The sequence below is a fragment of the Rubellimicrobium mesophilum DSM 19309 genome (genome assembly GCF_000600335.2).
Classification (GTDB): Bacteria; Pseudomonadota; Alphaproteobacteria; order Rhodobacterales; family Rhodobacteraceae; genus Rubellimicrobium; species Rubellimicrobium mesophilum.
In genome coordinates, this window is the sequence record NZ_KK088556.1 from 55,041 (window position 1) to 102,082 (window position 47,042).

The following is a 47,042-nucleotide window of genomic DNA, read 5'->3' on the forward strand; positions in this document are numbered from 1 at the left end:
CTCGGGCATCCCGTCCATGCGGTATTCGCGCGGGATGCCGATGACCTTGCCCCGGATGTCGCCGGTGAGCATCGCCTCGAAGTCGGGGACGGGAATGTCGGCCGAGGTCGAGTCCTTGGGGTCGTGGCCGGACATGGCGCGGAGCATGATCGCGGCGTCGCGCACGTCCTTGGTCATCGGCCCCGCCTGGTCGAGCGAAGAGGCGAAGGCGATGATGCCCCAGCGGCTCACGCGGCCGTAGGTGGGCTTGATCCCGGTGATTCCGACGAAGGCTGCGGGCTGGCGGATCGAGCCGCCGGTGTCTGTCCCCGTCGCCGCCGCGCAAAGGTCGGCCGCCACCGCCGCCGCCGAGCCCCCCGAGGAGCCGCCGGGGGTCAGCGCCGCCCCGTCGTTGCCGCGCCGCCAGGGGTTCACGGCGTTGCCGTAGCACGAGGTCTCGTTGGACGAACCCATCGCGAACTCGTCCATGTTGAGCTTGCCCAGCATGACGGCGCCCTGCTTGTGGAGCTGGGTGGTCACGGTGGACTCGTAGGGCGGCTTGAAGCCCGCTAGGATGCGCGAGGCGGCCTGGGAGGGCACGCCCTCGGTGCAGAAGAGGTCCTTGATGCCCAGCGGGATGCCGCAGAGGTCGGGCGACATCCCGGCGTTGAGGCGGGTCTGCGCGAAGCCGGCTTGGCTCCGGGCGATCTCGGGCGTCTTGTGGACGTAGGCGTTGAGCGCGTCGGCCTGGTCGATGGCGGCGAGGTAGGCCTCGGCCAGCTCGGGCGCGGTGAAGGTCTTGGCGCGGAGGCCGTCGCGGGCCTCGGCCACGGTCAGCTTGGTCAGGTCCGTCATTCGACCACCTTGGGCACGGCGAAGAAGCCCTCGCGGGCGTCGGGAGCGTTCAGGAGGACCTTGTCCTGCTGGTTGCCGTCGGTGACGACGTCCTGCCGGCGCTTGAGGCGCATGGGGGTGACGGAAGTCATGGGCTCCACGCCCTCGACGTCCACCTCGTTCAGCTGCTCGATGAAGCCGAGGATCGCGTCGAACTCCCGCGCGAGGGCGGGCAGGCGCTCCTCCTCGACGCGGATGCGGGCGAGATGCGCCACGCGTCGGGCGGTGTCGGTGTCGATGGCCATGGGGTCCCTCGCAGTTCCGGCGGGTGTTAGCGCCGGAGCGGGCCCATCGCAAGGGCGAGGGGGTCAGTCGCGGTCGTGGCCGGGAAGGTCCGGGATGCGGTCCAGCCACGGCGCCGCCGAGTGGAGCCAGATGGAGAGCGAGGGCTGCAGCGCGTCGCGCTGGCGGATGGCGCCCCAGCGGAGGCTCCAGCCGTCGGGGTCGTCCTCGTAGCGGACCATGAGAGGCGAGCCGCAGGTGCTGCAGAAGTGCTGGGCGAGGTGTCGGCCATTGGCGGCGGTCTTGACGTAGACCTTGGGTTCGCCGGCGGTGAAGCGGAGGGTGCCACGCCGGGCGGGGACGGAGGTGCGGAAGGCGGTGCCGGTGAGGCTCTGGCAGTCGGTGCAGTGGCAGAGGTGGACCTCGCCCTCCTCCACCTCGGCCTCGAACCGGATGGTGCCGCAGTGGCAGGCCCCGTCGATGCGCATGGCGTCCCCTCCCTCGCCGACATGGACCGAGAGCTTGGCAGCGACGGCCATGTCGCGCAACAGGGGCCGACCGGCGCTTGCCGAGGCGCATCCGTCCTGAGGGGACCGCTTGACCGGGGGCGGCGCCGTCCCACCGTAGGATCATGTTCCCCATCCGCGACCACAACCCGTCGAGCCAGACGCCCTACGTCACCTGGGCGCTGATCGTGCTCAACGTGGCGATCCATCTCTGGCAGGTGGCGACGGTCTATGACCCGGCTCAGCTCTACGCCCTCTACGACGCCTATGCGCTGGTCCCGGCGGAGATCAGCCAGGGGCAGGACCTGTGGACGCTGGTCACGTCCACCTTCCTGCACGGGGGCTGGATGCACCTGATCGGGAACATGCTGTTCCTCCATGTCTTCGGCGACAACCTCGAGGAGGCGCTGGGGCGGGTCGGCTTCCTGCTCTTCTACCTTCTGGGCGGCATCGGCGCGGGGCTTTGCCAGTGGGCGGCGGCACCCCTGTCGGGCATCCCGACGGTGGGCGCCTCGGGCGCCATCGCGGCGGTGATGGGGGGCTACCTGCTGCTGTTCCCGAAGGCGCGGGTGGACGTGCTGATCTTCGTGATCTTCATCATCCGGATCGTCCCGATCCCGGCCTGGATCGTGCTGGCCGTCTGGTTCGCGCTCCAGATCTTCGGAGGCTTCGGGTCGAGCGCGGACATGGGCGGGGTCGCCTACTGGGCCCATGTGGGCGGCTTCGCCATCGGCTTCGTGATGATGATGCCCACCTGGCTGCGGCGCGGCGGCGCCGGGTGGTGGAGCCGGACCGCCGGGCGCCCGCCGCATTCGGACGCCGCCTATGGGAGCCTGACGCCGACGCGGGTGCCGACCGTCAGGCGCAGGCGCTAGGGCCGGGCGCGGACGACGTCGGCGAACTTCTCGAAGATGGCAGAGTTGGCGGCGACGATGTCGCCGTGCTCCATGGGCTTGTGGCCCTCGCGGATGGGGCCGACGAAGCCGCCGGCCTCGGTCACGATCAGCATTCCGGCGGCCATGTCCCAGGGGAAGACCTCACGCTCCCAGTAGCCGTCGTAGCGGCCGGCGGCGACGTAGGCGAGGTCGAGCGAGGCGGAGCCGGAGCGCCGGATGCCCGCGCATTCGGGCGAGAGCCGCGCGAGGTCGGCCAGCATGGCGGGCAGCGTCTTCTTGGCGCCGAACGGGATGCCGGTCACGAACAGGCAGTCGAGGAGGCGCGAGCGGCCCGAGACGCGAAGGCGGCGGTCGTTGAGCCAGGCGCCCTCGCCCCGCTCGGCCCAGAAGGTCTCGTCCTTCACGGGGTCGTGGACGACGCCGGCGACGATCTGGCCCTTGTGCTCCAGCGCGATGGAGACGGCCCAGTGCGGGAGGCCGTGGAGGTAGTTCGAGGTGCCGTCGAGCGGGTCCACGATCCAGCGGCGGGTCGGGTCCTCGCCGGCCTGCTCGCCCCCCTCCTCTCCCAGGAAGCCGTAGGTGGGGCGGGCCTCGGTCAGCATCTCGCGGACGGTCTGCTCGGCCTGGCGGTCGGCACGGCTCACGAAGTCGCCGGGGCCCTTCATGGAGACCTGAAGCTGCTCGACCTCGGCGAAGTCCTTGAGGAGACCCCGGCCGGCCTTGCGGGCGGCACGGATCATCACGTTCAGGTTCGCGCTGCCGACCATCTTCGTCTCCTTGCAATCAAGGGGCGCATATAGACCGGGCATCGCGCCGGTCACAAGGCTCAGCCGCGCTGAAGTTTGACCGCCTCCTGCCGCGCGAGGCGGATGAGGTGGGCGACGTAAGGACGGGTCGTCTCGTCGGCGCGTGTCGCGGCGTAGAGGCGCTTGGTGATGGAGGCGCCGTTCCGGGTGAGCGGGCGGGTCACGAGTTCCATGTCGGCGCGGGCGGCGGAGCGGACGACCCAGTCGGGGAGGACGGCCACGCCGCGACCGGAGGCGACGAGGAGGAGGATCATGGCGGTGAGCTCGACGGGGCGCTGGGCGGAAGGCTCGACGCGCTCGGGCGTCAGGAGCTCGGTGAAGACGTCGAGGCGGGCGCGGTCCACGGGGTAGGTGATGAGGGTCTGGTCGGCGAAGTCGCGGGCCCCGATGGCGTTCTTGCGCGCGAGCGGGTGGGTCGCGGCGGTGACGAGGACAGGGGCGTAGTCGAAGAGCGGCGTGAAGGCGATGCCGGGGAGGTCCTCGGGATCGGAGGAGACGACGAGGTCCACCTCCTCTCGGCGAAGGGCCGGCATGGCGTCGAAGGCGAGGCCGGGGCGGATGTCGATGTCCACCTCGGGCCAGGCCTTGCGGAAATGGTTCAGGACCGGAAGCAGCCATTCGAAGCAGGCGTGGCACTCGATGGCGACGTGCATCCGGCCGGCGCGGCCCGCCTCGAGGTTGGCGAACTCGGCCTCCAGGGCGGCGACCTGGGGCAGGATCGCCTGGGCGGCGGCGAGGAGGCGGAGGCCGGCGGGGCTCAGGCGCAGGGGCCTGGTGGCGCGGACGAAGAGCGGGGTGCCGGCCTGCTCCTCGATACCGCGGATCTGGTGGGAGAGCGCGGACTGGGTGAGGCCGAGGAGGTCGGCCGCCCCGGCGAGGCTGCCGGCCTCGTGGATCGCCTGGATCGTGCGGAGATGGCGGAACTCGATGTGCAAATCGGGCTCATGTTGATGGTGAAGATTATGAATTTGTCTCACATCGGGGCGCTGCCTACAACGAGGCTGGTCAACGCAAGGAGCCATCATGCCGACCGTCAGCTTCGAGTTCTTTCCGCCGAAGAACCTGGAAGGGTCGTTCCGGCTCTGGGACTGCTGCAACGTGCTGGGGCCGCTGATGCCCGAGTTCGTGTCGGTGACCTATGGCGCGGGCGGGACGACGCGGACGCTGACGCATGACGCGGTGGGGACGATCCACAAGCACTACGGGCTGACCGTCGCGGCGCACCTGACCTGCGTGGAGGCCTCGCGGGAGGAGACGCTGGCGATCGCGGACAGCTACGCCGACGTGGGCGTGACCGAGATCGTGGCGCTGCGGGGCGATCCGCCGAAGGGGGAGGAAGGCTTCCGGGCGCATCCCGACGGGTTCGGGTCCTCGGTGGAGCTGGTGGACGCGCTGGCCAGGACCGGCAAGTTCAAGGTGCGCGTGGGGGCCTATCCGGAGAAGCACCCGGAGGCGGCGGACCATGCGGCGGACATCGAGTTCCTCAAGAGAAAGATCGACGCGGGGGCGACCTCGGCCATCACGCAGTTCTTCTTCCAGCCCGAGACCTTCTTCCGGTTCCGGGATGACTGCGTGAAGGCGGGGATCACGGCGCCGATCCTGCCCGGCATCCTGCCGGTCGAGAGCTGGGCCGGGGTCAAGCGGCTGACGGCGCGCTGCGGGACCTCCATCCCCCCGACCACGGCCCACGCCTTCGAGAACGCGGAGCGGGACGGGACGACGGAGCTGCTGGCGGTGGCCACGGCGGCCTCGCTCTGCGACCGGCTGGTCGAGGGGGGGGCGGAGCACCTGCACTTCTACACGCTGAACAAGCCCAGCCTGACGCGGGACGTGTGCCTCGCGCTCGGGATCGCGCCGAGGGCGCGGTTGCAGGCGGTCGCTTAAGCGGGCGCGAGCGGGGAAAGGCCGGGGCGAGGCTCCGGCCTTCTGCGTTGTCCGGGCCGTTACGGGGCCGCGTGGAGAGCCACGGCCGTCGTCGTTCCCGGACGCCACGACGCCGGATGCCAGGCCGGCCGTCGTGGAGACGTGCTTCGGCACGTTCGGCTGGGTCTTTGCGGCGCCTCGCCTGACGCCTCCCAGAAGGACAGGGGCCCGCGCCGTCCCTTCAAAGAGCTCTCGCCGGTGAAGCCTCTCACCCCTCAGGGTGCCCCCGGCATGGACGGTCATGTGATCCTGGAGCAGGGCCGGCCATCCGAGGCCCTGTCCGAGGGAGGCGCGAACCAAAGGACTCCCGCGCGACTCTGACGAGGAGGGTGCGGGAAGCGGGTTAACAGGCAGTAAACGGGGCGTTCGGTGCCCACCGGGGCGACGCAACACCCCCGAGGTAAGTGGCTGACCTTGTTGCGGAAGCTCTTCGGACCGGGTGTTGCGTCGCCCCTGGGGGCGGGTCTCGGCCCGCCGCGCCACGGCCGACGAATCACCGCCGTCCCGGGTCGGTGGTAGCAGGCTGGAGCCCGCCCTGCGATGAACTCGAATCAGCGTCGCTGGCGCCGTGCGCGCGAGCTCGCACCCTGCGGGAACCGTGCCTGACCTAGGGACGGGGACGGTGCGCTGGAGCTCATCCCACGCTTGCGGAAGTGGCGTGGCAGCGGCGGAGCGCGCCCGGACATGGGGACGGCGCGGGCCGGGGGGCCCGCGCCGGGTCGTGTCGCCGTTCGGGCCGGGCGGGGAGACCCCGCCCGGGGCACGTGCGTCACTGGTCGGCGGTCGCGTCGCCGCCGGCGGCCTGGGCCTGCGTCGCGGCATCCATGACGAGCATGGTCGAGTCGGCGTTGCAGGCCGTCATGATCGACGCCATCATCGGGTCCATCGCGCCGGTCGCGCTCTCGTCCATGGTGCCCGAGGCATCGGCGGAGGTGTCGGCCGAGGTGGTCTCGGTGTCGGTCACCGCCATGTCGTCGGTGGCCGCGCCGGTGTCAGCCGCCGCGGTGTCGGTCGTGCCGGTGTCGGTCGCCGCCATGTCGTCGCTGGCCGCGCCGGTGTCAGCCGCCGCGGTGTCGGTCGTGCCGGTATCGGTCGCCGCCGCGTCGCCCGTCGTGCCGGTGGCGGCCGCCGCCGCGTCCGCAGCGGCCGTGTCGGTGGCCATCGTGTCCGTGGCCGTCGCGTCGCCGCCGCTCGCCATCGCGGTCTGCATGGACGTCAGCGCTTCCTGCTGCTGCGACGAGTCCATGGCGAGGAAATCGGCGCAGGTCATGGTCGCGGCGTCCTGGGCGAAGGCCGGAATGGCGGCCGCACCGGCCAGGATGGCCGTGGTCAACAAGAGCTTCATGAGGGACCTCCCAAAGTTGCCGCATGGCGCGGCCTCCGTGAAACTCCCGACATGGAGAAAAGTGCCGGACGCTCCGCGCCGGGGGCACCTCGTCGGCCAATTTCCGCGAGGCGGGGGGAGGTCGCGCCCCTCCCCCGCCTCAGACGAGCTCGGAGAGCCGCGCGAGGGCGGCGCGGAGCTGGGCTTCCTCGGCCTCGCGCAGGGCGAGGTTCTCGCGCGCCTCCTCGACCACCTCCTCGGCCGCCGACTCGACGAAGCGGGGGTTCGCGAGTCGGCCCCGCAGGGCGGCGGCCTCCTTGGCGGCCTTGTCGGCGCCCTTGGTCATGCGGGCGATCTCGGCCCGGATGTCGATCAGGCCCTCCAGCGGGAGGGCGAAGGTGGCGCCGGGGGTGGCGACGGTGAGGGAGCCGCGCGGGGCCGCGCCTTCGGTCGGCGCCTCGATGCGGGCGAGGCGCTGGATCAGGGCGGCGTTGCGGGCGAGGGCCTGGCGCGCGGCGGGGTCGGCCTCGGTCATCACCATGGGGACGGTGAGGCCGGCGGGGACGTTGAGCTGCGCGCGGGCGGAGCGCACGCCCTCGATGAGGGAGATGGCCCAGCGCATCTCGGATTCGGCGCCCGGGTCCACGAGGTCCTGGGCGCGGTAGAGCGGCCAGTCGGCGTGGGCGAGGAGGGTCGGCCGCTGCGCGGTGGACTGCCAGAGGTCCTCGGTGATGAAGGGCATGAAGGGGTGCATGAGGATCAGGCACTGGTCGAGGACCCACGCCATGACGGCTTGCGTCTCGGCCTTGAGGGCGGCGTCCTCGCCCTGCAGGAGGGGCTTGGAGAACTCCACGTACCAGTCGCAGACCACGCCCCAGACGAAGGCGTGGAGCGCGTTGGCGGCGCCGTCGAAGCGGTAGCTGTCGAGCGCGGCGTCCACCTCCTCGCGCACGCGGGCGGTCTCGCCGATGATCCAGCGGTTCACGGGGGCGGTGGCCTGGGGGACGCCGGGCGCGCGGGGGGCCTGGAAGACGCCGTTCATCTCCGCGAAGCGGTGGGCGTTCCAGAGCTTGGTGCCGAAGTTGCGGTAGCCCGCGATCCGCTGGGTGGAGAGGCGCAGGTCGCGGCCCATGGCGGCCATCGCGGCGAGGGTGAAGCGGACGGCGTCGGCGCCGAACTCGTCGATGAGGTCGAGGGGGTCGAGGACGTTGCCCAGCGACTTGGACATCTTCTTGCCCTTCTCGTCCCGCACAAGGGCGTGGACGTAGACGGTGCGGAAGGGCACCTCGCCGACGAGGGCGAGGTCCATCATCATCATCCGGGCGACCCAGAAGAAGATGATGTCGAAGCCGGTCACGAGGACGCTCGTGGGGTAATACTTGCGGAACTCCTCGGTCTCGTTGGGCCAGCCGAGGGTGCCGAGCGGCCAGAGGCCGGAGGAGAACCAGGTGTCGAGCACGTCGGGGTCGCGCCAGACGGGATAGACGAGCTTCGTCGGGTCCTGGGTCAGGTTGTAGTCGGCGAGGCCCTGCGCGAAGGCCTCCTCCGCCGCGCGGGCGTCCGTGACCTCGACGACGCGGGCGTGGTCGAGGGGATGAGGGAGCTCGGCGAGGGAGTCGGCGAAGCGGGTGGAGACGGCGGCGAAGTCCACGGCGCATTCGCGGCGGGGCTCGGCGCCCACGAAGTCGTCCTGGAGGAGGAGGTCGCCCAGCTCGATCTCGTTCAAGGCATCGTCGCCGGTCTCGTCGCGGAAGGCGCCGCGATGGAGGTCGAAGCCGTACCAGACGGGGATCTGGTGGCCCCACCAGAGCTGGCGCGAGATGCACCAGGGCTCGATGTTCTCGAGCCAGTGGAAATAGGTCTTGGCGTCCCGCTCGGGGAGGATCTGGGTCGCGCCGGTGCGGACGGCCTCGATGGCGGGGCCGACGATCTTCGCCGTATCGACGAACCACTGGTCGGTCAGCATGGGCTCGATGACCACGTTGGAGCGGTCGCCGAAGGGCTGCATGATGGTCTTGGATTCGACGAAGGGCACGGGGCCGTCGGCGCTGGGGGCCATGACGGCGAGGCCCTCGGACTCGATCTGGCTGACCACGAGGCGGCGGGCCTCAAGGCGGTCGAGGCCGCGCATGTCGTCGGGGACGAGGTTGATCTGAAATAGTTCCTCATCTTTAGGAACCACCCGCAGCCGAGCCAGCCCACTCGCGATGCGAGCAGACTGCTCATAGGAAAGGCCGTCGGAGCGCATCCGGGCCTTGGTGTCCATCAGCGTGTAGAGCGGGATGCCGTTCCGCTGCGCGACGGCGTAGTCGTTGAAGTCGTGCGCGCCGGTGATCTTGACCGCGCCCGAGCCGAAGTTGGGGTCGGGATATTCGTCGGTGATGATCGGGATCAGGCGGCGGTGCGCCTTGGGGCCGACCGGAATCTCGCAGAGCTGGCCGACGATGGGGGCGTAGCGGGCATCGGAGGGATGGACCGCGACGGCGCCGTCGCCGAGCATCGTCTCGGGGCGGGTGGTGGCGATGGAGATGTAGTCGCGGACCTCCTCGAAGGTCACGTTCCCGTCAGCGTCGCGCTCGGTGTAGGTGTAGGTCTCCCCGCCCGCGAGGGGATATTTGAAGTGCCACATGTGGCCGTGGACCTCGCGGTTCTCGACCTCGAGGTCGGAGATCGCGGTCTCGAAGTGCGGGTCCCAGTTCACGAGGCGCTTGCCCCGGTAGATCAGGCCCTCCTCGTAGAACCGCACGAAGACCTCCAGCACGGCGCGCTGGAAGTGCGGGTCCATGGTGAAGGCGTTGCGCGACCAGTCGCAGGAGGCGCCGAGGCGCTTGAGCTGCTCGATGATCGTGCCGCCGGACTTCTCCTTCCACTCCCAGACCTTCTGGAGGAAGCGCGCGCGGCCCAGCTCGCGCCGGCCCTCGTTGCCCTGTCGCGCGAGCTCCCGCTCCACGACCATCTGCGTGGCGATGCCTGCGTGGTCCTGGCCGGGCTGCCAGAGGACGTCGTCGCCGCGCATCCGGTGCCAGCGGGCGAGCACGTCCTGGAGCGTGTTGTTGAAGGCGTGCCCCATGTGGAGCGAGCCGGTCACGTTCGGCGGCGGGATCACGATGGAGAAGGGCTGCGCGCCCGGGCGCGCGTTGGCGCCGGCGCGGAAGGCGCCCGCCTCCTCCCAGAGGCGCGCGATGCGGGCCTCGGCCTCGGCGGGTTGGAAGGTCTTGTCCATGGGCGTCCCCTTCTCCGTTCGGGGGCCGGGGATAACGGAGCCGGGGCGCGGGGGAAAGGGCACGAAGCGGTCCGGACGCGACGCCGATGACGAAAGCGGGAACCAATCGTTCAGGATTCGCTGTTACCATCGGGACAGGGCCCCCGGAGGAGAATCAGGCAAGGTGGGGCCCGGAGGCCCCTATGGAGCGGAAGGAGGCCAGTTCGGGACTGGACGCGGAGGCGACGGTCGATCGCCTCCTGGGACTGTTCGACCGCCGGCCCCGCATCAAGGAGCGGCGGGCGCGGCATCGGGGGCCCGCGACCCATGTCATCATCCTCGACGGGACCATGTCGTCGCTGGCGCCGGGGCACGAGTCGAACGCCGGGCTGACCTACAAGCTCATGCGCGAGATGGGGATGCGGGCGAACCTCACGCTCTACTACGAGGCGGGGGTCCAGTGGCGCGACTGGAACGGCACGCTGACCGTGATGATGGGCAAGGGGATCAGCCGGCAGATCGAGCGGACCTACGGCTGGCTCGCCTCGCGCTACCGCGAAGGGGACGAGATCATCCTGATCGGCTATTCGCGCGGGGCCTATGCCTGCCGCAGCCTCGCGGGGGTCATCGACCAGGTGGGGCTGCTGCGGCCCGACGCGGCGACGGCGCGCAACGTGCGGACGGCCTACCGGCACTACCGGCTGGGCGCGCGGAGCCAGACGGTCGCGGCGTTCCGGCGGCTCCATTGCCACGAGCGGGTGGAGATCGCGGCGCTGGGCTGCTGGGACACGGTCAAGGCGCTGGGGATGCGGCTGCCGGTGCTCTGGCGCTGGGCCGAGGCGGCGACGGCCTTCCACAACCACGACGTCGGGCCGCATATCCGGCGGGCCTTCCATGCGCTGGCGCTCCACGAGACGCGGGAGGCCTTCGCGCCGATCCTCTGGACGACGCCCGAGGGGCGGCCGGGGGTGGTGGAGCAGGTCTGGTTCCCGGGGACCCACGCGGACGTGGGCGGGCAGGTGCTGGGGCGGAGCGCGTCGCGGCCGCTGTCGAACATCCCGCTCGTCTGGCTGCTGGGGCGGCTGGAGGCCGAGGGGCTGCCCTTGCCGGAGGGATGGCGGGAGCGGTTCCCCTGCGATCCGGCGGCGCCGTCGATCAGCTCGTGGAGCGGGTGGGGGAAGATCTTCCTGTCGCGGCGGCGGCGGATCGTGGGGCGGGACGCATCCGAGCGAATCCATGCGACGGCCGAGCCGCATCGGGAGCGGCGGTGGCGGCACGTGCCGGCGGAGTAGGGTGAGAGACGAGGCCTAGGGTGCTCTTCAGCGCACCATCCCGCCCCGGGAAAGCGGTGCGCTGAAGCGCACCCTACGCTTGCCGAAGATCGCGGCGCCCGCCACTCTGGTGCCATGACCGATCCGCGCCTCACCCCGCTTGCCGCCTCGCTGCCCGCCACCGTCCCGTTCACGGGGCCAGAGGCGCTGGAGCGGCGGACGGGGGTCCGATTCCGGGCGCGGCTCGGGGCGAACGAGAGCGCGTTCGGGCCGTCGCCGCGCGCGGTGGAGGCGATGGCGCGGGCGGCTCGGGACGCCTGGATGTACGGGGACCCTGAGGTCCATGAACTGCGCGAGGCCATCGCGGCGCTTCATGGGGTGGATCCGGGGCAGGTGATCGTCGGCGAGGGGATCGACGGGCTGCTGGGGCTGCTGGTGCGGCTCACGGTCGGGGCCGGGGTGCCGGTGGTGACCTCGCTCGGGGCCTATCCGACGTTCAACTTCCATGTGACGGGCTTCGGGGGACGGCTGCTCACCATGCCCTACAAGGGGGATGCGTCGGACCCGGAGGCGCTGCTTTCGCTGGCGCGGGAGAGCAGGGCGCGGCTGATCTACCTGTCCAATCCCGACAACCCGATGGGGTCGATGCACGGGCCGGAGGCGATCCGGCGCATGGTCGAGGGGGCGCCGGAGGGAGCGTTGCTGGTGCTGGACGAGGCCTATGCGGAGCTGGCGCCGGAGGGGTCCTTGCCGGAGATCGACCCGGAGGACGCGCGGGTGATCCGGTTCCGGACCTTCTCCAAGGCGCATGGGCTCGCAGGGCTGCGGGTGGGGTATGGGATCGGGCCGAGGGCGCTGGTGGCGGCGTTCGACCGGGTGCGGAACCACTTCGGGCTCGGGCGGGTGGCGCAGGCGGGGGCCTTGGCGGCGGTGCTCGACCGGGAGTGGCCGGCGGAGGTCGCGCGGCTCGTGGCCGAGGGGCGGGAGGAGATCGGGCGGATCGCAAGGGCGGCGGCGCTGAGGCCCCTGCCCTCCTCGGCCAACTTCGTGGCGGTGGACTGCGGGCGGGACGGGGCCTTCGCGCGGGCGGTGCTGGAGGGGCTCGGGCGGCGCGGGGTCTTCGTGCGGATGCCGGGGGTGGCGCCGCTCGACCGCTGCATCCGGGTGACGGTGGGGCGGCCCGAGGCGCTGGCGGTGTTCGGGGCGGCGCTGCCGGAGGCGCTGGAGGAGGCGCGCGGGCGGACCTAGGTTGAGGGCATCACCGACCGGACGGAGGACCCCGCGATGCGACCGAAGATGTTCCTGATCCTTGCCCTGACGCTCGCGTCGGGCGCGGCCCTGGCCCAGACGGCCGAGACCCAGTCCACCGAGGACGCGGCGGCGGCAGGCGCGGAGCAGATGATGTCGGGCGAGGGCCACGACATGGCCGGGATGGACCACTCCGAGATGGCGATGCCGGACGACGCCATGTCGGGGTTCATGGGCCCGATGAACGACATGGCCGCGACGATGCCGATGGAGAGCTCGGGCGACGTGGACGCGGACTTCCTGCTGATGATGATCCCGCACCACCAGTCGGCCATCGCGATGGCGCGGGTGGAACTGGAGCGGGGCGACGACCAGGAGACCCGCGCGATGGCGCAGAAGGTGATCGACGCGCAGGAGGCGGAGATCGCCGAGATGCGGGCGATGCTGGAGCGGATGGGGGTCGAGGCGCCGGCGGAGTGACGCAGGGCGGGTCTTGGCCCGCCGCTCGCGACGGATGCCGTGGGGAGATGGCGAGCTGAAGCCCGCCCTACGCCGAAGCCACGACCTTCGCGGCGGCCTCCAGGGCGCCTTTTCCATGCGGGATGCCGAGCGCGGCGAGGCCGGCCTCGATGGTGCCGAGGACGCCCAGGACCATATGGGCGTTGACGTGGCCCATGTGGCCGATGCGGAAGAAGGCGTCGGCGGGCTCGCGCCCGAGGCCGACGCCGAGGGTGACGCCGGCGTTCTGCTTGGTCCAGGACCGGAGGGCGTCGGCCTGGCCCGGGCCGAGGCCCAGCGCGGTGACGGCGTGGGAGCGGTGGGCGGGGTTCCCGACCGAGAGGCGGAGGGGGCCGCCCTGGCCCCAGGCCTCGCAGGCGGTCCAGACGGCGCGGGCGAGGGTCTCGTGGCGGGCCCAGACGTTGTCGAGGCCCTCCTCCTCGATCATGTCGAGCGCCTCGCGCAGGCCGTAGAGGCCCTGGACCGGGGCGGTGCCGTACCAGTAGAGCCAGAAGGAGTCGGGGTTCGCGCGGGTGGTCCAGTCCCAGTAGGGGGTGACGCAGTCGGCGCGGGTGCGCGCCTCGGCGGCGCGGTCGTTGAACCAGACGAAGCACATCCCCGGCGGGCACATCAGGCCCTTCTGCGAGGCGGCGAGCATCACGTCGACGCCGAGCGCGTCCATCTCGAAGCGGTCGCAGCCCAGCGAGGCCACGCAGTCGGCGACGAGGAGCGCGGGGTGGCCGGTGGCGTCGAGCGCGGCGCGGATCGCGGCGATGTCGCTGCGGGCGGAGGTGGCGGTGTCGACGTGGACGGCGAGGACGGCGCGGATGCGGTGATCCTTGTCGGCGCGAAGGGCCTGCTCGACGCGGGCGGGGTCGATGGGGGCGCCGGGGTCCGTGTCGATGGTCTCGACCTCGGCGTGGAGGCCCTGGGCGACGGCGGCCCAGCCGCGGCCGAAGTTGCCGGTGGAGGGGACGAGGACGCGGTCGCCGCGCGAGAGGATGTTGGAGAGCGCGGCCTCCCAGGCGGCGTGGCCGTTGCCGATGTAGATGGCGACGTGGTGGTCGGTGCGGGCGACGGCGCGGAGGCTGGGGATCAGGGACTCGGTGAGGTCCAGGAGCTCGCCCTCGTAGATGTCGGGCGAGGCCCGGTGCATGGCGCGGAGCACCCGGTCGGGGGTGACCGAGGGGCCGGGGATGGCGAGATAGGGGCGGCCGTGGGCGAGCATGGGGTCTCCGGTCAGCGGGCGCCGCGAAGGGCGGCGTCGAGGCGTTCGGTGAGGGCGGCGACCTCCTCCCCGGCGTCCTCGGGCATGGCGCCCCGGACGGCGTTGAGGTCGCTGACGTAGCCGTTGATCTGCTCGCGCACGCAGGCGAGGCGGGCGTCGGGGATCACGCCGGCGGCGCGGACCTGCTCCTCGGTCGCGGGGACCTTGGGCGGGTAGCGGTGGAGGTCCGCGACGAGGGTGCCGGCGGAATGGGTGAGCCCGCGCGAGAACCAGGCGCGGTAGCGGGGCGCGACGGCGAGGCCGAGCGGCTCGGGGCCGAGGCCGGCCTTGTGGAGGCGCTCCAGCATGACCCAGTTCTCGGCCGCGCGGCGGGCGATGGGCTTGGCGAAGGCGCGCGCCCAGGCGGCGTCGGGGTCGCCCGGGTCCCCTGCCCTGTCGCGACGGGGCGCCACATGGGCGATGGAGTGGACGTGCCCCCCGACGCTGTGGAGGAGCTTGAGCTGGAGCGCGGGGGCATAGGCGGCCCACATCCCCATGTAGGCCCAATGCGGGCGCCAGCCCGTCGCGAGCATGAAGGGCGCGAGGGTGACGGGAGGCAGGACCGTGATCCGGGGCTCGGGCATCGGGCGATCCATGCACGGGGCGCGCGGGGGCCGCAAGGCGGCGGCGCTTGTGCCGTGGGGTCGCCCGGCTTAGATGCGCGGGGATGCCAGGGGACCGAGACGCCGTGAAGCTCTTCTCACGACCGCGCCGCGAGGCGTCGGGCCGGGACTTCGGCCGGCGGTGGCGCGCGGTGCTGCATTACCAGTTCGTGGACCATGCGATCCTGCGGCACGGCTGGACCAACATGGACGAGGTCGCGCCGGGGGTCTGGCGGTCGAACCAGCCCACGCATGGGCGGCTCAGGGCGCTGAAGGCGCGGGGGATCCGAACGATCGTCAACCTGCGGGGCGAGGGCGAGTCGAGCTTCCACCGCTTCGAGCGGGAAAGCTGCGCGGCGCTGGGGCTGACCCTTGTCAGCGTCGCGCTGCGGTCGCGCCGGGCGCCCGAGCGGGCGGAGGTGCTGAAGCTGTTCGAGGCGTTCCGCACGGCCGAGAGGCCCTTCCTGATCCACTGCAAGTCGGGCGCGGACCGGTCGGGCTTCGCGGCGGCGCTGTATTTGATCGCGCATCGGGGGGAGACGGTGGCGGAGGCCAGGCGGCACCTGTCCTGGCGCTACCTGCACATGAGGCGCGGCCGGGCGGGGGTGCTGGGGCACATCCTCGACCTCTACGCGGCGCGGCTGCGGGGGGGACCCATCGGGATCGAGGAGTGGTTCAGGACGGACTACGATGCCGAGGCGGCGCAGGCGGGGTTCCGGGCATGACCGAGCATTCGTCCCGCGCGCTGTTCCTGTGGCTCTGGCGCGGCTACCTGCGGGCGCATCTCGGGTGGCTGGCGCTCGCGATCCTGTTCATGGCGGTGGAGGGCGGGTCGTTCGGGCTCTTCGCGAGCCGGATGGAGCCGATGTTCGATGACGTGTTCATCGAGGGACGGCCCGGCGCGATCTGGACGGTGGGGCTCTCCATCGCGGGCATCTTCGTGCTGCGGGCGCTGTCCTCGACCACCTACAAGGTCCTGCTCACGCGGGTGAACGAGCTGACGGCGGCCTCGCTCCAGCGGGACCTGATGGCGCACCTGATGACGCTGGACGCGCCCTTTCACCAGAGCCACCCGCCGGGCGTGCTGATCGAGCGGGTGCAAGGCGACGTGCAGGCGATCAAGACCGCCTGGACGGGGCTGGTCACGGGCCTCGGACGGGACGCCATTGCGCTGGCGTCGCTGCTGGCGGTCGCGCTCGGGGTGGACTGGCGCTGGACGCTGGTGGCGATGGTGGGGGTGCCGCTGCTGATCCTGCCCTCGACGCTGGTGCAGAAGGTCGTGCGGCGGCGCGCGGGCCGGGCGCGGGAGATCGCGGCGCGGATGTCCACGCGGCTCGACGAGGTGTTCCACGGGCTGAACCCGGTGAAGCTCAATGGGCTGGAGGGGTATCAGGCGCGGCGCTACGACGACCTCCTGGCGCAGAGGGTCCGGGCCGAGGTCCGGGGCGCGGCGGGGCGGGCGGCGATCCCGGCGCTGGTGGACATCATGTCGGGGCTCGGGTTCATCGGCGTGCTGGTCTTCGGCGGCTCGCAGATCATCGCGGGCGAGAAGACGGTGGGCGAGTTCATGGCCTTCTTCACCGCGATGTCGCTGGCCTTCGAGCCCCTGCGGCGCCTCGCGGGCATGTCGGGGATGTGGAGCCAGGCGGCGGCCAGCGTGGAGCGGCTGCGCGCGATCCTGGCGGAGCGGCCGGCGCTGGTCTCGCCCGCGCGGCCCGTGGCACCGCCGCTGGGGGCGCCCAGGGTCGAGCTGCGGGACGTGCACCTGGCCTATGGGGGGCAGCCGGTGCTGCGGGGGCTGAGCTTCGTGGCGGAGGCGGGACGGACGACGGCGCTGGTCGGCGCCTCGGGCGCGGGGAAGAGCACGGTGTTCAACCTGCTCACGCGGCTGGTCGATCCGGGGGCGGGCGAGGTGCTCGTGGGTGGGGTGCGGGTCCGGGACATGGATCTGCGCGAGTTGCGGGGGATGTTCAGCGTGGTGTCGCAGGACGCGGCGCTGTTCGACGAGACGATCCGGGAGAACGTGCTGCTCGGGCGCACCGACGTTCCCGAGGAGCGGCTGGCGGGGGTGCTGGAGGCCGCGCATGTGGCGGACTTCCTTCCGGGGCTGCCGCAAGGGATCGACAGCCCGGCGGGGCCGAGGGGCTCGGCGCTGTCGGGCGGGCAGCGGCAGCGCGTGGCCATCGCGCGGGCGCTGCTGCGGGACACGCCGGTGCTGCTGCTGGACGAGGCGACCTCGGCGCTCGACACGCGGTCGGAGGCCATCGTGCAGGAGGCGCTGGACCGGCTTTCGGCCGGGCGGACGACGCTGGTGATCGCGCATCGGCTGAGCACCGTGCGGGCGGCGGACCGAATCGTGGTGATGGACCGGGGGCGCGTGGTGGACCAGGGGACGCACGAGGAGCTGCTGGCGCGCGGCGGGCTTTATGCGGAACTGCACCGGCTGCAGTTCCGCGACGTGCCAGAAGCGGTGGAAAGGGCGGCGGAATGAGCGGGCGGACGGTGATCGCGATCGAGGGATCGGACCGGGAGGGGTTCCTGCAGGGACTCGTGTCGAACGACCTGCGGGGGCTGAAGGAGGGGCTCGTGTATGCGGCGCTGCTGACGCCGCAGGGGAAATACCTCGCGGACTTCTTCCTCGTCCCGGACGGGGAGCGCATCCTGCTTGACGTGGACGAGAGGCTCGCCCTGGGGCTGGTGCAGCGGCTGTCGATGTACAAGCTGCGGGCGGACGTGCGGCTGGCGCCGACGGACCTGAAGGTGCGGCGCGGGACGGGGGAGGCGCCGGAGGGGGCCCTCTCCGATCCGCGCGATCCGGCGCTGGGCTGGCGGCTCTACGGGCCGGAGGGCGGGGACGACGGGACGGACTGGGACCGCCTCCGGGTGGAGCACGTCATCCCGGAGACGGGGATCGAGCTCACGCCCGAGACCTACATCCTGGAGGCCGGGTTCGAGCGGCTGCATGGGGTGGATTTTCGGAAAGGGTGCTACGTCGGGCAGGAGGTGACGGCCCGGATGAAGCACAAGACGGAGCTTCGGAAGGGACTCGCGCAGGTCCGCGTCGAGGGCGCGGCGCCGGTTGGGACGCCGATCCTGACCGGGGACGGGCGCGAGGCTGGGACGCTCTATACCCAGGCCGAGGGGCTGGGGATCGCGCATCTGCGGTTCGACCGGACCGAGGGGCCGATGGTCGCGGGGGAGGCGCAGGTCCGGGTCTCAGGCCAGGAAGGCGAAGCGTTCGGCGAGTGAATCCCAGGCGGCCTGCGAGCCGGCGGAGAGGAGGACGCCCTCGGCGCGGGCCGCCGTGTAGGGCTGGCCGCCGAGGAAGCGGGCGACACCCGCCGGCGGATTGGACCGCGAGGACTCCGGCGGCGTGGTCCCAGGGGTGCGGGACAGGGCCGGAGAGGCAGAACTCGGCGTTACCCTGCGCGACCATGCGGTATTCGTGGGCGGCGCAGCGCAGAGAGGTGATGCGCTGGAAGTCCGGGAACTCCTCCACGATCCGCTCGCGCGCGGCGCGAGGGAAGAGGCCCAGGGGCATGTAGCCGTTGAACCGCTCGGGCCGGGTCTCGGCGGAGGCGGAGAGCGGGCGGGTCGTGCCTTGGGCCGTGACGAAGCGGGCACCCTCGCCGGGGGCGGCCTCGATCCAGTCGTCCATGACGGGATCGTGGAGCAGGCCCCAGACGGGTTCGCCCCGGCGCAGGACGGCGAGGAGGACGCCGAAGACCGAAAGGCCCTTGGCGAAGTTCCAGGTGCCGTCCACGGGGTCGATGATGACGCAGAGGTCGGCGGTGCCCATGGCCTCGCGGGCCGAGGGGTCGGCGGCCACGGCCTCCTCGCCCGAGACGGTGGCCTCGGGCCAGGCGGCGCGGACGGCGGCGGTGATCTGGGCCTCGGCCTCGGTGTCGGCCAGGGTCACGAGGTCGGCGGGGCCGGACTTGGTGGAGATGTCCGAGGCCTCGAGCGCCCGGAAGCGCGGCATGATCCTCTCGCGCGCGGCCTGACGGACCGTGGCGAGCAGGAGGTCGCGCTGCGCTGGCGTGATCGGGGCGGGCGTGACGGGCTCAGGCACGCTCGGAGTATTCCATCGTCTCGGTGTTGACGATGACCCGCTCGCCCTCGCCGATGAAGGGCGGGACCAGGATGCGCAACCCGTTGTCGAGCATCGCCGGCTTGAAGCTGTTGGCGGCGGTCTGGCCGCGCTGCACGGGGTCGGTCGAGGCGATGATGCAGGTGACCTTGGGCGGCAGTGCGACGTTCAGCGCCTCCTCGCCCACGTATTCGATGCGGACGGTCATGCCGTCCTGCAGGAAGGGCCGACGTTCGCCCAGGAGGTCGGAGGGCAGCTCGATCTGCTCGAAGCTCTCGCTGTCCATGAAGGTCAGCATCCCGTCGGTCTCGTAGAGGAACTGCTGGTCCTTCTTCTCCAACTCCACGGTCTCGACCTTGTCGGCGGAACGGAAGCGCTCGTTGAGCTTGCGGCCGTCGCGGAGGTTCTTGAGCTCCACCTGCGCGAAGGCGCCGCCCTTGCCGGGCTTGACGTGATCGACCTTCACGGCCGCCCAGAGCCCGCCGTCGTGGTCCAGGATCAGGCCGGGCTTGATCTCGTTGCCGTTGATCTTGGGCATGGCGGTCCTTCGATGACAAGAACGTGATCGCGGTTGACCCGCGCGGCGGGCTGGCCATATCGCCCGAGTGTCGGCTTGGCAAGATTGTCAGGCCGGCGCAATCGCATTCCAAAGCCATGCAGGATACGCATGGCTGCCATGCTGAAAGAGAGACTCTCTTTCGAGTCCGGACAGCTATTAGTGCCCGGGGCGCAGGAAACTACAAGATCAAAAATAACATAAGAAGGACGGAAGATGAAAGAAGCCATCGACAGCACCGCCTACAACAACGAGCAGGGCAATCGTGCGCGGAAGCTGTTCGCGGCCGTCGTTCTCGCTGCGCTGGACGATGCCATCGCCGACGACAAGAAGTTCGGCAACGGCCCCGACCAGATCGCCCGCTGGGCGCGGTCGAAGGACGGGCGCGAAGTGCTGACCTGCGCCGGCATCGACCCGAACGAGCGGGTCGTCCAGGGCCTCATGGATTTCGTGGGCAAGGGTGTCCGCACCTCCGTCGCCCTCTCCCGCGAGGAGAGCGAGCGCCGCCACGCCGCCGAGGAAGAGGCCGCGCGCGCGGCCTGACCCGGCTTTCGGACTGTTTCCACATCTTGACGCGGTCCTTCGGGACCGCGTTTTTTGTTGCGCTGCGCAGGGGGGACGATGGCCAGGGCGATCATGATCCAGGGGGCGGGCTCGAACGTGGGCAAGTCGCTCCTGGTGGCGGGGCTCGCTCGGGCCTTTCGGGCGCGGGGGCTGAGCGTCGCGCCATTCAAGCCGCAGAACATGAGCAACAACGCCGCCGTTACCGCCGATGGGGGCGAGATCGGGCGGGCGCAGGCGCTGCAGGCGCGGGCAGCGGGGCTGGAGCCGCTGGTGGACATGAACCCGGTGCTGCTCAAGCCCGAGACGGAGACGGGCGCGCAGGTGGTGGTGCAGGGGCGGCGCGTAGCGAGCGTGAAGGCGCGGGACTATGCGGCGCTGAAGCCCTCGCTAATGGCGCCGGTGCTGGAGAGCTTCCGCCGGCTCGGCCAGGGGCGGGACCTCGTGATCGTGGAGGGCGCGGGGAGCCCCGCCGAGGTGAACCTGCGCGCGAACGACATCGCCAACATGGGCTTCGCGCAGGCGGCGGGCGTGCCGGTGGTGATCGTGGGCGACATCGACCGGGGTGGCGTGATCGCGCAGCTCGTGGGCACGCAGGCGGTGCTGGACGAGGGCGACCGGGCGCTGGTGCGCGGGTTCGCGGTGAACAAGTTCCGAGGGGACCCTGCCCTCTTCGCGGACGGGTTCCGGATGATCGCGGAGCGAACGGGCTGGACCGGGCTGGGCGTGGTGCCGTGGTTCGACGAGGCGTGGCGGCTGCCGGCGGAGGACGTTCTGGACCTTGGGGGGCGGCGCAGGGAGGGGACGGTGAAGGTCGTGGTGCCGCAGCTCCGGCGGATCGCCAACTTCGACGACCTCGATCCGCTATCGGCGACGCCGGGGGTGAGCGTCGAGATCGTGCCGCCGGGGCGGGCGCTGCCGGGGGACGCGGACCTTGTGCTCCTGCCGGGGTCGAAGAGCACCATTTCCGACCTCGCGCACCTGCGGGAGCAGGGCTGGGACGTGGATATCCTCGCGCATCGGCGGCGGGGCGGGCGGGTGCTGGGGCTCTGCGGCGGGTTCCAGATGCTGGGGCGGCGGATCGAGGACCCGGACGGGGTCGAGGGATCGCCGGGGGGCGTGGACGGGCTTGGACTCCTCGATGTCACGACCGTGATGGGGCGCGAGAAGCGGCTGGCGCGCGTGGAGGGGGTACATCCGGCGTCAGGAGCGCGGGTGGCGGGCTATGAGATCCACATGGGGCGGACGGAGGGATTGGACCTTCAGCGAGCCTGGCTGAGCCTGGAGGGGCGGCCCGAGGGGGCGGCCTCGGGGGATGGGCGGGTGCAGGGGACCTACCTCCACGGGCTCTTCGCGGCGGATGCGTTCCGGGCCGCGTGGCTGGCGGAGCTGGGGGTTGCGGGCGCGGGCTTCGACTGGGAGGGGCAGGTCGAGGCGACCCTGGACGCGCTGGCCGCCCATGTGGAGCGGCACCTCGATCTGGATGCGCTTCTGGCGCTCTCGGCCGAGGTCTGAAGGTCAGAGGTCGCGCAAGGCCAGGGCCTGCATCACCTCACGGCGCACGAGCTTGCGGAGGTTGCGGGTGAGCGTCTCACCGAGCTCGCCCCGAAGCTCCTCGCGCACCGCCTCGGCCACCAGGGCGCGGAGCGTGGCCTCGTCAGGCCATGGAGCGGGCGGGCTTGCGTGACCCGAGTCGGGGGCCTGGGATGGGAGCCCGGCGTCGGGGGTGGGCTCCTGCCCGGGGGCGGCGAGGTCGCTGGGCGGGCCCATCTCTCCGGAGGCAGCCCCGGGGCCGGGATCGCCGTCCTGCTCAACCGCGACAGGTGCGTCCGCCAGGGTCGAGGCCGTCGCGTCGGACCGGGCGGGGTCCGAGGTGGAGATCTCCTGGAGAGGGGCAGACCTTGGGTCCTCGGTCGGGAGAGGTTCGTGGGACGGGGTCGCTCCGCCTGGGGGCTGCTCCGGCATCTGGGCCAGCACCACCTCCTCCGCGCCCGGGTCGCTCGCGAGGTCGGCTAGGTCGGGGTCCTCGGCCGGGATCGCGTCGTCCGCCGCAAACGCGCGGACGCGCTCCTCCTCGGCGCCGGGACCGTCAGGCAGGCCGGATTCCGTCTGCTCGAAGGGCGCGGGCGGCGGGGCGTCAGCGACGGGGAGCGCGTTCAGGAGGACCAGGGGGGCCGAAGCGGCGGGCTGCAGATCCCCGATGGCTCCCCCGTCGGACGGCGCCGCGATGGAGGCGGCCTGGGCCCCGGCAGGGGGCAGCGGCTCGGATGGCGCCATCACCCGCTGGGCGGGGGTGAGCACGAGCCTGCCGAAGGGGGTCGGCCCTTCGGCCCCGCCCTCCTCGATGAGACGGCGGATGGCGGCCAGGACGTTCTCGACCTCGGTGTCGTTGCTGCTCTGGGCCATGCATTCCCCCCGGTTCGCCACTGGGGCGAGTCGTAGCCCGAGCCCGCCAGCCCCCGCAACGACGGCCCGCCGCCCACGCGCGCGCCCGCGCGACTGCGGCGGCGGCGCCTCACTCCCTCCCGATGGCGTCGAGCACGCGGTCGAGGGCGCGGCCCTGCTCGGACGTGGCCGTGGGCGCGTCGTCCACGAGGTTGTAGTAGGCCGTGGGGTCGTAGACCTGCACGTTCAGCCCGAGGTTCTGCACGTTCAGGAGGCCCAGGGCGGCCAGGACCTGATAGCTCGCCGTGACCTCGTCCACGCCGGCCGAGACGAGGTTGGCGCGGGCGTCGAGCAGGTCCTGCTCGGCGTTGAGGACGTCGAGCGTGGTGCGGGCGCCGAGCTGGGCCTCCTCGCGGACGCCCCCGAAGGCGACCTGCGCGGCGCGGACCTGCTCCTCGAAGGCCTGGCGGCTGGCGCTGGCGGTCTGGAGGGTGGCGTAGGCATCGGCCACGTCCTGCTCGACGTTGCGGGCGGTCTCGAGCAGGGAGGCCCGCTGGGCGTCGCGCTGGGCCTGGGCCTGGCGCACCGTGGAGGCGAGCGCCCCGCCCTGGTAGATCGGGCCCGTCGCCTGGAGCCCGATCGTGGCGTTCCGCTCGATGTCGCGGTTGACCGAGAGCTGGCCCTGGAGCGCGACAGTGGGCCTCATCGTGGACTCGGCGCGACGGACGGTGATCTCGGCCGCGGCGACCTGGTGCTGGGCCTGCAGCAGGCTGGGTTGGGTCCGGAGCGCGATGGCCCGGGCCTCGTCCACGGAGGCGGGAATCCGGGCGGGCCGGACCGGCTGGAGATTCTCGGGCAGCGAGCCCACGGCGGCGCGGAACTCCTCCCGAGCGCTGAGAAGGTCACCCTGCACGGCCACGAGCTGGCTTCGCGCGGAGGCGAGTTCGGCCTCGGCCAGGGCGACGTCGGTGCGTGTGGTCTCGCCGACATCGAAGCGGTCCTGGGCGGCTCGAAGCTCCTCGGTGATGACGCGGACGTTGTTCTGGCGCAGGTCCACGAAGGCCTGGGACCGCTGCACGTCGAGATAGGCCAGGATGATTCGGCCGAGGACCTGCCGCTCCACGTCGAGGAGCGCCTGGCGGGTGGCGAGCACCAGCTCCTTCTGCGCCTCGAGGGCGAGGCGCCGCGAGCCGCCGTCGTAGATTGTGTAGCTGGCGTTCAGGGCCAGCGTGGCGGTCACGTCGGTGACGGTCCGTTCGGTCGAGGGGCCGAGGAGGCTCTGGACGTCGCTCACCGAGTAGGTGGCCTGGAGGTTGGCGGCGTAGGACAGGATCGGCCGGAGCGCGGCGACGGCCTGGGCCACGTCCTCGTCGGCGGCCCGCAGGAGGGCGCGGTTCTGCTCGATGAGGCCGGAGGATTCGTAGCCTTGGGCCAGCGCGTCGGCCAGGGACTCGGCCCGGGCCGCCGTGGTGCAGAGGAGGAACGCGGTCAGGGTCCCCCGGATCAACTGGCGCATGGAACGACTTCCCTTCCTGGTGATCCTTGTGCCGCGGGCCGTCAGAAAACGAAGGCCGTCGCGCGCGCGAAGCCGGGCAGCACGGGCGCGCCGGCGTTGAAGGCGTAGCGCCAGTTGACCGTGCCGCCTTCCTTGCGGCCGATCCGGGCGATGCCGAGGTTGTCCTCGGCGAAGATCGCGCCGATTCGCCCATCCTCGCGGAGCTGGGCGAGGATCGCGTCGGGCACGACCTCGACCGCGCCCTCGATCAGGATCACGTCGAAGGGCGCGTGGCCGGAAGCACCCTCCACGAGGGGGCCCTGGTGGACGCGGGTCCGGGCGGAGCCCCCGGCGGCGAGGGCCGCGGCGGCGGCCTGGGCCAGCGCGGGCTCCTCCTCGAGGGCGACGACCTCGGCGCCCAGGCGGTCGAACACGGCGGCGCCGTAGCCCAGCCCGGTGGCGAGGTCGAGCACCCGCTCGCCCGGCTTCACGTCGAAGCCCTCGAGCAGCTTGGCGAGGGTGCGCGGATCGAGGATCACGCGGCCGGGGGCGAGGTAGAGGTTCTCGCCCAAGTAGGCGGCCTCGCGGCGGGATTCGGGCACGAAGGATTCGCGCGGGACGTGCAGCATGGCCTCGATGATGGGAAAGCTGGTCACGTCCGAGGGGCGGACCTGGGTGTCCACCATCATCGTGCGGCGGGTGGCGAAGTCTGGCAAGGGCGGGACGCTCCGGTGTCTCGGCTCGGGGTCTTGATGGCACAGGGTCGGGTCGGGGGCAATCGGCCCCGCGCGGGGTGTGCTCTCGCGGACGCTTGCGCGTGGCCTTCGCGTCATGTATCCGGCGGTCGTTCCTCGGGACCCCTGGCGAGTTGGCGGAGAGGTTACGCAGCGGATTGCAAATCCGTGTAGACCGGTTCGATTCCGGTACTCGCCTCCACTCCTTATCCTCAGAAAGTTCGGCCGACCTGCCCCCGGCCCCAGGGGGTTTTGCCCGGTTCGCCGGGCCGGCCGTGAACCGGGAGATCGGTCCGACGACAGCCGCACGTCATCGTGGGGTGGAGCATTCGGGTCGTCGTTCGACGGAGCGGCTCGGCTTGGTCACACGCTCCCGGGTGGACTCGGGCACGACATGCCCGGACGCCGAGGTCCGGCTTCCCGCGTTCCTGCATTTCGGCGGGACGCCGAAGCGGGCCGGACGCCATCGGACATGCAGGTGAGTCGCGCACGGGCCAACCGGCTGGGATGCCCGGTGCGTATCGTCTGCGTGGAGTTCCAGGTCCACGCTCGTCCATGGGCTGCCCCGATCCCAATGGCGGGGGCGGCGATCGGAAGGCGGCTGCCGGTCCACACACCGGATCCCTGCCGCTATCCTGAAGGCCGGAAATTGGGCACAATGGTCCGGTGGAGATGGGAGCGCAGGGATGGACCGCTCCGCCGTGGCGCGCTTCGGGCCGTTCACCTTCGACCGGACCCGGATGGTTCTGGAACGGGAAGGACAGCCGGTCCCGATCGGTGGTCGGGGGGCCGCGCTCCTGGTGGCGCTCGTGGACGCGCAGGGGCACGTCGTCACCCGGTCCGAGCTCCTCGATGCGGTCTGGCCCGACCAGGTCGTGGAGGAGCACAACCTCACCGTCCAGATCGCCAACCTGCGCCAGGCGATGGGGGCCCTGCCCAACGGCGAGGATCCGGTCCGGACCGTCTCGCGGGTGGGGTACCGGCTGGTGCTGGACGGCCTCTCTGCGCGCCGCGGCACGATCCTGGCGCTCCGGCCCACGGTGGCGGTGCTCCCCTTCGTCAACCTCAGCGGTGACCCCGAGCTCGGGTTCTTCGCCGATGGCGTGACCGAGGACGTCATCGCCGCGCTGTCGCGGTTCCGGACCTTCGCGGTCGTCGCGCGGGGCGCTTCCTTCGCCTACAAGGGCCGGGCCGGGCCGGCGCCCGAGGTCGCGCAGGCCCTGGGTGTGCGCCATGTCCTCGAGGGCAGCGTCCGCCGCGAGGGACGCCGGCTGCGTGTGGGCGCGCGGCTGACGGACACCGAGGGCCACGTGCGATGGGCCGACTGCTTCGAGGAGGAGCTGGATGGCGTCTTCGAGATGCAGGACCGGATCACGGCCGCCGTGGTGGGCCTCGTGGAGCCGCAGATCACCCGCGCCGAGCTGGAGCGCTCGGGCCGCAAGCACCCGGAGAGCATGGACGCCTACGACCACTTCCTGCTGGGCCTGGCCCTCTCGAAGCGCCTGAGCACGAATGCCGCGCTCTATGACCGCATGGTCGGGCACCTCGACCGCGCCGTGGCGCTCGACCCTTCGTTTCCGCAGGCCTTCGTCCAGGCGAGCTGGGCCCATCAGCTTCGCCGGATGTTCGGCGACGCCACTCCAGCGGGGACGGACGACTTCGCCCTTGCCGAGGACCTCCGTATCCGCGCCCTGGAGTCGGGCCCGGATGACGCGATGGTGCTGGCCTGGTCCGGTCTCGGCGCCCACAACTTCCAGGACGACGGCGAGGGGGCCCTGGCCCTCATCGAGCGGGCGGTCGAGCTCAATCCCCTCAGCTACGACGTTCTGCACATGGCGGCCACCGTCCTTCGGCAGCGGGGCCGTCCCGCGGACTCCATCCGGCTCCTCGAGGGCTGCCTGCGCCTGAGCCCCGACGCGCCCCAGAACGCCATGATCGTGGAAAGCATCGGGCTCTGCCACCTCTACGAGGGCCGCTACGCGGAGGCGGTGGACTGGATCCGGCGTGCCCAGGCCGCAGGGGCCTCGTATGACCACCTCCTCATCAACCTGACCATGGCGGAGGCCCTGTCGGGGGCGAACGGACGAGGCCCAGGCGACGCTGGAGCGGCTGCTGCGGGTCCGGCCGGGCGCCACCATCCAAGGGCTCATGGAGCGGTTGCCGCCCGGGGCGCGCCGCGGTGGCGATGGGCGCCACTGGCTCGAGGGGCTCCGTCGAGCCGGGATGCCGGAGGGCTGAGCCCAGGAGCGGCTTTGACCGTCTTGACCTTTTTTGAGGTGACCCCACAGGCCAGGCTGTCGGCCTCCTTGTAGCTTTCCGGCCACCGAGGGCGGATGTCCGCTCCTCGGACCTTCCTGCAGGCAGGGGGCCGTCATGCTGACAAGGATTTTCACCGCAGCGGGGCTGCTCGCTCTCGCGGGACCTGTCGCCGCCCAGGACTGCCGGCTCGCCCTGGTGCTGGCGCTCGATGCCTCCGGCTCGGTGAGCGCGGCCGAGAGCCGGCTCCAGCACGAGGGCTTGGCCGCGGCCCTTCTCGCTCCGGATGTCAGGCGGGCCTTCCTCGCGGGCGGGCCTGTCGCCCTCTACGTCTTCGAATGGGCCGACGCCTCCTCCCAGGCGGCCCTCCTCCCCGGATGGAAGATGATCGAGAGCGAGGAGGACCTTCGTGCCGTCGCCGCCACCCTTGAGCGGGCTTGGCCCACGAGCCTCCGAGCGACCGGCGCCGTCGCGGACGGCACCGCGGTCGGCGCCGCGCTGCTCCATGCGGCCGCGGCGCTCGAGGCCGGCCCGGACTGTCCCGGGCGAACGGTGGATGTCGCGGGCGATGGCGTGAGCGACCAGGGCCTCGAGCCCAGCGACGTGATCGGGAGCCTGTATGACGGCATCACCGTGAACGCCCTGGTCGTCGAGGAGTCCTACGACGACCCGATGCTCGACCGGCGCCTCGGTGGCGACACCGGGATCGCGGCCTGGTTCAGCCACGTCGTCCTGCATGGGCCAGGGGCCTTCTGCATCGTTGCCGACGGCTTCGAGGACTACGAGCGGGCCATGACGGCCAAGCTCCGGCGCGAGTTGGAGACGCCGCTGGCGAGCAGCGATGCGGGGGGCGTCGATGCGGGGTGAGATCCAGGCCCTGGGCCCCTTCGCCGTGGTCGCGATCGGCCTGACCCTTCTGCCCGGAATCTCCGCGGGGCAGAGCCGCTACGAGTGGGGCCTGCCCGACGATCATGACGGCGACAGGCCTTGTTCGGTCGTGCTGGTCCCTTGCTCGAATGAGCCATGCCTTGCGAGGATCGAGGTTCACAACGGGCTGGTCCTGGCCCTGAGACACGTCTCCGCGTCGCTCCGCATCGGCTCGCTCGCCGTGTGGATGGACTACGACTCGGGCCTCGACGAGGAGATCGACACCATCTCCGTGAGGCTACCGGCCGGCTATTATGCCGTCCCCGCCCACCTTGGCCTGCCGGAGGACTCCGACGGCACCATCCGCATCTTCCAGGTTCCGCTGTCCTGAGAGGGCCCGTGAGAAGCCAGCCGGGGGATGCCGTTCGCCACGCGGTGAATGCCGGCGATGACCGCTCGGGCCGGACGTCCGACGTCCGGGTCGCCGAGGAGGTCCACGTGCGGCCCTCGACCTTGAACGTCCGCTCGATCCTTCGACGAGGAGTCCCGCCATGCTTGATCTCACCCGCCGCGATCTCATCCTGAAGGGCAGCGCCGCCTTCGCGGCCCACGCCATCGTCGGTGCCTCCCGCGCCGGCGCCTTTCCCTCCCGACCGGGGGAGACGGTGCTCCCCTGGCTCGACCAGCCGGACGAGAACCCGGTGCCGGGGATCATCCACAACCAGCTCGTCTGGGAGGACCTCGATTCCTGGATCACGCCCAATGACGAGTTCTTCTTCATCACCAACATCGACGGCGCGCGTCCCGAGGTCGACGCCGCGAGCTGGAAGCTCGAGTTCGACGGGCTGGTCGACAGGCCGCTCTCGCTGTCCCTGGACGACCTCAAGGCCCGACCCCGCCAGGAGGTGACCTGCACGATCGAGTGCTCGGGCAACTCGGGCCTGCCGTTCCTCACCGGCGCCATCGGCAACGCCACCTGGGCCGGCACGCCCCTCGCGCCGCTGCTGCAGGAGGCGGGGGTCCAGCCCGAGGCCATCGAGGTGGCGTTCTGGGGCACGGATGCCACCGACGTGGAGGCGCGCGACACGAAGATGCACGAGAACTACGCGCGCTCCATGACCCTGGCCGACGCGCGGAGGCCCGAGATGCTCCTGGCCTACGAGATGAACGGGGAGGCTCTGCCCATCGATCACGGGTTCCCCCTGCGGCTCGTGGCGCCCGGCTGGTACGGCTCGGTGAACGTGAAGTGGCTCAGGCGCATCGAGGTGATGGATCACCGGCTCGAGACCCAGTTCATGGCCCGCGACTTCGTGACCGTGCGCGAGGTGGAGCGGGATGGCGAGACGTTCTGGACCGAGACCTCGGTGCGCCACATGCGCCTGAAGTCCGCGCCCGCCCGCGTCACCAGGGCCGAGGACGGCACCCGCATCACCGGGGCCGCCTGGGGCGCCCCCATCGCCAAGGTGGAGGTGCGGATCGACGACGGACCATGGCAGGAGGCCAGGCTCGACCCCGGCGAGCGGGCCCCCTTCGCCTGGGCCATCTGGAGCCATGACTGGCCCGACCCCAGCCCCGGCGAGCACACGATCACCTCACGCGCCACCGACACGGCGGGGAACCTCCAGCCCGCCATGGACGACCCCCTGATCGCGAAGAAGCACACCTTCTACGAGAGCAACGGCCAGATCACCCGGCGGGTGCGGATCGGATAGGAGCGGGACCATGCGTCTGACGTTGGGGATGGCTCTCCTGGCGCTTGCGGCGGGCGGGGTTCGGGCCGAGCCGTCGCTCGAACGGGGAACCTACCTCGTGGAGGGTCCCATGGCCTGCGGGAACTGCCACACGCCATTCGGGGAGGCGGGCCTGGACATGACCAGGGCTCTGGCCGGCCGGGTGGTCGAGCAGAACGACCGGTTCACCGCCATCGCGCCGAACATCACGCCCGGCGGCCGGGTGGCCGACTGGTCGGACGAGGAACTCGCTCGCGCCATCCGCGAGGGGATCCGCCCGGGCGACGCCATCATCGGCCCGCCCATGCCGATGGAGCTCTACCACGACCTGTCCGACGACGACGTGATGAGCGTGGTGCTGTATCTTCGTCGGGTCCCAGCCGTCGAGAACGACCCGGGCCAGAGCGTCTACGCCATGCCGCGACCCGCGGCCTACGGCCCGCCCGTCGCTTCGAATCCCGGCGTGCCGCAGGGCGCGACCGTCGAGTACGGCGCATACATCGCCGGCCCCCTGGCGCACTGCCTGGCTTGCCACACCCCCCTGGGTCCTGATGGACCGCTCTACGACACCAAGCTCGGCGCGGGGGGCGTGCTGTTCGAGATGCCCGACGGCAGCGTGGTGCGCTCGGTCAACATCACTCCCACGAGGATCGGCGACACCAGCGACGAGGAGCTCGATCGGATGATCCGCACGGGCGTGAAGCCCGACGGCCATCACCTTGCGCCGGTGATGCCGTTCTGGGGCTATGCCGGCATGACGGAGGACGACATGGCGGCGCTGATCCTCTACCTGCGAGCGCTGCCGCCACGGTTCTGAGAGCATCCGGCTCGGCTGATCCGGCTGGGGCCAACCGGAGCGCAGCCGAGGAGGGCGAGGGTCTCGTGCGTGTCGGCGCGTCGCCGGAGATCATGGTCGGTCTCGCCATGCCGAGGCCCGGCGCCATGGCACGCCGGCAGGCATGATGGAGGACTTCCCTAACCGTCCTCTCGCCTGGACGGCGGATCGGCATTCCTCTCGTAATCTTGCGCTCGGCCGAGTTCCTGGGCGAGGCCGATGAGCAGCCCTTCCGGCCCGCGGATGTAGCAGAGCCGATAGGTGTCCTGATACTGGACGACCTCCCCCACGAGCTGGGCGCCGCGCGGGCGGAGCCGCTCCAGCGTCGCGTCGAGGTCGTCCACGGCGAACATGACGCGGAGGTAGCCCAGGGCGTTGACCGGGGCCGCGCGGTGATCTGCGACGACGGGCGGCGCCAGGAAGCGGGACAGCTCGAGCCGGCCGTGGCCGTCCGGCGTGCGCATCATGGCGATCTCGACGCGCTGTTCGCCCAATCCGGTGACGCGACCGGCCCATTCGCCTTCGATGGTGGCCCGTCCCTCCAGCTCCAGGCCGAGCTCGCGAAAGAAGTCGACCGCCGCTCCGAGGTCCTCGACGACGATGCCGACGTTGTCCATCCGTTTGAGCGCCATGGGTCCCATCCACAGGAGTCGTTCAAGTCGGCATGCTATGGGAAAACGTCGGACGGCAGAAGACGAGTGCAACGGGCTGATCGCCCGTGGGCCATTGGCGCATGGGTTCAGGACCCTCCCGCGGGCGGTCTCCGCAGGTCCGGCGGACAGGCTGTCCACCCGTTCTCCGGCCGAGTAGGTGGACCGAGGGGTGGATCAGCACCGCCCCCAAGCGGCTGAATGACAGCGAGGCAGGGATGCCTGCATCCCTCTGGTGCCGGGCCTGGGCACGCCAGGGCCGCCAAGCCGTCTTGAAGTGAGGTCCAGTCTCATCCCGTGAGAGGCGGGGTGAAACGTAGTGCGCAGCCGGGGCCGCCGCATCGACCACTCGGGGCTGCTTGCACTGTCTGGTGGTCGGATCCCCGTGTTTGCGGTTGCCAGGCCGAGGAGGACCGAGCATGGGCACCTACACGGAAGCTGGCCTCGACGACGTCGTTGAAGCCGCCGGCAGGTCGAACGGGGTCGTTGCGGACCCTCCAGGCACCACGCCGGGAGCAGGCGAAGACTCGGTCGTAGGGAATGGCGGCAATGACAACTTGGAGGGCGGCGATGTCGATGACTTTCCATCTGACGGCGCTGGCGCCGATCGACCGAGGTGTGGTGGGGGCAAGGGCATCCTCCTCGGCGGCAGGGGCGAGGACAGGCTGACCCGCGGGCCGGCCCGAGCGCCATCGCGACGGTGAGGAGGCGCCGGGTCCAGCGACCCTCCATCGGCCTCAGCCCGCGCCGGAGGACAGCACCTCCTCGGAGTGGGTCACGACGGGCGGCGCGGCGAAGTGGGGCGACACCAGCGCCCGCCACTGGGTGAAGGCCTCCGAGCCGCGGAAGCCGACGGTGTGGTCCTCGAGGCTCGCCCAGTCCACGAGGAGCCGGTAGAGGCCGGGCACCTCCACCACCCGGTGCAGCCGCACGCCCCGGCAGCCCGGCGAGGCCAGGAACAAGGGCACCGCCTCGCGCACGGCCGCCTCGAAGGCGGCCTCGTGGCCCGGGGCGATGGTCAGCTCGGCGGTCTCGAGGATCATGCCTTGCGTCCGTGCTCGGCGTCGATGGTGCGCGTCTCGCCCGTGGCGGCCATGGTGCGGGTCGCGTCGATCGACGCGTAGGTCCAGAAGATGCGCATCGGCGCGCTCTGGGAGGCATTGATGAAGCGGTGCGGGACGTTCGCCGGGATCCAGGTGGTGTCCCCGGCCCGCAGCCGATGCCCCACCCCGTCGATCTCGGCGATGGCCTCGCCCTCGATGACCATCACCGACTCCTCGCAGTTGTGCCAATGGACGCCGATGGCCGCGCCGGGGTTGAAGGCCGTGATGCCGTTGATGAGGCTCGTGGAGCCGCAGGCGCGGGTGACGAGGGGCGTGGTCCTCGCTCCGCCGCCTCGGTCGTTGGTGGGCCGCTCGGAGGGGCGCAGGATGGCGGCTTGCTTCGCGTCGGACATGGATTCGTTCCTCAGTCGGCGGCCTTGACCGGCGCGGGCGCCTTCGCGGGCCCGATCCAGACGGTCTTGATGTTGGTGAACTCCTTGATGCCGTAGCTCCCCAGCTCGCGCCCGTAGCCCGACTTCTTGATGCCCCCGAAGGGCAGGCGCGCGTCCGAGGCCACCATGCCGTTGATGAACACCGCGCCCGCGTCGATCCGGCGGGCGAGATCGCGGGCGCGGGCGAGGTCGGTGGTCCAGAGCGCGGCGCCCAGGCCGAACTCGGTCTGGTTCGCCAACTCGATGGCCTCGTCGGCGTCGCGGACGCGGATGATGGCGGCCACGGGACCGAAGGTCTCCTCGCAGAAGGCGACGTGATCGGGACGCACATGGTCAAGGATGGTGGCGGGGTAGTAGAAGCCGGGCCCATCCACCGGCTTTCCGCCAATCACGACCTCGGCGCCTGCCGCGACCGAGCGCTGGACCTGGGCGTGGAGGTCGTCGCGCAGGTTGGCGCGGGCCATCGGCCCGATGTTGGTGTCGCGCTCGGTGGGATCACCCATCCTGAGCTTGGCGACATTGGCCTTGAACGCCTCTGCGAAGCGGTCGGCCACAGCCTCCTCCACGATGAAGCGCTTGGCGTTGACGCAGCTCTGGCCCACGTTGATGTAGCGCGCCTTCACGGCCACCTCCGCCGCCGCCGCCACGTCGGCGTCGGCCAGCACGATGAACGGGTCCGAGCCGCCAAGCTCCAGGACCTGCTTCTTCAGCGCGCGGCCGGCTTGCGCCGCGACGATGCTGCCGACTTGGGTCGAGCCCGTGAGCGTCACAGCGGCGATGCGGTCATCGGCGATGATCCCGGCGACCTCGGAGGCGTCCAAGAGGAGCGTGCGCACCAGCCCCTCGGGGCAGCCCGCCTCGCGCATGACCTCCTCGATGGCGAGCGCGCATTGCGGCACGTTGTTGGCGTGCTTGAGGATGGCGCCGTTCCCGGCCGCGAGCGCCGGGGCGGCGAAGCGGAAGAACTGCCAGAACGGGTAGTTCCACGGCATGATGGCCAGCACCACGCCCAGGGGGTCGAAGACTACCGCGCTCTCAGTGGCGTTGGATTCCACGACCTCGTCCGCGAGGAAGCGCGGCGCGGCCTCGGCGTAGAAGTCGCAGGTCCCCGCGCACTTCTCGATCTCGGCCTCGGCCTCGACGATGGGCTTGCCCATCTCGGCGGTGATCAGGGCGGCGTAGCGGGCCTTGCCCGCGCGCAGGACACCCGCCATGCGAGTCAGGAGCCCAACCCGCTCTGCGATGGGCACCCCGCGCCAGGCCCGTTGCGCCGCGACGGCAGCGTCCAGAGCCGCATTGACCTGCTCGGAGGAGTGCGCCTGAAAGCGGGCGAGTTCCGCGCCAGTGGCGGGGTTCACGGAGACGATCATGTCAGTAGTCCTGAAGCTGAGTGGGATGGGCAGCCCGGGCCTCATGGCCCAGCCGCTCGCGCCAGGGGACGATCCAGCCAAGGCCGGCGAGGGTTGTGGAGGCGGGGATGTACTCAAACCCGATCGCGCCGGCGTAGCCGACACGCTCCAGGGCGACGAAGATCGGGGCGAAGCTGATGGCGCCGGTGCCTGGCTCGTGGCGGCCCGGGTGGTCGGCGATGTGGATGTGGCCCAGCCGGTCCGCATGGGCGTGGATCAGGGCCACCGCATCCTCGCCGTTCGCGGCGGCGTGGAAGGTGTCGAGGAGCACCAAGACCTCCCCGGCCCCATATTCCCCCGCGAGCGCAAAGGCCTGCCCGAGCCGGTGCAGGTGGTAGCCCGGCACCGCCGTCCGGCCGATGGCCTCGATCAGGATCGACACCGGCCGCCCTCGGGCGCGCTCCACGGCGGCATCGAGGTTGCGCCGGTAGGTGTCGTTCGCCTGGTCGGAGTCCATGGCGGCAGGCACGACCCCGGCCATGGGATGCACGAAGGGGCAGCCGACCGCCTCGGCGTAGGCGAGGGAACGGTCCAGGCTGTCGAGGAACTCGCGGTCCCGCCCCGGCAGGGCGGCGATGCCCTTCTCGCCCCGAGTCGCGTCCCCCGTGCCAGCGCAAAGCTGGCTGAAGGAGAGGCCAAGATCGTCGAGTCTCTGCCGCATCTCTGCCGCCGGGACGGCGAAGGGCTGCGGATGCTCCACGGCGTCGAAGCCGGCCGCCCGCGCGGCGCCGAGCCGCTCCGCCAAGGGCAGCTCGGTGAAGAGATAGCCGATGTGGGCCGACAGACGGGCCGCGGCTTCGCTTCTCATGTCGCGACGCCCAGAGGTTCGGTGCTGCCCTGCGGGAATACCACGCCGATCCGTTCGGCCTCAGTCGTGAGGTCGATCACGACGTTGTCCGTCACCGGTATGCCAGTACGCCGACGTTCGGCCTCACGGCGCGCTTCGGGCTCGCCGGGCATCATGATCTCGTCCACGCCTGCCGCGCGGGGGAGCGCCTTGATGCGCTCGTGGAAGGTGTCCATCCGGGCTTCGAAGTCGGTCAACGAGAGGAACAGGTCCGGCCGGATCGCGAAGAACAGGTGGCCCACGTTCTGCGGCTCAGAATGGTCGAAGTAGAGGCTCTTCACGTCGCCCCCGAAGTTCGCCCCGGTCAGGACGCCCGAGAGAAGGTCCATGAGGGTCCCGAGGACCGAGCCCTTCACGCCTCCGAAGGGCAGGCAGACCCCCTCGAAGGCCTTGGCGGCGTCGGTGGTCGGGTTGCCGTCGACATCGAGGGCCAGACCCGGCTCGATGGGCTCGCCCCGCATGGCGGCCAAGCGGATCTTGCCGCGCGCGATCACCGTCATGGCCATGTCCATGACGTAGGGCGGGTGCCTCCCGCCCGGGACGCCGGCCGCGATGGGGCTCGCCCCCAGGAAGGTCGTGCGGCCGCCCCACATCGGGATCGCCGGCGAGGAGTTGGTGAAGATCAGGGAGATGTAGCCGGCCTCGATCGCCTGGAGCGCGTAGAGCGCACCCATGCCGAAATGCGTCGATCGGTGGACGCCCACGAGCCCGATCCCGGACTTGGTCGCGAGGCGGCAGGCCTCGTCCATCGCCGTGTGCGACGGCACGAACCCCATGGCGTTGTCGGCGTCCACCGACGCGACCGCGCCCGCGACCTCGGTGACCTTGATGTCGGGCCGGGGGTTCACGAGGCCGGCGCGCAGCCGTTCCAGGTACATCGGTATGCGCGAAACCCCGTGCGAGTCGATGCCCCGGAGGTTGGCCTTGACGAGATCGGCGCCGATGGTCACGGCATGGTCCGAGGACATGCCGGTGCTGGCGAAGACGTCCGCGGCGAAGGTCGCGAGCGCCTCGGGTGCGAAGTACTGGACTGAGCTCATTTCGTCCTCATGGCGGAGGTGGCGAGGGCTTCGGCCTTGGCCCGGCGCCGCGCCCGTTGTCGCATGATCGGGGGGAGGGCGACGAGGAGGGTGGCGAGGAGGAGGAGGGCGAGCGAGATCGGGTGGGTGAGGAAGACGGTGGCGTCGCCCTGGCTGATGGCGAGGGCGCGGCGGAACTGCTGCTCGGCGAGGGGGCCGAGGATGAGGCCGACGATGGCGGGGGCGACGGGGACGTCGAGGGCGCGCATGCCGAAGCCCGCGAGCCCGATGATCCAGAGCGCCCAGACGTCGACGAGGTTGTTGTTGAGGGTGTAGGCGCCCATGGTGGCGAAGACCAGGATGCCGGCGTAGAGCCAGGGGCGCGGGATGGCGAGGAGCCGGACCCAGACGCCGGCGAGCGGCAGGTTGAGGACCAGCAGCATGGCGTTGCCGATGTAGAGGCTGGCGATCAGGCCCCACACGAGCTCGGGCTGGCTGTCGAAGAGCGCGGGCCCGGGCTGGATGCCGTACTGCTGGAAGGCGGCGAGCATGATGGCGGCGGTGGCCGAGGTGGGCAGGCCGAGCGCCAGGAGCGGCGCCAGCACGCCGGCGGCGGAGGCGTTGTTGGCGGCCTCGGGCCCGGCCACCGCCTCGATGGCGCCCTGGCCGAACTCCTCGGGGTGCTTCGCCAGGCGCTTCTCGGCGAGGTAGCTCAGGAAGGTGGGGATCTCCGAGCCCCCGGCGGGCAGCACGCCGATGGGGAAGCCGATCAGCGTGCCGCGCAGCCAGGGCTTCCAGGAGCGGGCCCAGTCCTCGCGGCTCATCCACATCGAGCCCTGGAGGGCGGACAGCTCCTCGGGCTCGAAGCGCCGCCGCGCCGCCGTCCAGAGCGTCTCGCCCACGGCGAAGAGGCCCACCGCCACGATCACCACGTCCACCCCGTCGAGGAGCTCGCGCACGCCCAGGGTGAAGCGCATCTGCCCGGTCTGCAGGTCGATGCCCACGAGGCCCAGCGCCAGCCCCAGCATCAGGCTGAAGAGGCCGCGGGTGATCGAGGTGCCCAGGAGCGCCGTCACCGTGGTCAGCGCCAGCACCATGAGCGCGAAGTACTCGGCCGGCCCGAAGAGCAGCGCGAGCTTGACCATCAGCGGCGCGGCGAAGGTCAGCCCCAGGGTGCCGATGGTGCCGGCCACGAAGGAGCCCAGGGCGGCGGTGGCCAGCGCCTGCGCCCCCCTGCCCCGCCGCGCCATGGCGTTGCCGTCGATGGCGGTGACGATGGAGGCGGTCTCGCCCGGGGTGTTGAGCAGGATCGAGGCGGTGGAGCCGCCGTACATCGCCCCGTAGTAGATGCCGGCGAACATGATGAAGGCCGAGGTCGGGTCCGAGCCGTAGGTCACGGGCAGCAGGAGCGCGATGGTCAGCGCCGGCCCGATCCCCGGCAGCACGCCGATGGCGGTGCCCAGCGTCACGCCCAGGAGCGACCAGAACAGGTTCAGGGGCGTGAGCGCCACCGCGAAGCCGTGGAGAAGGGCGGCCAAGGTGTCCATGGGGAGGGGCTCCGGAGGGCGTCAGGCCAGAAGGCCCAGGGCGGCGAGGAGGGGCTCGATCCAGCGGCCCACCGGCAGGCTCAGGCCGAGGCCGGTGTCGAAGACGAGGAACACGAGCGCGGCGAGGCCGAGGCCGATCAGCCCGTTGAGCAGCCAGGCCCGCCCGCCGAAGCCGCGGGCCACCGCCAGGAAGAGCAGCGCGGCCGAGACGATCCAGCCCAGCCGCTCGAGGAGCAGGAGGAAGCCGAGCAGGCTCCCCGCCACGACCAGCGCCGCCGGCCAGTCCACCGGCGGGAGGACCACCGCCGGCGCGGAACGGGACCAGGCCTCGTAGAGGAGCCGCGCCCCCACGCCCAGGAGCCCCAGCGCGATCAGGGTCGGGAACACCCCCGGCCCCACCACCGTGCGCGCCGCCACCGCCGGCGCCGTCCAGGTGCCCCAGGCGATGGTGGCCGCGAGCCCCACGGCGATGAGGCCCAGGACCGCCTCGCCCACCCGAAATCCCGTCATCTCCGCCTCCTCCCGCCGGGGCCGCGGGGGAGCGCCCGCCCGGCGCTCCCCCCAGGGCTCAGAGCACGCCCGCGTCCTTGAGCGCCTGCTCGACGCGCGTGTTCTCCTCCTCGAGGAAGGCCCGGAACTCGTCCCCGGCGAGGTAGGTGTCGGTCCAGCCGCGCTCGGCGAGGATGGTCCTCCAGGTGTCCGACTTCACCATCGCGTCGATGGCGGCCGCGAGCGCCGCCCTGTCCTCGTCCGACATCTTGGGATGCGCCGCGATGCCGCGCCAGTTCACCACCGCGAGGTCCACGCCCGCCTCCTGGAAGGTCGGCACGTCCACGCCCGCGATGCGCTCGGGGCCCGACACCCCCAGGGCGCGCAGCTCGCCCGACTCGATCTGCGGCGCGAACTCCTCGTAGCCCGAGATGCCCACCGTGGTCTGCCCGCCCAGGATCGAGGCCAGCACCTCGCCGCCGCCGGCATGCACCACGTAGTTGATCTGCGTGGGGTCCACCCCCACCGCCTTGGCGAAGAGCCCGGCGATCACGTGGTCGATGCCGCCGATCGAGCCCCCCGCCCAGCTCACCGCCCCCGGGTCGGCCTTCAGCGCCTCCGCCAGGCCCTGGAGGTCCTGGATCGCCGAGCCGGCCGGCACCACGATCACGTCGTTCTCCCCCATCAGCCGCGCGACGGGCTCCACGTCGGCCAGCGTCACCGGCGACTGCGTGGTCAGGATGCCCCCCACCAGCGCGAAGCCCAGCACCATGGCCGCCGGCCCGCGCGGGTTCGCCGTCACGAACTGCGCCAGCCCCACCGTGCCCCCGCCCCCCGCCACGTCCTCCACCTCGATGTCCGAGGCCAGACCCTCGTCCGTCAAGGCCTGCTGGATCGCCCGGGCGAGCTGGTCGTAGCCCGACCCCGCGCTCGACGGCGCCAGGATCGACAGCGACCCCAGCCCCGCCCCCTCCTGCGCCACCCCCGGACCCGCCAGCAGCGTGCCCGCCGCCACAACCGCAACCATCCTGCGCGTCAACCTGAGCATGGGTCTCCTCCCCTTTGAGGGCCTCGTCGGCCAATGTGCAGCAGAGGCCCTCCTGAGGGCGCCCGCCGAGCTGATTCCAACCGCCCGGGCACAACGCGGCGAGCGCCCGGTGGATCGCCGTCGCCCAGAAGCTGGAGCCGCGCGACGAACCCGTCTCCCCGCGACAGCCCGAGCCTGGACAACTTGAGGAAAGCTAGGCCCATTCTGGCGTTGGCCAAGCCGGTCGCGGGGCCCTCAACAGTCGACCAGAACTCTCGCCACCACTCGGTGCAAGACTATCCCACCCTGAACGTGGGATTGACCCCGTTTTCGCCGTCCTTGCGTAGCACCTGGCGCTCCGTCGCCTTCCCATCGGCTTCGATGTCCCCGTCCGCTCCGGCTCGGCCCATCAAGCCGCGGCGCTGGACGCGAAGGAACGGAGGGCGGGCCTGCTGCAACACGTGCCCTCGTGACCACGCCAGGAGCCCGCCGGCCCCGCCGAGCCTGCGACTCCATCAACCCAGCCGAAGTATGGAAGCCGACGGCCGCATCCAGACGTCTGTCGCGGCCACCAACGTATCGTCTCATGATCCAGCGGAAGTCGCCAATGACGCTCGGTCGGCCCTAGACAAACTCAAGCCATCAAGGTGGATCCCCTTCAAGCCCCGCCCGTGACAGAGGACATCAGGGGCCGCCGACGGGATCGGCTCCAAGACCCGGCCGTTCCAGTCCGGGCCCGCAGTCAGGCGAACAGGATGTCGTCCTCCGGCCAGTTGCTGGCTGGCTGCGGCTCTGCTTGCTCAGGCCCCGGGGAAGAGCCGGTCATGGACCAGCCGCTCCGCCTGCATGGAATAGAGCCTACGAGCCCTGGCCAGGAAACTCGTCGTCCCGCCGTCCTTCAGGTCCATTTCGTCCAGCGAGTCGTCCAAGTCCTCCGCCACGCCGGCGAGGCTTGCCGCCATCTCGGCGAAGCATTCGATCTCCTTCCGGGCGTCCTCGACCAGCTCCACCAACTCGCCAGCTCCGCGGACCCGTTCGAGCTCTCCAAGGTGCTGCCGAACCCGGTCCGACAGCGACATCACCTCCGACGTGGCGCTCCCGGCGCCCTGGAGCGCCGCGGCCAAGTCCTCGTCCGCACCGGCATGGAGATCGCCGGCGGCCGCGACGACGCCCTCGAGGTCCCGTCTCAGCCGCGACATGACGTCGATGATGCTCCGGGCGATCTGGCGCTGCTGTTGCGCCACCTCCTCCATCGCCCGGCCCTCGGGCCCCAGGCGGGAGGCAAGGAGGATGGCGTTGAGGCCCAGCACCGTCATGCGACGCTCGAACTCGGCGGCGCTGCCGGCATCCTGTCCGGCGTCGGCCAGCGTCTCGGCCAGACTCCGGGACGAATCCGTCAGTCGATGGGTGGTCTCCGCCAGTCGGCCGATGACCGCCTCGATCCGCCCCGAGGCCGAGACGAGGCCCCCCAGTCCTTCTCGCCCATCGCTCCGCGGCGAACCGATCGCGCCGGCCCGGGGAATGTCTGCGGCTGTGCGGGCCAGCGCGGCGAGATGCTTGACGGCGCCGCGGGACGACCGGTCCAGGTCGCCGAGGGCCGCCCGAATCTGGGCCGCCGCAAGGATGCGGAGCGCCCGCGCCGCATCGGGGGAGCCCACGTCCTCCGCCATCGCGAGGATGGACTCCACATGCTCGAGTCGCTGGCGGAAGGCGTCACCGACCTGCAGGTGCAGGATCACTTGTCCGACCCGTCCTTCGAGCGCCTCGAAGCGCTTCGAGACCAGCCGCGCCGAACGGGCCACCCTCCCGTCGCGCGAACGCGCCTAGATCAGGGCCGCGAATTCCCTCAGGGCCGGAAGTGCCTCTGCGCCCGACACCTCGGCCAGGGCGGCCGCCCCGAGCTCGACCTCGCGGAGCTCCGCCTGCCCGGCCGCGATGCGGAGCGCCAGGTCCGACACCATCCCCGCGACCTCGCCGAGGACGGACCGCATGCTCCGGGCCAGCCCGTCGATCGTGCCGCCGTCCGAGTTGAGGCTGCGGCTCACCACCAGGGCGTTGAGCGAGACCAGGGTCGCCGTTCGCGCCAAGCCGCGCAATTCATCGAGGCGGTGCCGTCCTTCGCTCATGTGGCGGTCCAGAGCGCCGGCCGTGGTCCGACACCGATCCGCCTTGGCCCGCACCTGCGCGCTCAAGTCCTCCAGCCTTGGCTGAAGGGACTTCAGCCGCGCCATCGCCTCGGGCGACAGGGTTTCGGCCAGGGCCACGAGGGAGGATGCAGTGGCGCCCAGGTCCTCCAGCGCGCCGAGCATGGCGTCGAGCGCGGCGCCGTAAACCACCTCGGTCCGCCTCCGGATGAAGGCCACCCGACCCGACGGCGACGGGCCGTGAACGGGCAGGTCGGGATGCTCAGCGGTCGACGGCAACGTTCTTCCTCCCCCAGTTCACGATCTCGCCGGCCATCCTGTCCAGCGGCAGGGCCTGGTCGGTGGCTCCCATCCGCAGGGCCTCGCGGGGCATCCCGAAGACCACCGACGTGGCTTCGTCCTGGGCAGCCGTCCGCGCCCCGGCCTGCCGCATCTCCAAGAGGCCGCGCGCCCCGTCGTCGCCCATGCCCGTCAGCAGGAGGCCAAGGGCGTTTCCCCCGGCCGCTTGTGCGACCGACCGGAACAGCACGTCCACGGAGGGCCGGTGCCGCGCGACGTAGGGACCGTCGACGACCTCGACGTGGTACGAGGATCCCACGCGCCGCAGCAGGAGATGATGGTCCCCGGGGGCGATCAGCGCCAGCCCGGGCCTGAGCACGTCCCCCGACGCCGCCTCGGAGACCTTCACCCGGCAAAGGCCGTCGAGTCGCTGGGCGAAGGCCATGGTGAAACGCTCCGGCATGTGCTGCACGATGACGACCGGAGGCGCGTCCGGCGGCAGGTCCTTCAGGATGGTCGCGAGCGCCTCGGTTCCGCCCGTGGAAGCGCCGATGGCCACGAGCGGAGCAGTTCGCGGCACCCGGGCGGCGTTCGGCGTCGGAGGGGGCAGGACCACGTCGGCAGTGTGCTTGGGACCCGGCTGCAGGACGCGCGGCGCCGACCGACGCGTTGCGCGACGGGACTGAACAGCGGCGCGCACCGCGTCGCAGACCCTGATCTGGGCCTCCTGCCGCTCCTGCGACGTCGCAAGGTTCGGCTTGCCGATGACCTCGGCTGCGCCCAGTTCCAGCGCCCGCATGGCCGTCCGGGAGCCCGCCTCGCTGAAGCTCGAGCAGATGATGACCGGCAGGGGCCGCTGCGCCATGATCTTGCCGAGGAACGTCAGCCCGTCCATGCGCGGCATCTCGATGTCGAGCAGCATGACATCGGGCACCATCTTGCGCATCTGCTCGGCCGCCTCGAAGGGGTCCGCCACGGCAGCGATCACCTCGATGTCCTGATCGGCGGAGAGGAGCATCCTGAGCCCCCGCCGGATGCTCGCGCTGTCATCTACGATCATGACCTTGATGGGGTCCTTGGGAAGGGTGTGCGTCATCGAGGAACCGTGTTGCCGTGAACCGCCAGGATTGGGCGCGTCAGTCGCCATTCGAGCACGCCGCCTCAGCCGAGCCGCTCGAAGACGGCGGGTGCGATCGCCCTCAGATCGGGCTGTCGGACGATCATCGACTCGGCATGGCCGACGATCAGGTGACCGCCGACACGACCCGATGCTGGGTCGGGGGATCGAAGTAGATGAGCACGTTCCGCAGGAAGACCGCGTCGAGGTCGCGGTCCACCGAATAGCTCTCGGTCATGAGGTTCATCTCCTCGAAACGCACGCGCTGCCGGAGCTCCGGCACGATTCGCCGCAGCGCGGTCCCATCCGCATCGCGCCCCACCATGGCGTAGCGGTCGCGCAGCGCCCCCGGGACAGGCGCCAGATCCACCTCGGGGTAGATGGCGCGCCGCGCCGCCGACAGCACGCGGTGAGAGATGTCCGTGCCCAGCACCGCCCAGTCGAGCTCGGGCGAGCGTGCCCGCGCCTCCGCCAGGATCATGGCGGCCGACCACGCCTCCGCTCCGGTCGAGGCCGCCGCGCTCCAGAGCTTGAAGGCGACCCGGCCGCCGCGACGGCGTGCCGCCAGGGCTTGCGGGATCATGCGCCCCCAGAGGACCTCGAAATGCGACGGCTCGCGGAAGAAGTCCGTCTTGTTCGTCGTGATGAGGTCGATCACATGGGGCAGCTCGCTCCGGACGCCGCCTTCCTCGAAGAGGAAGCCGAAGTAGGCCGCCATGTCGGGCAGGCCGAGCGCGAGGAGGCGCGGCCGCAGGCGACCTTCGATCATCCGCCCCTTGCTCTCCGGCAACTGGATGCCCGTCGTCTCGTGGACAAGTTGCCGGAACCGGGCCGCGTTGCGGTCCTGCGCGAGGGCCAGGCTCATGGGGTCCCCAATTCCACGGGCATCGCTTCCCGCACCTCGGTCGGCGACCGAGCCGCGAAGGTCGAGATGACGTCCCGGTCGAACAGGCCCTCCACCCTCAGCACGGCCACGAAGGTTCCATTGCGCCGGCCGATGCCCTCGACCATCCTCTGGTCCCAGTCGATGAACGCCGCTTCCGCGAGCGGCTCCAGCCGGCTGTCGTCCAGTCCGGTGACCTCGATGACCCGGTCCACCCGGAGGGCCACCCGGAGCGGTCCCGCCTGTTCGGTGCGGGGCCGAAGCTGGAGCACCATGATCCGCGTGTCGGGCTGGTCGGCGCGGGATGACTCGCCCAGGAGGGTCCTCAGGTCGATCACCGCGACCGAGCTGCCACGCACGTCGATGACCCCAAGGAGATGCCGTGGCGCGTTGGGGAGGCGCGACACGGGTCGGGGATCGAGAATCTCCTGCACCAAGGCCACGGGAAGGGCGAAGAGCGACTCGCCCATGCCGAAGGTTACGACCGGTCCATCCTGCATGTCGCGTTCCCCCATGTCTCAGGCCGCGTGTTCAGCACGGACGAACTGGGCGTCGAGCTCGTCCTCGCCCGGTCCCATGTCGAGATCGAAGCCACCACCCGCGCCTCTGCGGCCGGAGCGCACGTTCCGGGGCAACGCGGGCTGCGGCTGGCGCGGCCGGGCCTCAGGCAAGGCAGCCGGTCCGGCGATGTCCTGGCCGGTCTGGAAGAAGCCCATGGAGGTGCGGAGCGCCTCGGCCTGACCGGCGAGTTGCTCGGCGGCGGACGACATCTCCTCTGCGGCCGACGTGTTCTCCTGCGTCACCTTGTCGAGTTCCTGGATGGCAAGGTTCACCTGGGTCGCGCCAGTGGCGAGCTCCTGCGAGGCGGTGCTGATCTGGCTCACCAGCAGGGCCGTGCGCTCGATGTCGGGCACGAGGTCGTCGAGCATCCGCCCCGCGCCCTCGGCCGCGCGCACCGTGGAGGCCGACAGGCTGCCGATCTCGCCCGCCGCGTTCTGGCTCCGCTCCGCGAGCTTGCGCACCTCCGAGGCGACGACCGCGAAGCCGCGCCCATGCTCGCCCGCCCGCGCCGCCTCGACGGCGGCGTTGAGAGCCAGGAGGTCCGTCTGGCGCGCGATCTCCTGCACCACCAGGACGCGCTCCGCGATGGTCTTCATCGCGGTCACCGCCTTGGCGACGGCCTGGCCCGAGCTGCGGGCGTCGGCTGCGGACTTGGCCGCCATGGCCTCGGTCTCGGAGGCGTTCTGGGCGGTCTGCTTGATGTTGGCGGTCATCTGCTCCATCGACGACGACGCCTCCTCGGTCGAGGACGCCTGCTCGGTCGCCCCCTGGCTGAGCTGCGTGGCCGTCGACGCCATCTGGACCGCGCTGCCCGCGACGTGCCGGGCGTTCCCGCCGGCTTCGCCCACCACCTGGCGCAACCGTTCCACCATGTCGGCCTGGCTTCTCATGAGGTCCCCGATCTCGTCGCGGCTGTAGCTCTCGACCGTCCCGGTCAGGTCGCCCGCGGCCACGCGGCGCGACAGGTCGAGCGCGCGGCGAAGGCCACGCGAGAGACCGGTCATGATCCAGGCGCCGCTGACCCCTCCCAGGAGCATCACACCCGCCAGGATGCCGAGGAGGATGGCGCGGGAACGGACGTAGAGCTGCTCGGCCTCCGCCCTGGAGCCGTTCATGTGATCCAGGTTGTCCTGGATCATCTGCCCGATCAGGGCCTCGACCTGTTTCACGATCGGCGCGACCTGGGTCACGATGGCGATGGCTTGCTCCTCGGTCCCAGGGGTGCCCTGCCGGGACAGGGCCATGGCCCGGTCGTTGGCGGTGCGGATCTGATCGTTCAGCGTGTTGTACTGGTCCAGTTGCTGCCGATCCTTCTCGTCGGCGAGTTCGGCCAGTCCTGCCAGGACCTGCTCGCGATGGGCGCGGACGCTATCGATCTGGTGCTCGATCTCGGTCATCCGATCGGGATCGTTGAAGAGGATGTGTTCCCGAACGCCGCGCCCGACGAGCAACTGATCGGCCCAGAGGTCCTGGGTCAGGCGAAGGGACTCCACGTTGTCCGAGACCAGGGTGGTGAGGCTGTGATTCAGGCGGGACAGGGACGCCACCGAGGCGAACATCATTCCGGCCGAGGCGACGCCGATGACCAGGAAGGTCGTCGCGAGCTTCGTCTTGAGGGTGAGGCGCATGGTCGATCCTATGATGTATGGCTTCGAGGCGTGGGCCGAGCACCGCCCGGACCGGCACGCTGGCTGTCGAAGATTGCGGGAAGGTCAGGGATCATGAGGACGCTGCCGCCGATGTTGACCATGCACTCGACCATGTCCGGGGGCCAACTGGTCCCCACCGCCGGCACGGCCTGAAGGGCGTCGCCCTCGATCCGCATGACCTCGTGCACCGCGTCGGCGACGATGCCGACCACGGCGGGCCGCCCCGCGAGCGGCAGGTCGAGCACGAGGATCCGGGCATCCGGGCCGAGCGGGTCGCGCGGCATCCGAAGGGGAACCCGGAGGTCGGCCAGCGGCACCACGGTCCCGCGCACGTTGACGAGGCCTCGGCAGAACTCGGGCGCGCCGGGGACGCGCGCCACGGCGACAGGCTCCAGAACCTCGCGCAGGACCTGGGCCCGGATGGCCAGCGCATCTCGGCCGAGTTGCAGGGTCACCACGTCGAGGCTGCCGCTCGTCGTGGCATGGGGGACGGGAATGACGGTCATGCGAACACCTCCTTGGGGTGATCCTCCGACAGGGTCGGGTGCCACTCGGGGCTGGCCAGGCCCGTGACGTCCAGGATCAGCGCGACCGAGCCGTCTCCCAGGATCGTCGCGCCGGAGAGGGCCCCCAGGCCCGAATGCAGGGCCGAGAGCTGCTTGATGACGGTCTGGTTCGACCCGATGATCCGGTCCACGACCAGCCCCAGGCGGGAGTCGCCCGCGGTCACCACCACGACCTTCTGGTAGGGGCCGGGCTCGCCCTGCGTGGCGAGGATCTCGCGCAGGAAGAGGTAGGGAACGAGGCGGCCCCGGATGTCGATGAGGCGCGAGGTCCGGTCCTCCCCCGCCTTGTCGGGAAGCTCGACGATCTCCTCGACCGCCCCGAGCGGGATGATGAAGCGCTCGCCACCGACCTCGACGAGAAGGCCGTCGATGATCGCCAGCGTGAGGGGAAGCCGAAGGGTCACGCGGGTGCCCTGCCCCGGCTCGGACGAGAGGTCGAGGCGTCCCCGCAGGTCCGTGACGGTGCGCCGGACCACGTCCATCCCCACGCCCCGTCCCGACAGCTCGGTCAGCCGCTCGGCCGTCGAGAAGCCGGGCGCCAGGATGAGGCGGAACAGATCGGCCTGCTCGATCTCGGCATGGCGCGAGAGAAGCCCCACCTCGATCGCCTTGGCCCGGATGCGCGCGGCATCGAGGCCCCGGCCGTCGTCCGACAGCTCGATCACGACCTCGGTCCCGGAGTGGCGCGCGGCCAGCGTCAGCCGCCCTGCCGCGGGCTTGCCATGGGCCAGGCGCGTGGCGGGCTCCTCCAGGCCATGGTCCGCGGCATTGCGGATGAGGTGCATGAGGGGCTCGGCGAGCTGCTCGACGACGGTCTTGTCGAGCTCGGTCTCCTCACCCAGGATGACGAGGTCGATGGGCTTGCCGATCTGCGCGGCCAGGTCGTGCACGAGCCGTCGGAAGCGCCCGGTGATCGAGGACAGCGGGGTCATGCGGATCGACATGGCGGCGTCGCGCATCCCGGTGGCGAGTCGCTGGATGTCCTCGGTCACCGACACGAGCGCAGGCAGCCCGCTCCCGGCGGCGATCTCGGCCAGCCGCGCCTCGGCGATGATGAGCTCGCCCACGCGGTCCATCATCTCGTCGAGCCGGCTGGCCGCGATGCGGATCAGCCCGCCCCCCGTGGCCGTGGCGCCGTCGGGGCGTCCAGCCTTGGCGGGCGCGGCCTCGGCCCTGGGGGCTCCCGCCACAACCGGTGCCTCGGCGGGGGGCG

At 71.3% G+C, this 47,042-nt stretch carries 44 protein-coding genes, 1 tRNA gene and 2 pseudogenes (1 of these 47 only partly in view); 16 read left to right on the forward strand and 31 right to left on the reverse strand.

All coding sequences use genetic code 11. From position 1 onward, the window contains the following. The 3 genes and pseudogenes from RUMESO_RS05150 to RUMESO_RS05160 form a co-directional block, all read right to left on the reverse strand. Positions 1-834: pseudogene (locus tag RUMESO_RS05150) on the reverse strand (amidase); its annotated part reaches 159 nt to the left of the window's first position; the annotation flags it as partial. Then, positions 831-1,118: an Asp-tRNA(Asn)/Glu-tRNA(Gln) amidotransferase subunit GatC gene (gatC, locus tag RUMESO_RS05155; protein WP_037278604.1), complete on the reverse strand. Its 288-nt coding sequence runs from the start codon at positions 1,116-1,118 to the stop codon at positions 831-833. The gene gatC and the pseudogene RUMESO_RS05150, both read right to left, overlap by 4 nt. 63 nt (positions 1,119-1,181) lie before the next feature. Continuing rightward, positions 1,182-1,634: a GFA family protein gene (locus RUMESO_RS05160; RefSeq protein WP_211262784.1), complete on the reverse strand. Its 453-nt coding sequence runs from the start codon at positions 1,632-1,634 to the stop codon at positions 1,182-1,184. Between the two features lie 92 nt (positions 1,635-1,726). Between RUMESO_RS05160 and RUMESO_RS05165 the strand changes: the two genes are divergently transcribed. Continuing rightward, positions 1,727-2,476, forward strand: a complete 750-nt coding sequence (locus RUMESO_RS05165) for a rhomboid family intramembrane serine protease (RefSeq protein ID WP_037278606.1) — start codon at positions 1,727-1,729, stop codon at positions 2,474-2,476. Here RUMESO_RS05165 and RUMESO_RS05170 read toward each other — a convergent pair. Both RUMESO_RS05170 and RUMESO_RS05175 read right to left on the reverse strand, forming a co-directional pair. Beyond that, complete coding sequence (locus RUMESO_RS05170; protein ID WP_037278607.1) at positions 2,473-3,264, reverse strand: inositol monophosphatase family protein; 792 nt, start codon at positions 3,262-3,264, stop codon at positions 2,473-2,475. The two genes, RUMESO_RS05165 and RUMESO_RS05170, sit on opposite strands and share 4 nt — an antisense overlap. Positions 3,265-3,323: 59 nt before the next feature. Continuing rightward, complete coding sequence (locus RUMESO_RS05175; protein WP_037278609.1) at positions 3,324-4,238, reverse strand: LysR family transcriptional regulator; 915 nt, start codon at positions 4,236-4,238, stop codon at positions 3,324-3,326. An 88-nt stretch (positions 4,239-4,326) separates the two neighbouring features. On the opposite strand from RUMESO_RS05175, the gene metF reads away from it, so the two are divergent. Further along, complete coding sequence (metF, locus tag RUMESO_RS05180; protein ID WP_037278610.1) at positions 4,327-5,187, forward strand: methylenetetrahydrofolate reductase [NAD(P)H]; 861 nt, start codon at positions 4,327-4,329, stop codon at positions 5,185-5,187. An 808-nt stretch (positions 5,188-5,995) separates the two neighbouring features. Here metF and RUMESO_RS24925 read toward each other — a convergent pair. Further along, positions 5,996-6,571 carry a hypothetical protein gene (locus RUMESO_RS24925; protein ID WP_051521041.1) on the reverse strand — a complete coding sequence of 192 codons (576 nt, stop codon included), beginning with the start codon at positions 6,569-6,571 and terminating at the stop codon, positions 5,996-5,998. A gap of 139 nt (positions 6,572-6,710) precedes the next feature. Continuing rightward, positions 6,711-9,773: a valine--tRNA ligase gene (locus tag RUMESO_RS05190; protein WP_037278613.1), complete on the reverse strand. Its 3,063-nt coding sequence runs from the start codon at positions 9,771-9,773 to the stop codon at positions 6,711-6,713. Positions 9,774-9,955: 182 nt separating this feature from the next. On the opposite strand from RUMESO_RS05190, the gene RUMESO_RS05195 reads away from it, so the two are divergent. From RUMESO_RS05195 to RUMESO_RS05205, 3 genes are all read left to right on the forward strand, one after another. Further along, positions 9,956-11,044 (forward strand): DUF2235 domain-containing protein, encoded by a 1,089-nt coding sequence (locus RUMESO_RS05195; protein ID WP_082483368.1) that lies wholly within the window; start codon positions 9,956-9,958, stop codon positions 11,042-11,044. A 114-nt stretch (positions 11,045-11,158) separates the two neighbouring features. After that, a complete protein-coding gene (locus tag RUMESO_RS05200) occupies positions 11,159-12,271 on the forward strand; it encodes a pyridoxal phosphate-dependent aminotransferase (RefSeq protein WP_037278614.1) in 1,113 nt (370 codons plus the stop codon). 36 nt (positions 12,272-12,307) lie between these two features. Then, positions 12,308-12,751, forward strand: a complete 444-nt coding sequence (locus RUMESO_RS05205) for a DUF305 domain-containing protein (RefSeq protein WP_245639154.1) — start codon at positions 12,308-12,310, stop codon at positions 12,749-12,751. Positions 12,752-12,818: 67 nt separating this feature from the next. Here RUMESO_RS05205 and RUMESO_RS05210 read toward each other — a convergent pair whose 3' ends face one another. Then, a complete protein-coding gene (locus RUMESO_RS05210) occupies positions 12,819-13,997 on the reverse strand; it encodes a pyridoxal-phosphate-dependent aminotransferase family protein (protein ID WP_037278616.1) in 1,179 nt (392 codons plus the stop codon). 11 nt (positions 13,998-14,008) lie between these two features. Next, the gene (locus RUMESO_RS05215; protein WP_037278618.1) at positions 14,009-14,620 is read right to left on the reverse strand and encodes a hypothetical protein; all 612 of its coding nucleotides are present in this window, start codon (positions 14,618-14,620) and stop codon (positions 14,009-14,011) included. An 83-nt stretch (positions 14,621-14,703) separates the two neighbouring features. On the opposite strand from RUMESO_RS05215, the gene RUMESO_RS05220 reads away from it, so the two are divergent. From RUMESO_RS05220 to ygfZ, 3 genes are read left to right on the forward strand one after another with little or no spacing between them, the layout of a single operon-like run. Beyond that, on the forward strand, positions 14,704-15,363 hold the full coding sequence (locus tag RUMESO_RS05220; RefSeq protein ID WP_037278620.1) for a fused DSP-PTPase phosphatase/NAD kinase-like protein: 660 nt from the start codon (positions 14,704-14,706) through the stop codon (positions 15,361-15,363). Further along, positions 15,360-17,129: an ABC transporter ATP-binding protein gene (locus tag RUMESO_RS05225; RefSeq protein ID WP_037278621.1), complete on the forward strand. Its 1,770-nt coding sequence runs from the start codon at positions 15,360-15,362 to the stop codon at positions 17,127-17,129. Before RUMESO_RS05220 ends, RUMESO_RS05225 begins: the two co-directional genes overlap by 4 nt. Then, positions 17,126-17,887, forward strand: a complete 762-nt coding sequence (gene ygfZ / locus RUMESO_RS05230; RefSeq protein WP_037278623.1) for a CAF17-like 4Fe-4S cluster assembly/insertion protein YgfZ — start codon at positions 17,126-17,128, stop codon at positions 17,885-17,887. The genes RUMESO_RS05225 and ygfZ overlap by 4 nt, the downstream gene beginning before the upstream one ends. A 145-nt stretch (positions 17,888-18,032) precedes the next feature. Here the strand turns inward: ygfZ and RUMESO_RS28365 are convergent. Then, a pseudogene (locus RUMESO_RS28365) lies at positions 18,033-18,620 on the reverse strand (inositol monophosphatase family protein); the annotation flags it as partial. An 82-nt stretch (positions 18,621-18,702) separates the two neighbouring features. Continuing rightward, complete coding sequence (gene efp / locus RUMESO_RS05240; protein WP_037278627.1) at positions 18,703-19,266, reverse strand: elongation factor P; 564 nt, start codon at positions 19,264-19,266, stop codon at positions 18,703-18,705. 234 nt (positions 19,267-19,500) lie between these two features. Here efp and RUMESO_RS05245 point away from each other — a divergent pair, with 234 nt between their 5' ends. Beyond that, the gene (locus RUMESO_RS05245; RefSeq protein ID WP_037278629.1) at positions 19,501-19,827 is read left to right on the forward strand and encodes a DUF6280 family protein; all 327 of its coding nucleotides are present in this window, start codon (positions 19,501-19,503) and stop codon (positions 19,825-19,827) included. Between the two features lie 78 nt (positions 19,828-19,905). Beyond that, positions 19,906-21,360, forward strand: coding sequence for a cobyric acid synthase (locus tag RUMESO_RS05250; protein WP_037278631.1), 1,455 nt, complete (start codon positions 19,906-19,908; stop codon positions 21,358-21,360). A gap of 3 nt (positions 21,361-21,363) precedes the next feature. On the opposite strand, the gene RUMESO_RS05255 is transcribed toward RUMESO_RS05250, so the two are convergent. The 3 genes from RUMESO_RS05255 to RUMESO_RS05265 form a co-directional block, all read right to left on the reverse strand. Continuing rightward, entirely contained in the window at positions 21,364-22,251 is an 888-nt protein-coding gene (locus tag RUMESO_RS05255; protein ID WP_051521043.1) for a hypothetical protein, read from the reverse strand. Positions 22,252-22,360: 109 nt separating this feature from the next. Further along, a complete protein-coding gene (locus RUMESO_RS05260) occupies positions 22,361-23,746 on the reverse strand; it encodes a TolC family outer membrane protein (RefSeq protein ID WP_037278633.1) in 1,386 nt (461 codons plus the stop codon). A 41-nt stretch (positions 23,747-23,787) separates the two neighbouring features. Then, positions 23,788-24,441, reverse strand: a complete 654-nt coding sequence (locus RUMESO_RS05265) for a protein-L-isoaspartate O-methyltransferase family protein (RefSeq protein ID WP_037278635.1) — start codon at positions 24,439-24,441, stop codon at positions 23,788-23,790. A gap of 146 nt (positions 24,442-24,587) precedes the next feature. Here RUMESO_RS05265 and RUMESO_RS05270 point away from each other — a divergent pair. The 6 genes from RUMESO_RS05270 to RUMESO_RS05295 all read left to right on the forward strand — a co-directional run bounded on the left by RUMESO_RS05270 (position 24,588) and on the right by RUMESO_RS05295 (position 30,129). Further along, a tRNA-Cys gene (locus tag RUMESO_RS05270) sits at positions 24,588-24,661 on the forward strand. 484 nt (positions 24,662-25,145) lie between these two features. Then, on the forward strand, positions 25,146-26,771 hold the full coding sequence (locus RUMESO_RS05275; protein WP_051521044.1) for a winged helix-turn-helix domain-containing tetratricopeptide repeat protein: 1,626 nt from the start codon (positions 25,146-25,148) through the stop codon (positions 26,769-26,771). Positions 26,772-26,832: 61 nt separating this feature from the next. Next, positions 26,833-27,582, forward strand: a complete 750-nt coding sequence (locus tag RUMESO_RS05280; protein WP_051521045.1) for a DUF1194 domain-containing protein — start codon at positions 26,833-26,835, stop codon at positions 27,580-27,582. Then, positions 27,572-27,973 (forward strand): hypothetical protein, encoded by a 402-nt coding sequence (locus tag RUMESO_RS05285; RefSeq protein WP_156362694.1) that lies wholly within the window; start codon positions 27,572-27,574, stop codon positions 27,971-27,973. Before RUMESO_RS05280 ends, RUMESO_RS05285 begins: the two co-directional genes overlap by 11 nt. A 160-nt stretch (positions 27,974-28,133) precedes the next feature. Further along, positions 28,134-29,294: a sulfite oxidase gene (locus RUMESO_RS05290; protein WP_037278639.1), complete on the forward strand. Its 1,161-nt coding sequence runs from the start codon at positions 28,134-28,136 to the stop codon at positions 29,292-29,294. A 10-nt stretch (positions 29,295-29,304) separates the two neighbouring features. After that, on the forward strand, positions 29,305-30,129 hold the full coding sequence (locus tag RUMESO_RS05295; RefSeq protein ID WP_037278641.1) for a c-type cytochrome: 825 nt from the start codon (positions 29,305-29,307) through the stop codon (positions 30,127-30,129). 158 nt (positions 30,130-30,287) lie between these two features. On the opposite strand, the gene RUMESO_RS05300 is transcribed toward RUMESO_RS05295, so the two are convergent. The 17 genes from RUMESO_RS05300 to RUMESO_RS05380 form a co-directional block, all read right to left on the reverse strand. Next, positions 30,288-30,779: a VOC family protein gene (locus tag RUMESO_RS05300; protein ID WP_051521046.1), complete on the reverse strand. Its 492-nt coding sequence runs from the start codon at positions 30,777-30,779 to the stop codon at positions 30,288-30,290. Between the two features lie 755 nt (positions 30,780-31,534). After that, entirely contained in the window at positions 31,535-31,840 is a 306-nt protein-coding gene (locus tag RUMESO_RS05305; protein ID WP_037278644.1) for an antibiotic biosynthesis monooxygenase family protein, read from the reverse strand. Next, positions 31,837-32,253, reverse strand: coding sequence for a cupin domain-containing protein (locus tag RUMESO_RS05310; RefSeq protein ID WP_037278646.1), 417 nt, complete (start codon positions 32,251-32,253; stop codon positions 31,837-31,839). Before RUMESO_RS05310 ends, RUMESO_RS05305 begins: the two co-directional genes overlap by 4 nt. Before the next feature lie 11 nt (positions 32,254-32,264). Next, complete coding sequence (locus RUMESO_RS05315; RefSeq protein ID WP_037278648.1) at positions 32,265-33,662, reverse strand: NAD-dependent succinate-semialdehyde dehydrogenase; 1,398 nt, start codon at positions 33,660-33,662, stop codon at positions 32,265-32,267. Position 33,663: 1 nt separating this feature from the next. Beyond that, positions 33,664-34,509, reverse strand: a complete 846-nt coding sequence (locus RUMESO_RS05320; protein ID WP_037278651.1) for a hydroxypyruvate isomerase family protein — start codon at positions 34,507-34,509, stop codon at positions 33,664-33,666. Then, positions 34,506-35,588 (reverse strand): Ldh family oxidoreductase, encoded by a 1,083-nt coding sequence (locus tag RUMESO_RS05325; protein ID WP_037278654.1) that lies wholly within the window; start codon positions 35,586-35,588, stop codon positions 34,506-34,508. Before RUMESO_RS05325 ends, RUMESO_RS05320 begins: the two co-directional genes overlap by 4 nt. Continuing rightward, complete coding sequence (locus tag RUMESO_RS05330) at positions 35,585-37,114, reverse strand: tripartite tricarboxylate transporter permease (protein ID WP_037278656.1); 1,530 nt, start codon at positions 37,112-37,114, stop codon at positions 35,585-35,587. The genes RUMESO_RS05325 and RUMESO_RS05330 overlap by 4 nt, the downstream gene beginning before the upstream one ends. Positions 37,115-37,135: 21 nt before the next feature. Continuing rightward, the gene (locus tag RUMESO_RS05335; RefSeq protein ID WP_037278660.1) at positions 37,136-37,624 is read right to left on the reverse strand and encodes a tripartite tricarboxylate transporter TctB family protein; all 489 of its coding nucleotides are present in this window, start codon (positions 37,622-37,624) and stop codon (positions 37,136-37,138) included. A 58-nt stretch (positions 37,625-37,682) separates the two neighbouring features. After that, a complete protein-coding gene (locus RUMESO_RS05340; RefSeq protein ID WP_037278662.1) occupies positions 37,683-38,651 on the reverse strand; it encodes a Bug family tripartite tricarboxylate transporter substrate binding protein in 969 nt (322 codons plus the stop codon). A 779-nt stretch (positions 38,652-39,430) separates the two neighbouring features. Beyond that, a complete protein-coding gene (locus RUMESO_RS05345) occupies positions 39,431-40,432 on the reverse strand; it encodes a hypothetical protein (RefSeq protein ID WP_037278665.1) in 1,002 nt (333 codons plus the stop codon). A 21-nt stretch (positions 40,433-40,453) separates the two neighbouring features. After that, on the reverse strand, positions 40,454-41,053 hold the full coding sequence (locus tag RUMESO_RS05350) for a hypothetical protein (protein ID WP_037278666.1): 600 nt from the start codon (positions 41,051-41,053) through the stop codon (positions 40,454-40,456). Next, positions 41,037-42,149 (reverse strand): protein-glutamate methylesterase/protein-glutamine glutaminase, encoded by a 1,113-nt coding sequence (locus RUMESO_RS05355; RefSeq protein WP_037278667.1) that lies wholly within the window; start codon positions 42,147-42,149, stop codon positions 41,037-41,039. Before RUMESO_RS05355 ends, RUMESO_RS05350 begins: the two co-directional genes overlap by 17 nt. Before the next feature lie 148 nt (positions 42,150-42,297). After that, a complete protein-coding gene (locus tag RUMESO_RS05360) occupies positions 42,298-43,035 on the reverse strand; it encodes a CheR family methyltransferase (protein ID WP_245639155.1) in 738 nt (245 codons plus the stop codon). Beyond that, complete coding sequence (locus RUMESO_RS05365; RefSeq protein ID WP_051521047.1) at positions 43,032-43,553, reverse strand: chemotaxis protein CheW; 522 nt, start codon at positions 43,551-43,553, stop codon at positions 43,032-43,034. The genes RUMESO_RS05360 and RUMESO_RS05365 overlap by 4 nt, the downstream gene beginning before the upstream one ends. Before the next feature lie 18 nt (positions 43,554-43,571). Then, positions 43,572-45,242, reverse strand: coding sequence for a methyl-accepting chemotaxis protein (locus RUMESO_RS05370; RefSeq protein ID WP_037278668.1), 1,671 nt, complete (start codon positions 45,240-45,242; stop codon positions 43,572-43,574). Positions 45,243-45,250: 8 nt separating this feature from the next. Then, positions 45,251-45,769, reverse strand: a complete 519-nt coding sequence (locus tag RUMESO_RS05375; RefSeq protein ID WP_037278669.1) for a chemotaxis protein CheW — start codon at positions 45,767-45,769, stop codon at positions 45,251-45,253. Next, positions 45,766-47,042: chemotaxis protein CheA (locus tag RUMESO_RS05380; RefSeq protein WP_169791134.1), on the reverse strand; the 1,277-nt coding region annotated here is incomplete at its 5' end. The genes RUMESO_RS05375 and RUMESO_RS05380, both read right to left, overlap by 4 nt.

Coding starts and splice junctions, on each gene's coding strand:
- RUMESO_RS24925 (WP_051521041.1), bottom strand. CDS start 6,571: ATGAAGCTCTTGTTGACCACGGCCATCCTGGCCGGTGCGGCCGCCATT.
- RUMESO_RS05245 (WP_037278629.1), top strand. CDS start 19,501: ATGAAAGAAGCCATCGACAGCACCGCCTACAACAACGAGCAGGGCAAT.
- metF (WP_037278610.1), top strand. CDS start 4,327: ATGCCGACCGTCAGCTTCGAGTTCTTTCCGCCGAAGAACCTGGAAGGG.
- RUMESO_RS05220 (WP_037278620.1), top strand. CDS start 14,704: ATGCCAGGGGACCGAGACGCCGTGAAGCTCTTCTCACGACCGCGCCGC.
- RUMESO_RS05165 (WP_037278606.1), top strand. CDS start 1,727: ATGTTCCCCATCCGCGACCACAACCCGTCGAGCCAGACGCCCTACGTC.
- efp (WP_037278627.1), bottom strand. CDS start 19,266: ATGCCCAAGATCAACGGCAACGAGATCAAGCCCGGCCTGATCCTGGAC.
- RUMESO_RS05200 (WP_037278614.1), top strand. CDS start 11,159: ATGACCGATCCGCGCCTCACCCCGCTTGCCGCCTCGCTGCCCGCCACC.
- RUMESO_RS05360 (WP_245639155.1), bottom strand. CDS start 43,035: ATGAGCCTGGCCCTCGCGCAGGACCGCAACGCGGCCCGGTTCCGGCAA.
- RUMESO_RS05355 (WP_037278667.1), bottom strand. CDS start 42,149: ATGACGCACACCCTTCCCAAGGACCCCATCAAGGTCATGATCGTAGAT.
- RUMESO_RS05340 (WP_037278662.1), bottom strand. CDS start 38,651: ATGCTCAGGTTGACGCGCAGGATGGTTGCGGTTGTGGCGGCGGGCACG.
- RUMESO_RS05330 (WP_037278656.1), bottom strand. CDS start 37,114: ATGGACACCTTGGCCGCCCTTCTCCACGGCTTCGCGGTGGCGCTCACG.
- RUMESO_RS05160 (WP_211262784.1), bottom strand. CDS start 1,634: ATGGCCGTCGCTGCCAAGCTCTCGGTCCATGTCGGCGAGGGAGGGGAC.
- RUMESO_RS05285 (WP_156362694.1), top strand. CDS start 27,572: ATGCGGGGTGAGATCCAGGCCCTGGGCCCCTTCGCCGTGGTCGCGATC.
- RUMESO_RS05260 (WP_037278633.1), bottom strand. CDS start 23,746: ATGCGCCAGTTGATCCGGGGGACCCTGACCGCGTTCCTCCTCTGCACC.
- RUMESO_RS05195 (WP_082483368.1), top strand. CDS start 9,956: ATGGAGCGGAAGGAGGCCAGTTCGGGACTGGACGCGGAGGCGACGGTC.
- RUMESO_RS05375 (WP_037278669.1), bottom strand. CDS start 45,769: ATGACCGTCATTCCCGTCCCCCATGCCACGACGAGCGGCAGCCTCGAC.
- RUMESO_RS05320 (WP_037278651.1), bottom strand. CDS start 34,509: ATGAGAAGCGAAGCCGCGGCCCGTCTGTCGGCCCACATCGGCTATCTC.
- ygfZ (WP_037278623.1), top strand. CDS start 17,126: ATGAGCGGGCGGACGGTGATCGCGATCGAGGGATCGGACCGGGAGGGG.
- gatC (WP_037278604.1), bottom strand. CDS start 1,118: ATGGCCATCGACACCGACACCGCCCGACGCGTGGCGCATCTCGCCCGC.
- RUMESO_RS05295 (WP_037278641.1), top strand. CDS start 29,305: ATGCGTCTGACGTTGGGGATGGCTCTCCTGGCGCTTGCGGCGGGCGGG.
- RUMESO_RS05275 (WP_051521044.1), top strand. CDS start 25,146: ATGGACCGCTCCGCCGTGGCGCGCTTCGGGCCGTTCACCTTCGACCGG.
- RUMESO_RS05300 (WP_051521046.1), bottom strand. CDS start 30,779: ATGGCGCTCAAACGGATGGACAACGTCGGCATCGTCGTCGAGGACCTC.
- RUMESO_RS05215 (WP_037278618.1), bottom strand. CDS start 14,620: ATGCCCGAGCCCCGGATCACGGTCCTGCCTCCCGTCACCCTCGCGCCC.
- RUMESO_RS05325 (WP_037278654.1), bottom strand. CDS start 35,588: ATGAGCTCAGTCCAGTACTTCGCACCCGAGGCGCTCGCGACCTTCGCC.
- RUMESO_RS05315 (WP_037278648.1), bottom strand. CDS start 33,662: ATGATCGTCTCCGTGAACCCCGCCACTGGCGCGGAACTCGCCCGCTTT.
- RUMESO_RS05305 (WP_037278644.1), bottom strand. CDS start 31,840: ATGATCCTCGAGACCGCCGAGCTGACCATCGCCCCGGGCCACGAGGCC.
- RUMESO_RS05255 (WP_051521043.1), bottom strand. CDS start 22,251: ATGGCCCAGAGCAGCAACGACACCGAGGTCGAGAACGTCCTGGCCGCC.
- RUMESO_RS05290 (WP_037278639.1), top strand. CDS start 28,134: ATGCTTGATCTCACCCGCCGCGATCTCATCCTGAAGGGCAGCGCCGCC.
- RUMESO_RS05250 (WP_037278631.1), top strand. CDS start 19,906: ATGGCCAGGGCGATCATGATCCAGGGGGCGGGCTCGAACGTGGGCAAG.
- RUMESO_RS05370 (WP_037278668.1), bottom strand. CDS start 45,242: ATGCGCCTCACCCTCAAGACGAAGCTCGCGACGACCTTCCTGGTCATC.
- RUMESO_RS05310 (WP_037278646.1), bottom strand. CDS start 32,253: ATGTCCGACGCGAAGCAAGCCGCCATCCTGCGCCCCTCCGAGCGGCCC.
- RUMESO_RS05365 (WP_051521047.1), bottom strand. CDS start 43,553: ATGCAGGATGGACCGGTCGTAACCTTCGGCATGGGCGAGTCGCTCTTC.
- RUMESO_RS05280 (WP_051521045.1), top strand. CDS start 26,833: ATGCTGACAAGGATTTTCACCGCAGCGGGGCTGCTCGCTCTCGCGGGA.
- RUMESO_RS05225 (WP_037278621.1), top strand. CDS start 15,360: ATGACCGAGCATTCGTCCCGCGCGCTGTTCCTGTGGCTCTGGCGCGGC.
- RUMESO_RS05170 (WP_037278607.1), bottom strand. CDS start 3,264: ATGGTCGGCAGCGCGAACCTGAACGTGATGATCCGTGCCGCCCGCAAG.
- RUMESO_RS05335 (WP_037278660.1), bottom strand. CDS start 37,624: ATGACGGGATTTCGGGTGGGCGAGGCGGTCCTGGGCCTCATCGCCGTG.
- RUMESO_RS05205 (WP_245639154.1), top strand. CDS start 12,308: ATGCGACCGAAGATGTTCCTGATCCTTGCCCTGACGCTCGCGTCGGGC.
- RUMESO_RS05190 (WP_037278613.1), bottom strand. CDS start 9,773: ATGGACAAGACCTTCCAACCCGCCGAGGCCGAGGCCCGCATCGCGCGC.
- RUMESO_RS05210 (WP_037278616.1), bottom strand. CDS start 13,997: ATGCTCGCCCACGGCCGCCCCTATCTCGCCATCCCCGGCCCCTCGGTC.